The sequence below is a fragment of the Mesorhizobium sp. WSM4823 genome (assembly GCF_055811195.1).
The window spans coordinates 218,106-275,776 of record NZ_JBVVQL010000008.1 but is presented as its reverse complement, the minus strand read 5'-3'; the positions used below and the strand labels follow the sequence as shown (position 1 = coordinate 275,776).

The window sequence follows — 57,671 nt, the reverse complement described above, 5'->3', positions numbered from 1 at the left end:
AAACCGCGCCCCACTTTTAGGGACCTGTACGATACCGCTCGCGCAGGATTTGCGCCGAGTGACGCGCGCCGTCCAGATCGAGACGATGCGCGGATGGCGTCGGTCCTACTAGCGCCTGTTCGATCGCTTGCGCCAAATCTTCAGGCGTCAGGTCATTTTCCATCAGCACCGTTGCAAGACCGAGTTCTTCGAGCATCAGGGCGCGAACCGTCTGTTCGGTTTCCCCGCCGGCTGCAAATGGGACGAGCAGCGAGCGACAACCCGCGCGCAGGACATCGCAGACCGTGTTGTAACCCGCTTGCGAGACTGACAGGCGGGCGCCGGTCAGCAGGCTGGCGAAATCCTGGCGGAACCGGAAGATGGACACGCCCGGCGTGGCATCGCGTGCGATCGCGTCAAACTCGTCTTTCGGCAGGTTTGGGCCGGTGATCAAACACCATTTCCACGCGTTGTTGGCATTCCGCGCCGCTGCGACGGCGGATCTGACAAGGCTCTTTCCGGCAGCCCCGCCGCCAACCGACACCAGAACGTCGAAGCGCTCGGAGGTCGCGGGCGATGGCGGCGCGGCAACGAGCCCTGTGTAGGTGACGTCGGCCCTGATCGCCCCAGCCAGTGGAAATGTCTTGTCGATGGTGGCGAAAGCCGGATCGCCGTGGACCATTACAAGGTCGAAATGCCTGTTGATGAGATCGACTGTTTCCTCGTTTCGGCCCGGCTTGACGCGTTCCTGAAGGATATCACGGACGGACGTCGCCAGCAGCGGTCGGGGCGACATCGCGTCGATGGCCTCGATCAGCGGCAAGAGTTCGAAACGCATCTGCCGGCGTCCAAATGGAAACGCCTCGACAATGACGATATCAGGCCTGCAATCCCGGAATGCCTGCAGCAGCATCTCTGAACGCAATTTCTTGAAATCATCGTCGATCGGGTTGCCCTGCAGGTCGACAAGTCCGGAAAATCCTTCATCACCGGAGGTGACAGGTGGCAAGGTTACAGACTTTACACCCAGTCCCGGAAACCCCGCGATGGGCGCTCCGCCGGTTACGATGGTTACGTCAAACCCGTCATCGACCAGAGCCGCCGCAATGCGGCTGGCGCGCGCGAGATGGCCGATGCCGAGCAGGTGCTGGACATAGAAGAAAACGCGCAGCCGCTTCATTCGGCCGCCCGCCACTCCCGCTCGAACAGTTCCTTGAGCTGTCCAATGCTTGCCATATGATCGAAATTGCCGCGCACGCGCCGCTCTGCGGCGTCGCCGAGGCGGGCGCGCAGTACGGGATCACGGATCAGGCGCTCTAGCGCCTGTGCCAGCGCAATTGGGTTTTCCGTCGGAACCAGCAGCCCGGTTTCATCCGGCGACAAGAACTCCGGCACGCCGGAAATATCGGTCGACACGCAGGCAAGCCGCTGGCTAGCCGCCTCCACCAGAACATTCGGCAGACCGTCCCGGTCGCCATTTGCGGTAATCCTGCAGGCCAGGGCGAAGATGTCGGCGCGGCGGTAGTGCTCAAGCACCTCCTCCTGCGCAAGCGCGCCTTTCCAAGAGACGCGACCATCCAGTCCGAGCTTTTGCGCCAGCGCCTTGAACCGTTCCAGTTCCTCGCCGCCGCCGATATGCTCGAAACGCCATGCCAAATCACTGGGCAAGAGGGCAAGAGCCTCCAACAAGGTATCGTAACCTTTCTTTTCAACGGCGCGCCCGACACTCAGAACGATAATCGGTTCGTCCGGCGCCGAGCCGTTATGCTGTTTTCGCGCCTCGCCGAAACTGCCGAAGCGATCAAGGTCGAGCCCATGATAGCTCAGATGCACGGACGAGTTGCCGTTAGCGAGTTTTTTCAGACGGTCGAAGCCGGTTTTCGTGCAAGTGACCGTCCAGCGCGCCGAGGAAAGCTTGCCAGCCAGATCCCAGTCCGCCGAAGTCCAGATGTCTTTGGCATGGGCAGAGCAGCTCCAGGGCAGCCCACGAAGCTGGCTGGCATAGCGCGTCACCGAAGCCGGCGTGTGCGCGAAATGTGCATGCAGCCAGCCCGCGTCTTCCGGCCATTCGGCCGCCAGCACGAGCGCTTGCCCGAACCGGCGCACGCGATTGCGCGTAAAGTCGCGGGGGATATCGGTAGCCAGCGTTCCGAGCGCGCGCCAGAAGCCCGGCCGCAGCAGATGGGCAAACAGCGAGCGAACCACGCGCAGCGGCTCTTCATGCAGATATTCCGGCAGATAATGGACGGGCGCTTTGATCTCGTCATGGACAGGGTGGCGTTTTGCGTCGGTCGGCCGCCTGAGCGCGACGAGTATCAGCTCGAACCCCGCACGCTCCAGACCGAGCAGTTCCTGCGCGATGAAGGTTTCAGACAGCCGCGGATAGCCCTTCAGAACCACGACGATCTTGCGATGTTGCAACTCAGTTCATGCCTTCAATGACCGAAAGGTGATGGCCGGCCCGCCGGTCGAGCAGTTCCGCGACGATTTCGGAAATATGAGGCAGCCCTTCCAGCGTCAGATGCGGATTGCTCTGCGATGGGCGGGGCCGGTCCGGAAGCACCTTCAGTGCATCGGCAAACCGCTGGGAATCCTCAGCTTCTTCCGGCAAAAGCATCTCGATGAGGCCGAGTTCGGCTGCGCGCCGTGCGCGGATCAGTTGTTCCTCGCGGGGCTCGACGCGCGGCACGATCAGCGCCGGCTTGTCGAAAGATAGTATCTCGCAATAGGTGTTGTACCCGCCCATCGCCACTACCGCCATGGCGCCGGCAATCAGCTCTTCCATGCGGTTGTCGAACTCGATCATCTTGATGTAGGGGATCTTGGACCCCTTCTTGAGCAGCTTGTTGCGCTTGCGCGCCGGCATGTAAGGCCCAAGCACGACCAGCGCCCTATGCTGCAATTGCGGATCCTGCTGATAGGCATCGATGACGTCGTGGATCAGATCGGCGCCGTCACCGCCGCCACCGGTGGTAACGAGGATATAGTCGCCCTCGGGCCGGTGGCCGGGCAACTCGTTCCGCTGCAGGCTCCGTTGCAGGAAACCGACGAACCTCATCTTTGCCCTGATAGCCGGCGGCACATCCAAGCCGGTCAACGGGTCGTAGAAATCCGGCGGACCATAGGCCCAGACCTTGTCGTAGAACAGCCCTATCTTGCGCATCACATCTTTGCGTGCCCATTCCGCTTCGAGCAGATGCGGCGCGTCCATCACCTCGCGCAGGCCAAGCACGAGCGTGGTGCCCCGCGTCTTGAGGTAGGACAGCGTGTCCTCGATCTCACCGCGCAGGCCGAGCGGTTCCTTGTCGACGATGAAGATATCCGGCCGGAAGGTCTCGGCTGTGTGGCGGATGATCGACTGACGCATCCTTAGCGTCTCATGCAGATCGATATCCTTTTCCAGCGAGGTGTATTCGCCGTTGCGCAATTTGATGACGCTGGGGATCTTCACGAAGTCGACACGGGCGCGGTAATCGAAGGCGCCAGCGATAGTCGCACCCGAAATGATAAGCACCTGAAGTCCGCGGAAATCCTCGACCAGCGAATGCGCGATCGTCCGGCAGCGCTGCAAGTGGCCGAGCCCGAACGTGTCGTGGCTGTACATGAGAATTCGAGCGTTTTGTACGTGCTGGGTCATTGTTGAACGTCTTTTAGAATTCTCGCCTTGAGGCCCGTGGGTGACCCCGCACGAAAACATCCTCGTGGGTCTACCGACCTGTTTTGAAACATGAGGGCGCAATTTTCAATCTGTATTACCACGAGGGTCTAAGGATGACGCTCTTCTTGATGGTGCAGTCAAGCTGATCGTCCGCTACACGACGTTCGACAATGTCGTCCAAAAGCTCATTAATCACTTCAAAGGGCAGGCTACTCGTGCTGCCCATCAATCTCTTGACGGGCGGTCGGTTATGATAGCAGTCGAAAGATTCTAGGCGACCCGCAGATCTGCCGCTCTGTCGCGCGTCTTCCCGCTCTTCGAACGGCGTCCAACGCCGTCAGGCTACCCCAACCTTCGCGACTTGTGGCATTCGAATGTTCGGTCGCGCGCTGCTCGAAGAAGTTAGCGCGCGACCAGTTCTCGGCGTCGATCATACGGTCGTAGATCGATTACTGCTCCTTCTTGAACAAATCCTGGAAGATGAGCTGGCCCCAAGTGCGGCCGCGTGCGTGCACCAGCGCGCCACCCTCGTTGAGCTTTCCCAGCTTGACGGGTGCGAACCCGAGTCGTTTGGCCAAGGCCGCCACGGGAGCGATCGCGTCGTCGTCGTCGCTCGACAGAAAGACGACCCGGTGGCCGCCCTCGACGATCGGATCGGTAGCCAGGGTGGCGGCAATCAGGTGATTGAAACCTTTCACGAGCTTGGCGCCAGTGAACGCCTTCGCGATGACGGCGGAGGACGGAAGGCCGTCCAGCTCTTCAGCGCCTGGAAACATGTTCGTCGCGTCGATAACTGTCTTGCCTTCCCAACTCGGCAGGGCCTTCGCAACCTCGCGGTGCTCCCCGAACGGGACCGCCAAGATGATTGTGTCGGCCTCGAGTGCTTGCCGCAGCGACTGGGCGACGACAGTGGGTCCGATCGCGCGAGCCTGCGGGGCCAACGCCTCGGGCGGCCGACGGCTCGCGACGGCCACCTTGATGTTTTTACGGGCGAAGGCGTGGGCGAGAGCCTGGCCTACCTTACCGAATCCTACAATCGCATAGCTCATAATACTTCTCCGATTCGTGTTGATATCGATTCCCCGGTCCTCAACGGCGCTGGGCTATCCGTTTCGCTGCATGGCGACCTCCGCGTGGACGTCTCGCCGTGAACGACTTCGGCGCGGCCGGACTGATCGTTCGGTGCGGAAGTCGTTCCACCATGGACACGCTAGTTCCAGCCGATCAGCCACTCCCCGCGATCCGGCGCGATTTCAGATGGCCGAGAAGCCGCCGTCGACAGACAACTCCAGCCCATTCACGAAGCTCGAATCGTCTGAAGCAAGAAACAGCGCGGCCGCCGCAATTTCCTCAGGACGCCCCATCTTTCCCCGCGGAATCAGGGATTCGAACATTTGCTTCGCTTCCTCGGTGAGAACTTGGTCCTGCATCGGTGTGGCGATCGGCCCTGGGTGCAGCACGTTCACCCGGATATTCCTGCCCTTGAGTTCGTTGAGCCACCCGCGTGCGAATGCGTGCAGCGCCGCCTTGCTCGCCGCATACACGCTGTAACCAGGAAAACCTTTGATCGAAGCAACTGACCCGGTCATGAAGATCGATCCGCCATCGTTGAACAGCGGCAACGCCTTCTGAACCGTAAACAGCGTGCCGCGCGTATTCAGGCCGAAGGTCGCATCGAAATGCTGCTCGGTAATCTCGCCAAGCGGAACGGCTTCGCCCGTGCCGGCGCTCGCGTACAAGACGTCGATCTTGCCCTTTTCTTGGCTGACTGTATCGAACAGGCGGTCGATGTCGTCGAGATTGGCCGCGTCGCCGCGCACGCCGGTCACGTTCCGGCCGATCAGCTTGACGGCCCCGTCCAGCGTCTCCTGTCTCCGGCCCGTGATGAAAACATAGGCGCCTTCTTCAACGAACCGCTTGGCGCTCGCCAGCGCCATGCCGCTCGAACCACCCGTGATGACGGCAACCTTACCCTCAAGCTTTCCCATGACTTCTCCTTTTCGTGTTGTCCGGACAGCATCTGCCCCGAGACCCTCGAAATAGGCCCGCCGGAGTCAGCCGTTGAGTGCGGAAGCGCGCACATCGGTGGTGCAAAATCGATCCGGCTAGACAGTCGCCGTCAGCCGAGACAATCGGTGTCCGTCGTTCGGAATTGGGCCGTGCTTGTCGACATAAGCTATGATTGACCGCCCGTACTGCTGTACGATGCGTTAGATACGGCTTTGGAAGGCGCGCCACGCGGTGCGGGATTGCACCATGATCGACTGGGACGACGTTCGCTACTTTCTTGCCGTCGCGCGCGGAGGCTCGGTGCGGGCCGCCGCCGAGGGCCTCGGGGTGTATCACTCGACCGTGCTGCGACGCATCGCTCAGCTCGAGGAACGCCTCGGGGCGCAGATGTTTGAAAAGCTGCCTTCGGGCTACCGCCTGACGGCTGCGGGCGAGGAGGTCCTCGAGCTCGCGAATCAGATGGAAGCGTCGTCGCACCAGCTGGAGACGCGCGTCTTCGGGCGCGACCAGAGTGTGCGCGGGCTTCTGCGGGTGACGTTGGCTCCGCCCCTCGCGACACACCTGCTCATGCCGGGCTTCGCCGATTTCGCGCTTCTGCATCCGGACATCGAGATGGAGATCCTGTCATCCGGCGAGCTGGCAAATCTGACCAACCGAGAGGCCGACGTGGCGATCCGCGTCGTCTACGACCGCAAAACCCTGCCGCTCAATCTTCATGGCCTGAAGGGACCGGAGGTGTTCGGCGGCGTCTACATGTCCGGCGATCGACTAGCCGCATGGCGCGCGGGCGCGCCTGATCCCATCCGATGGATCGTCATAAGCATTCATGGAATTCCGGATTGGGCCAGCGAGGGTGAGGTTCGCACCACGGGGGTTCCATTCAGGACCACCGACGGCGAGGCGCAGATCGTTGCTGTACGGCAAGGGCTCGGGATCACGACACTGCCGTGCTTCGTCGGAGATGCCGACCCCCTACTGGTGAGGGTGCCGGGCACCGACCTGCACCTGTACGGAACGCTCTGGCTTCTCACGCAGGGAGAGACACGCAAGACGAAGCGCGTGCGGCTCTTCACCGAGTTCGTATCCCGCAGGCTCGCCGCGTACGCGCCGCTTCTCGCGGGGCTGTCCATATCGCGCGACTGACGCCCGGCAGGTCGCCGGCGGCGCTGTCTCGAGCGTACCGCTGCAGCAACCACGCAGCCCGATCTAAATCTCGCAACGGGCTCTGGTCGTAGACAGCCTCGTGACGGTCTTTTTTCGGAACTGCCGGTACGGCTCGTCAGCGATCGCTTCATTCTGCTTCATCGGTCCAGTCGCCGAACATGGATGCCTCGGACAAGGGCAGAGTGGGAAGGGCCGCTTCACGTCAGCAACTGCGTTGGCACGCCGAGCGCTGGACCGGCCTCGCCGAGCCGCTGGTCGAGCGTGTGCACCGTGGCGCCATGCTCCGATGCAATGGCGAGATGCAGCGCATCGCCGGCCCGAAGCCCAAGCATATGCTGATCGGCAAACTTCGCCGCAGTCCGGAATTGCCCACCGGTCACGGCGAGCAGGGTGAAGCTCTCGGCGACCAGCCTATTGAACATGGCGAGCGCCCCAGCGCGCTGCTCCAGACTGATCTGGCTGGTCCGCAGCTTGATCGCCATGGCAGAAGACATTTCCGTGATGGTCCAGTCGCTGATCAGAAGCTGCGCCGCGTCCTGCTCCGCCAGCCAGGCCTGAACCCGCGGCGTCATCGCCTCATTGGAGAGCGCCGCGACGATCAGCGACGTGTCGAGATAAAGCATCAGTAGCGGTCGCCGTCCCGCATCGCTCGCACCAGATCAGCAGCGCTTTCAGTCTGCGGCGGCATAATCGCCGTCAGAGACCGGAGCAGGGCAGCATCGATTTGTTTGCGAGGCTTGGCCACGGCGGTGAGCCGTGCAACCGGCTTGCCGCGCCGAGTGATGTCGATTGAATCGCCTGCCTCGACCCGGTCGACCAACTCGCTCAGATGGGCCTTGGCATCTGCCAGACTGATTACATCCATACCATTCTCCTGACCATGTAGATGGTCATATACCCTGTTCAGCTTAGGAATTCCAGCGCGAGGAGAGATGGCGCCGCGACCGCCAAGGCCTCGCGGGTGGAATCGCTGACGGCCTGGGCGAGCAACGCCGTTGCATCGTCTTGAACCCGAGACGCTCTCATATCCGACGTCGGGACGGTTAGCGGCGGTCGTTTGCAATCAGTTTCGTCAGGCAATCACCCGTCTGGCTGTCGGGCACGCCGAGATCTCTGACACTGTCCATGTGGTTGCGGTTCGTGAGAACAAGCGACGTTACCGGCGAACCCTGCTGCAGCAGGTTCTCTTTGAATCTACCTGCTTGCTGATGGAAAGGCGGCGTCTCATTGGCGCCAACCAGAACCGTCGCCTTGGTTTGAGGATCATGCCGATGCGCAAGCGGTGTAAACAGGGCGACTTCCTCATCGGTGATTCCAATCTCGTTGGCGAGAAAGGAGGTCTGGAGCGGTTTCAGATCGTAGAGCCCGCCGAGCAGAAGAGCTGCCCGTACATTCGAGCGGGTATGCTCGCCGTTGAACAGAAACGTTGAAAGATGTGCTCCGGCCGAATGACCACTAACAGTCAGGTTTGCGGGATCTCCGCCCCAGTCATGGATATTGTCCAGAACCCACTGCTTGGCGCGGCGCACCTGCTCGACGATCGTAGCCATCCTGACCTTGGGCATCAGCGCATAGTCGACGATGACGGCAATAGCACCGGCCTGGGTAATCGTCGTCGCGACGTATGAATAGTCGCGCTTGGAGAACATTCTCCAATAGCCGCCGTGGATGAACATATGCACCGGCAGGCCGCTTCTTTTCCCCGAGGGAAAGAACAGGTCCACGGTTTCGGCCTGATCCGGTCCATAGGCCACGTCCGCAGCCGTTGGAATGGTTGCGCGGACGGACTCGCTGCGGCGAACGATGTCCTGGACGATTTGATCGAAATCGGCGACATGGTCGCGGATGCGGAACGGATCGCTTTGCACTCTTCCCCCCGCTCAAATGCTTACAGCGATATATTTCGCTTCCATGAACTCCGCGATGCCGTGATGTTGTCCGCCTTCACGCCCAAGCCCACTTTGCTTTACCCCGCCAAACGGCGCAGCGGGATCGGACATTAGACCCCGGTTAAGCCCGATCATCCCGGCTTCGATCTTCGACGCCACCCGCATTCCACGCGCAAGATCGCGCGTGTAGATGTAGGCGGCGAGACCATATTCGGTGTCGTTGGCGCGCGCGATGGCGTCGGCTTCCGTTTCGAATATCGAGATCGGCGCCACCGGCCCAAAAATTTCCTCGTGCGCCATCTCGGCCTCGGCCGGGACGTCGCAGAGCACGGTCGGTGGATAGTAATATCCCGTTCCCGAGCCTGCCTTGCCCCCGCACAGCACCCGCGCGCCACGGGCGACAGCATCGTTGACCAGACGGTCGATCTTGTCGACGGCCTTCCTGGTGATCATCGGCCCGCACTCCGTGGCCGCGTCCGTACCAGCGCCGACCTTGAGTGACGACATCCGCCTGGCGAGGCTTTCGCTAAAAGCATCGTAAACGCCGGACTGGACATAGATGCGGTTTGCAGCCGTGCAGGCCTCGCCGGCGTTGCGCATCTTCGCCACTATCGCCCCATCGACCGCCGCGTCGAGGTCCGCGTCATCGAACACAAGGAAGGGCGCGTTGCCGCCAAGTTCCATCGAGCACGAAACCACATGCTTTGCAGCCTCGGCCAACAGAACGCGCCCGATACCTGTCGAGCCGGTAAAGGAGAGCTTCCGCACCCTGGGATCGGCCAGCATCGCGGCCGTCAAAGGGCCGGGATTGGAGGTTGTCAGAACATTCACCACACCTGGCGGAACGCCGGCTTCCTGGTAGAGCGCGGCAAGCGCGTAGGCCGTGAGCGGGGTCTCGCTGGCCGGCTTTAAGATTACCGTGCACCCGGCAGCCAGGGCGGGCGCGATCTTGCGCGTCGCCATGGCGGCAGGGAAATTCCAGGGTGTGACAAGGACGCATATGCCGATGGGCTCGTAGTCGACTACGATCCGGTTCGTGCCGGAAGGCGCAATCCCGTATTCACCGGTGATGCGAACGGCTTCCTCGGCATTCCAGCGAAAGAACTCCGCGGCATAGGCGATCTCGCCACGCGCGTCCCGGAGTGCCTTGCCGTTTTCCAGCGAGATCAGGGTTGCCAGCGTCTCGGAACGTTGCGTCATCAGCTCGAAGCAGCGTCTGAGGATTTCGGAACGCTTGCGGGGCGGCGTTGTGCGCCAGCCATCGGCGGCCTTGGCCGCAGCCTCCACGGCCGCCGCGGCATCTTCGATCGTCGCGTCAGGAACGGCGGCGATCACCGCCTCTGTGGAAGGGTCCAATACCTGGATTTCCCGGCCGTCCGCGGATTGCCTCCACTGGCCGCCGATATACAAGCCGTGGGAGAATCTGTGGAAGTCGGCAGTGTCCTGATCGTCCTCCAGGACCGGATGAGATATGTTCATGGCCTGCTCCTCGATTGCTCACATGACGTAGGTGGCGAGGTTGCCATCATAGGCAGCCTGGATCAGGCCCCGCATGGCTGCCAGATCGAATGGACGCGGATTGTTCTTGATGAGACGGTCAATGCCGAGCGCCTGTTCGGCCGTCCAATCGAGCTTGTCGCCGGGAAGCCCGAGCTTGGCCAGCGAAGGCGTGATGCCGATCGCTCCAAACAGCCGGCCGATCTCGTTGATCGTCGCGTCAGCCATCTCATCGGTACTCCGGTCCCCCCCGTCGAGACCAAGGGCAAGGCCGATCTCGTTCATCTCGGCGGCCGCGGCGGCCCGGTTGTACTTCATGACGTACGGCAACATGGTGGCGACACCCAATCCGTGGGCGGTGTGGGTTATCGCGCCAACCGGATATTGTACGGCGTGCGCCGCCGCTGTGCCGGCCGTCCCGAACGCACAGCCAGCTGCAAGCGCGCCCATCATCACATCGGCCCGGGCGTCCTCGTCAGAGGGCTGGCGGTATGCCTTTTCAAGGCTTCGACCAAGCAGCTTGATTGCCAGCAGCGCGAAATGATCGGTCAAAGCGGTTTTGCCGATAAAGACATGGCTCTGCGGAAGGAAGGGATCGGTGCCACGCCTGACGGCGGTGAAAGCCTCGATCGCGTGGGTCAGCGCGTCTGCGCCTGCGATCGCCGTCAATCCCGGTGGGCATGTCATCGTCAGTTCCGGGTCGCAGATGGCGGCCGCCGCGATCAGATACGGGCTGGAGATGCCGACCTTCAAGGTGCGATCCGGATCGGAGATCACTGCAACTGGGGTCACTTCCGAGCCGGTGCCGGCTGTTGTCGGCACCGCGATCAGCGGCAGCGTCGGACCGGGCACCTTGAACTCGCCGTAGTAGTCCTGGAGCAGGCCGCCGTGACTGAAGAGCAGCGCGGCGCATTTGGCCATGTCGAGACAACTGCCGCCTCCGATGCCGATCACCATGTCGGGCGCAAAATCCCGCGCCTCCTCGACGCAAACGGCAACTGTGTCTCGAGGAACGTCGGGCAGCACGCGGTCATGGACAAACACATCGACCGAAGCGGCTCGCAGCGCCGCGACGATCTCCGCGAAAGGACGGGTTGCGGCAAAACGTTCGTCGGTACAGACGAGCGCACGACGCCCGAGCCTGGCCGCGACGGTCGCAATGACGTGGCGCTGTCCCTTCCCGAAGAGGATTTCACGCGGCAGCCTTATGGCGGCGAAAAGGCTCATGTTCTGCGTTCCTCAATGAGGTCGGAGTGGCAAGGATGTCGGAGGGCCAAGTGAAAGCTCGTGGCGTTCGGCCAAGAGATATCCTCTATTAAATCGTATAGGATATAGGATTGTATTGGGCGGAGCATCGTGTTAGCCAATGATCCTGTCAAGAGGCAAAGACGCAGCTCATGAACTTAAGCAATGCCCGAGGAGTCGAACCGGCCAGCGGACGTATCCAGCGATCCAACAGCCTGGTGGAGGATGTGTACGAAGCGATCTTCGCGCAACTTATGTCGCTGAAAATCGCGCCTGGCTCACGGATCACCGTCGACAGTCTGGTCAAGGAGCTCGATGTATCCCACACGCCAATCCGTGAAGCGCTTGGTCGGCTCGAAGGCGAAGGCCTTGTGCTGAAGACACATTTGATCGGCTACCGCGCCGCGCCGCAGATAACCAAGCGCCGGTTTGACGAACTCTATGAGCTTCGCCTGCTGCTCGAACCGCATGGGGCGGCCAAGGCAGCCGCATTGATGGATGAGACGAAACTTGCGGTGCTTAAGGAGTCCGCAGGCGGGATGGCGCGCCGCGAAGGCAAGGATGAACGCCTGCGTTACTCCAACTTTGCGCGGCAGGACGCCATTTTCCACGACAGGATCATGGAATTTGCAAACAATGATCTCGTGCGCGAGACTCTCGCATTCCAGCATACGCACTTCCACCTCTTCCGCCTGATGTTCCATTCGCGCGTCACCGAGGAAGCGCTTGATGAGCATGAGGCCATTCTGGCCGCCTTCGCTGCCTCCGATCCTGTTGCCGCCGAACAGGCGATGTGCCGCCATATCGAGCATTCCCGCGACCGTTTGTTGCAGGCGTTCGACTGAAACTGCTCCATTGCCAGATGAAAAGGAACGACCATGCCAGGCAAGAAAATCCTGATGTTGACCGGTGAGTTCACCGAGGAATATGAGATCTTCGTCTATCAGCAGGCGATGGAGGCCGTCGGCCATATCGTCCACGTTGTCTGTCCTGACAAGAATGCCGGAGACCTGATCAAGACGTCGTTGCACGATTTTGAAGGCGACCAGACCTACACCGAAAAGCTCGGCCACTATGCGCTGATCAACAAGACGTTCTCCGACGCTGAGAAACAGCTCGACCAGTATCATGCCGTTTACTGCGCTGGCGGTCGTGGCCCGGAATATATCCGCACCGACAAGCGCGTGCAGGCGATTGTGCGTCATTTTCACGAGGCCAAAAAACCGATCTTTACGATCTGCCACGGCGTGCAGATTCTGATAGCGGTCGACGGCGTCGTCCGTGGCAAGAAGGTGGCAGCGCTCGCGGCTTGCGAACCAGAGGTCACGCTGGCTGGCGGCACTTACATCGATCTGTCTCCCACCGACGCCTATGTGGACGGGACGATGGTTTCGGCAAAAGGCTGGACGGCGCTTGCGGCGTTCATCCGCGAATGCCTGAAGGTGCTGGGAACGGAAATCCGTCACGCGTAGGGAGCGATGTTCCGACGCATTCCGGACGGAATGCGTCGGTGACTTGAACTGGATGTCTCCGGCCTGAGCGCTTCGACCAGTGACAAATGCTCGGGATCAGGCCGCGGCAGGTCCCGATGGCACTGGGTGTGTGTCAGCGTGCCTCAGCCAGTTTTGACCTTTCCTTCGTCAATGCGTCCGGCAGCACTGCGCATGCCTCGCGCCCAGCCGATGGCCGTTCGCCGATGATGGCTATCTCTGAACTGATGCCGGCACTACAGGCCTGCGGCAGCGGCAAGCCTCTAGGTCCGGGATTCTCGATGGTCACCGTTACGCATGCTTCGATGGGCGCGGAATCCTTCGGCGTTGCTCCGGGCGAAGCGAAGATCATGGCGACGCTCCGGACCGTGTACGACGACGATATGGAAAACCTCGTCGCGCAGGTCGAAGGGCTGATCCGCACTGCTGCGAAGCGTCACGGACTCCTCTGCGCGTACGAATATGACGACGTCTTCGCCGCTTCCATCAACGACCCCGAGGCGACGGCTATCCTCGCCAACGGATTGGAGCGAGCAGGTATTGGGCGGCACGACCAGAAGTTACCGTCGGTCGGTTCGGAGGATTTCGGGCAGTTCGGGCTGAGCGGCGCAAAGGCCGCGATGCTCTTTCTCGGGTCAGGCCCCGACTGGCCACGGGTGCATACTCCCGAATATGACTTTCGCGATGAGCTGATTCCGGTGGGTATCCGCATCTTCTCGGAGACGCTGGCGGCCTGTCTGGATAACAGCTGAATGCGATCATCCGCGATGTCCTGCCGACCGATGCCGCCGGCAGACGTGTGCGGATAAGGTGTCGATGTGACCAAGGTGTCGATGTGACCAAGAGAAAGACAGGCTGCCATTGACAACCTTCCCGTTCAGCGAAGCCACCCCGGTGCAGTTTCAGGCGCTGCTGCCGAAGAGGTCCGACGTCGTGATCGTCGGCGGAGGCATCATCGGCGTGATGACGGCACTGTTTCTGGCGCGACGGAACATCTCGGTTACGCTTGTCGAGAAGGGCCGCATCGCGGCCGAGCAGTCATCGCGCAACTGGGGTTGGATCCGGCAGCAGGGCCGCGACGCTGACGAACTGCCGATCATGATCGAAGCGCGCCGCCTTTGGCGGCAACTTGCCGAAGAGTGCGGCGAGGATATCGGCCTGAGGCAGACCGGTATCACATACCTTGCGCGCACCGACACGGAGATGGCCGCTTTTGCCGAGTTCGTGCAGATCGCCGGCGCACATAATGTCGACACACGCCTCCTCGAACCGAAGGAACTCGCGGACCTGATCCCCGCCATGTCGCAGCGCTACAAGGGCGCGATGACGACTCCGTCGGACATGCGGGCCGAGCCTTGGGTTGCCGTGCCGGCGATCGCTCGCCTCGCCGGCAGGGAAGGTGTCACGATCATCGAGAATTGCTCGGCGCGCATGCTCGACCGCGCCGGCGGCCGGATCAGCGGCGTCTGGACCGAGAGGGGCCGCATTGCCACCTCTAACGTTCTGGTCGCCAGCGGCGCGTGGACATCGCTCTTCCTGCGCGCGCATGGCATCTCGATCCCGCAGCTCAGCGTCAGGTCGACCGTCGCCGCGACCGAGCCGATGCCCGAGATCCATGCTGGGGCGGCCGCCGACGAACACATCGCCTTCCGGCGGCGGCAGGATGGCGGCTATACGCTCGCGTCGGGCGGCGCCAGCCAGCTTTATATCGGCCCGGACGCATTCCGGCACGCGGTCAAGTACTTTCCCGCCTTGAGGGCAAATCCCTTGGGCACGCGATACCTCCCGGCGGCGCCTAAGGGATATCCGGACGGCTGGTCGACGCCGCGCAAGTGGGACGCAACCCAGGAAAGCCCGTTCGAGCGGATGCGCATCCTGAATCCCGCACCCGAGCCCTCCAGGCTCCGCTCGATCGAGCGCGGGTTCAGAGAGCTTTTCCCTCAGTTCAAGGAAGTGCGGCTGAAGGCGAGCTGGGCGGGCATGATCGATGCGATGCCGGATGTGGTGCCTATCGTCGATCGCGTCGCCGAGATTCCAGGCCTCGTCGTTGCGGCCGGGATGAGCGGCCACGGCTTTGGCATCGGACCGGGCATGGGCCGCGTCGTGTCGGACCTCATCCAGGGAAACAAGATCGGACACGATCTCAACAGGTTTCGCCTGTCGCGGTTCAGCGACGGCAGCCCGATCCGACTAGGCCCCGCTTTGTAGTCCGGCTCGATCGACGCCGGGCGGATGTCTTGCTTTGCATCAGTGGAATTCTTGATGCCAGGACGACCGCGTCACCTGGGCGGCGGCCAATCCGAGAGCAAAGTTATTCCGAACCTCGGCGAAGCTTCGCGCAGACGTTCGATCTCCTCAGGCGTCGGCGGAGCCACGACTTCGTCCGGTTGAAGTTCGTGGCCGGCTTCCGCAAGAAACCGGTCAAACAGAGCGGGGGTTCCGATCAATATGTATCTGACAGGATTGCCGCTCATATTCATAAGCTGGTGCGGAATGCGGCGCGGCAGGAAGATGCTCTCCCCTGCAGTCAGGCGTTGAGGCCGGCCATCGATCACCGCGGTCAACTCGCCTTCGATGATGTAAACCGTCTCGTCGTCCCTGGCGTGGACATGGATCGGCGTCCTCGTCCTTCCGTCGCTTCTGTTTTCAAAGAGGCAGAACTGCCCTGCAGTGTGTTCTCCGGACAGCAGACATTTCATGACGACGCCTGCAAGAACGAGCTCTTTGCTGTCGATGTCACTCATTGCGTTTCCTTCCCACAAATCGTGCGGGTGAAGGGTAGCGGGACCTCCATTCAGCGAGTTTCGGGATAGTGTGTAGGTGATTATTGGCGTTTCGTTGACGAGCTCATCATGCTGTCCGCCGACGACCTGTCGCGCCGTGGGGGATCGATGCTCGCCAGGATTGCGCGGGACCTGCGCTATTGGACGTCCGAAACAGGCACAACGCTTCAAGCTCATCGCCAATCTACTTGGTGACGCTCCACAATCTCTCCGCCGGCGAGCGTGCGACCGCAATGGCCAATCTGCGCCACCTCATCCTGCGCATCGCACGGCCCGTCTGGCAAGAAAGTCGTCAAGACGGTACTGAGGATGCAGTGAAGCGCGAGAGATCGCGGCGGTGGCCGACCAGTGGAGAAATCCCACTTCTGGCCTTGATATTGCCGACGCAATCCTGCAAGTCGCGGCGACAATGTGTGGCAACAAGAACTTTGGCGCCTTCGGCGTCTATCATTTAGCAGGAGCCGGCGAGACCAGCTGGAGCGGCTTTGCTCGCCATATCCTGGACACAAGCGCCATCCAGGGCGAACCCACCGCGCGGGTACGCGATATCGCGACAGCGGATTATCCGACCAAGGCTGAACGCCCCCGCAATTCGCGCCTGTCGACAGCGAAATTCGCAGCCACATTCGGATGGACGGTGCCAGACTGGCGGAATCGACAGACGACGTGGTGCCACGCCTTATTGGCGAAGAAGCAGGATAGGTCGGACACATGGACGAGCAAAAGCCCATCAAGAATCTCAAACAGGCTGCCGCCACGCCGGAAGCCGCTGGCAAGGCGGTGAAGGCCAGGGCCAGACAGCAGGCCGCCAAGCGCACCTGCATCATGGTGCTCGGCATGCACCGCTCGGGCACCAGCGCGCTGACCAGGACAATAAGCCTGCTCGGCGCGGAGCTGCCGAAAAAGCTTATTTCAAGCGACAGCAACAATGCGGCTGGCTACTGGGAACCGGCCGCATTGAACTCGCTCGACGATCGGATGCTTGCGGAGGCCGGCAGCCGTTGGGATGACTGGCGTGCCTTCGATATGGCCAATCTCGCCAAACCCCGCGCCCGATTCTACCGGGCCGAGATTGCACGGCTCCTAGAGGAAGAATACGGCGACGCGCCACTCTTCGTGCTGAAGGAACCGCGCATCTCACGCTTCGTGCCCTTCTATGCAGACATCCTGAAGTCGATGGGGATCGACGTGCGCTATGTGCTGACGGTGCGCAACCCGCTCTCCGTCATTGCCTCGCTCAGCAAGCGCGACGGCTCGACGCTGGGCTTTGGAGAACTTCTTTGGCTGCGCCACGAGATCGAGGCCGAACGCGCCACGCGTGGCAAACCGCGCGTTTTCCTAGCCTACGAGATCCTCATGAGGGACTGGCGGTCGGAAATTGAGAAGATGACGGCAGCGCTGAGCATCAACTGGCCGCGGCCGATGGACGAGGCGGCGATCGAGGTCGACGCTTATCTCTCACACAAGCATCAACATCACGCAGCGGGCGACGCCCAACTGCTCGCCGATGAACGCATCGCCGGCTGGGTCAAGGATGCATATGCCGCCTTTACGGACCTTCGCGAGGACGAACAGGACGTCGGAGCGCTGGCCATGCTCGACAGGGTCAAGACCGAATTTGACGCGGTCTCGCCGATCTTCGGTGAGGCATTCTTCTCCGAGTTGCAGGCACGACAACAAAGATCCACGCAGACGCAGGTCGATCTGCAGCGGCTTGCGAGCGAAAACGCACGACTGGCCGAGGAACGCGCCGTCGAGATTGAGAAGCTGACGTCCGAAGCCCGGCAAAAAACCGCAGAATGGTCCGAGCACGAGGCGCGGTTTGCGCAAGAGCGGGCCGAACTGGGTCATTTGCGCGATGAGCATGCGGTCGAGATCGAGCACCTTGCGCGCAAGTACGAGCAAAGCCAAGCTGAGATCGAGTCGAAAACGGCGGAAGCTCAAGCGCTTCAGGCGCAGTTTAAAATCGAGCGCGAAGCGCGTCAGCTAGCCGAGGAGCGGGCCGGCAAGGAACGCGCTCGCGCCCGCCTTGAAGAAAAGCGCCTGCGCGATACGCTAAATGCGGTTTATGGCAGTACGTCTTGGCGTATCGCCGCACCAGTTCGTGCTGTGAAATACGGCATGCAAGCTTTCGCGCGATTGCCTTCTGCGGGACGCTTATCTCTATCACGCCGAGCCTATATCGCTTGGCATGGCCTGCCGATGTCGATTGGTACAAAGGAGAAGCTCAAAAGCACGATCTTTAAGACGTTGCCTTTCCTTTTCAAAGAAACAACCGCGTATCGCGCGTGGCAAGATTTTCATGCCTCGGACAGGGAGGAAGTTGCTAATCCGCCCAAGCAAGCAGCAAAAGCAAGCTCAGTGTCGCAAAAAGTGGATTATATTCCACGTCTTAACGCACTACCTCCGAAGGACAAGCCTGCGAAGGTGGTCGCTTTCTACTTGCCTCAGTTCCATCCCGTTCCCGAAAATGATGCTTTTTGGGGACAGGGGTTTACGGAATGGACAAATGTTCGATCTGGTCAACCCCAGTTTGACGGGCACTACCAGCCTCATGTGCCAGATGAACTTGAGTACTACAACCTGCTCGACCCCGAAGTGCAGCGCCGTCAAGTCGAACTGGCAAAACTTTACGGTTTGGGGGGATTTTGCTTTTACTTCTATTGGTTCAACGGACAGCGGCCACTAGAGAAACCTGTCGAGAATTATCTTAACGACAGCGGGCTTGATTTGCCGTTCTGCTTGTGCTGGGCTAACGAAAACTGGACCAGGACATGGGATGGTAGGGAGAGCGAAATTCTGCTAGCGCAGAAGCATTCGCCAGAAGACGATATAGCATTTATAGCGCATGTTTCCAAATATCTGCGTGACCCTCGGTATATCCGTATCGACGGAAAGCCCTTGTTACTTGTTTATCGCCCAAACATTCTCCCTTCGGCCAAAGAGACTGCTCAGCGCTGGCGGGAATGGTGCCGGAACAATGGCGTAGGGGAAATCTATCTCGCATACACTCAATCATTTGAGCGAGTAGACCCCGCGATGTATGATTTTGATGCAGCCGTTGAGTTCCCTCCAAACATGGAGGCCAAGAGTTCCGAGTTACCGAATCTCCGGGCAAACGTGAAGGCATTGCGAAACGATTTTTCGTGCAGCGTGTTCGACTGGCGCGCCCTGGTAGAAAGAAGCCGAGACTATAGCACGCCGGGGTACAAACTATTCCGCGCAGTTTGCCCTAGCTGGGACAACACTGCACGTAGAAAGCACCTTAGCCGTATTTTGCTTAACAGTTCACCGGTCGGCTACCATGAGTGGCTCACGAATGCGATAGAAGAGACATCCGCCCGCCTTCAGAACCCTGAAGAGCGGTTGGTCTTTGTGAACGCTTGGAACGAGTGGGGTGAGGGCGCGCATTTGGAGCCCGACGCCCGGTACGGGTATGCATACCTTGAAGCTACGCGTTTGGCTCTTGCAGGCGCTGCCTATGTACCAACCTCGAGGAGAGGTTCGGCATGGATCTCCGGATACCGTCACGGACAACTGCATTTTGCGGAAGAAAAACCCGTCGTACTGTTGTGCACGCACTCTAGCGGCGAACACGTATTTGGAGGAGAGCGAAGCTTCTTAAATGTCCTTGATGCTATGCTCACAATTGATGTCAATGTTATTTGCTGTGTTCCGCGCAACAACAATGCTGAGTATATAAACGCCATTGAGCAGCGTTCGGTTGGAATATATGCTCTTCCATATCAGCAGTGGAGCCCATTACCAGAAGACGAAGCGGTTATAGAGGAATTTGTCAAAATACTTCGTCGACACGGTGTAAGTTTGCTTTACGCCAATACGATAATGCTTCGTGAGCCGCTTGTTGCGGCGCGCCGGTGCGGTATCAAAACTATCGTTCATGCACGTGAAATTATCAATCAAGACCCGACGATGGCTAGTCAGATCGGGCTTCATCCCGATGAGATCGTGTCGCAGGTTCTCGCAAGAACAGACCATGTTATTGCAAATTCGGAGGCTACTGGAAAGTGTTTCGACAAGGCGAAATCTCTGAGTGTCGTGCCCAACGCCGTAGACGTCGATGAATTAGACCTGCCGAATACAGTAGATAAGGCGGAAATCCGCTTTGCGATGGTGAGCAGCAATCTTCGTAAGAAGGGCCTCTACGATCTTGTCGAACTCGCAGGACGCTGCGAAACCGTTGCACCCAACGCCAGATTCTTGATTATCGGACCGGAGAACTCAGACATCGTCACTTTGAGCGACAATCAGCGAAAGGGGAAAGTTCCTCGAAATATTTCATTCCCAGGCTATCGTGCTACGCCCCGCGAAGCGATGGCCGAGGCAGATGTTATTCTTAATCTGTCGCATTTCGCAGAATCATTTGGTCGCACGGTAGCGGAAGCGATGGCGGCGCGACGTCCTGTCATCGCTTACGATTGGGGGGCCATTCCCGAGCTGGTGCATCATGGGGAAACAGGATTTCTTGTTGGCTATCGTAACTTGGACGAATTGACCACACGCGTGAAGGAGGTCTGTGAAAACCCCGACCTCATTTCCCAAATGGGGGAGCAAGGGCGAGCGCTTGCCACAAAATTGTATTCTCAAAATGCCCTTAGAAAGCGGCTAAATGACGTCTTTGCTGGCATTCTCCAAGACAGCCAATCTTGGTCCGCAATTGGCAAAGAAGGACGTAACAAAGATGCACTGCCATTGCCCAATGTCACTGTTATTGTCCCAGTCTATAATGCCCCTGAGGAAACGAAGCGTTGTATAGAATCTTTAAGATCGTGGACTGATTTTTCGAATGCAAGGGTATTGATAATTGATGATCATAGTACCGATCCGGGAATTTCCTCCATATTGGGCGAGTATGAGAATTTTGGCAGGATCACTGTTCTGAGGAACGACAAGAACTTAGGCTACACGAAAACGATCAATCGGGGTATTCAGTGGGCCGGGAACGACGACGTCGTGCTCCTCAATAGCGACACTATTGTAACACCTGGCTGGCTCGACGGATTGCGCAGTGTGGCATATCATGCACCGGACATGGGAACGGTAACGGCCATGGGGGACAACGCCGGTGCGTTTTCCTTCCCGGAGTCCAATCGATCCAATCCGAAGCCCGACGATGTTACAAATGAAGAGTGGGCACGGGCGATCCTGCAGCGAACCGCGGCCTGCGAGCCGGTTGAGGTGCCTACCGGCTCTGGGTTTTGCATGTATATACGCCGCGATCTGATACACAAAATCGGACTTTTCGACGAAGAGGCCTTTCCGCGCGGATACGGCGAGGAAAATGACTTTTGCATGCGCGGTCTAAGAGCCGGGTGGCGCAATGTCATTTCACCACGCTCATATGTATTTCATGTGCGAACAGCTAGTTTCGGAAAGGAAAAAGAGCAGCTTGTTCAAACCGGGGTCGACAAAGTAACGAAGAGATATCCTGACTATGCGGCAAAGGTGAAGACAGCGTTCGGATCCCCAGAAATGAATGCATTGCGGCAAGCTGCAAGGCAGGCAACAGAGGAATCGAGCGGCAAGACTCTGCGACGGGCTATAACCGGGACAAGCCCGCTTTGAGCAAGCTCATCTTTGAGCTGACGATGCTATGCGCTTGACGGCCTGATATCCTTAGCCGAGGTATCATAAAAAAGGATTTATCGCTTTCCGACGCGGGTCTGCGGACATCGACTGGCGAACTTTCACGCTGTCAACAAGCTATTTTATCCAAGGTCACGCGTTTCATAGCTTGTAGCCGGATTTTTGTTTGTTATGTCATTACAGGCCAGCAAGAGTGAAGTTGAAAGTGCTACGGGATCGCAGTTGCCCCGGCAGGAGCTTCGGTATAGTCGAGGAGATCGGGTAGAAGCGCGCCGGCGGACGCAGTGGTGTCTTTTCGGTTGAAATGCCGGGCTAGAGGTGCCAAACACTTGCCTAGGCGGGCGTAGGCGTGGCCATATTGGAGCATGTGCCCCAAGATAGCTGTGAGATAACACTTGACCGAGCACAGCCATCTTTCTGATGACCAGTGGTTTGGGGCAGTTGCCGGCATCGGTATGGCGCCATTGTTCGGTTTACCCGATGAGCGTACCCAAGTCAGGACTGTGGGAAAAAGCGGACAAGCGGCTTTGAAAGACGCTTTCATGTTTTGGCAGTTCATCCGCCGCACCGCGACGGCGAATGGAAGGCCGATCACTCCGAGACCAAGGTCCTTGATTTCGGCGTTTCGTGGGCTCGAATTCTGCGCTTTTTTCTGCGCGACACGCCGGTTGACAATCTCTACGGCGTCGACGTCGAGGACCGGTTCCTACAGCACGCTCGCCGCGATGTACCGGGGGCAAGTTATTCGCTTATCAGGCCAGAACCGCCGCTGCCCTACGAGAGCGACAAGTTTGATGTAATCTATGCAATGTCGGTTTTCTCGCATTTGCCTCGAAAGTCCGCCGATGCTTGGGTCCGGGAGTTTTCCCGGGTTCTTAAACATCGCGGCGTTGCCTTTTTGACCACGCGGCCCCGCGCTCATCTGCGGACGAAGGACCCTGCCTACGCCAAGGCGATCGGTGATCCAGCCGCGGCAGAGGCCAAATACGGCCATGGCGAGTTTTTGTTTTACCCGTTGCACGGCGGCGGCGTCTTGGCCGAAAGTCGCTACGGCGAAGCGGCTATCCCGCCCGCTTATGTCGAGCGGAACTGGTCAGCATGGCTTCAACCGAAAGGCTTCTTCCAGAACTATTCCGAAACTTACCTTCAGCCGTGCTTTGTGCTACAGAAAACCGGCCAAAGCCTGGCACCAAGATAGCGGCCACACTATGTTTTTGATGGGCCAATTGCCCGAGAATTATAGGTTCACTACCAAAGACCCATGAAGCAGAGAATTGATTGGCTCGGGATCCCATGAACCCATTCCTCGCGACTGTGCAGAACTCCGGTTCTCTCAAGTGCAATGTATGCGGAGGGACAACCTTTCTCGATATGAACAAGCGAGTGAAGGTCCGTTGCGGTACATGTGGCTCGCTGGAAAGAACCCGTGTCATCAAACTCCTGTTGGACGACCTTGGACTTCCGAAACCAGATATGCGGATCCTGCATCTTGCGCCGGAAGGTGGTCTAGCGAAGTATCTCAGGAGTCGCGTAGGGAAGGCGAATTATGATGCCCGCGATATAGACATCAAACGCTATTCCCACGTGGACGTGAGCTACTTTGATCTGGTGAAGGATGCTCATAATCTCCCATCGGAAACATTCGACATCGTGATACACAGTCATGTCATGGAGCATTTGCCATGCAACGTAACGGCGATTCTCTACCACCTTCACCGCTCACTGACACAGCGCGGCGTCCACATCTTTAGCTTCCCGATTTACGGCGCTCACTATGAAGAATCGCTATTCCCGCTATCTGAGGAAGAGCGCCAACGACGCTTCGGGCAATTCGATCATGTCAGGAAATTCGGGATCCAAGACCTCCATTTGACGCTAGGGATGATCTTCAAAATCCCTGACCGCTATGACCTCACCGATCGGTTCGCAGAGACCATACTCCAGCAAGCCAACGTACCCGATACCGCATGGCGCGGGTACTCTGGACACAGCGTTTTCACCATCCGCAAAGATGATATAAGTCTGCGTTAAATTGCCGGTACATGGAACGGCAGATGGGAAAGATCGGACGAACAAAACTTGGATGAGGAATGGTGCGAGAATGTGTGATGGTCAGGGTTTTGATCAGGTCGCCCTTAGCATGAGGCTGCGAAGTACAAATGCTCCACCGCCCGGTGGCCTCGCCGCAAGCCGAGATTGATGTTGAAGAGCGTATCGGCACGGCCGTTTAGGCGGCATCTTGGCCGAAAGTCATTACGGCGAAGCGGCTATCTCGCCCGCTTATGTCGAGCGGTACTGGTCGGCATGGCCCGAGCCGGAAGGCTTCTTCCAGAACATTCCGAAACCTCTCCCATCTCATCACGAAATGTCGATGTCGGCAGCATCTTTATCCAGGCAACGAGATGATCAGACGATCATTTCATTCGGCAGGTGATCGCACGGTACGCCTTCGCTCGGTCATCCAATTAAGAAACGCCTTTCCGGCCTTCTGCCCGGGTACCTCGATCCAACGAAAACTTACCCAAGAAACGGCGCTGACGACTGGGATAGTGATGGCGATCGAGGTGCCGACCTTCAACCAAAGTGAGGTGGGCGTCCCATAAATCTCCCGATATATCGGTGAGAGCGCATAAATCACAAAGGGATGCCACAGATACATCGAGTAGCAGATTGTCGCGTAAAACCGCGTTACTGCATTCGAGAATAGCGGGATTGGGCTGATGGCTAGGCCGATCAGGAGCGTTGCGTAGCCAATCGCCGTCAGATGATCCATCTCGAACGCTGTATCGGCGTATTTGTTGAGCGCCATCACCCAAACCAGGCTGAGGCCAAGACAAGAAATCAGCCAGCCAATGGAGGGATCGATGTTCTTGGATTTGACGTACTGGTAGACGTCAAAGGCGATCATCCCGATCACGAAGACCGGGAAGTGGTGCAGCAGATTGGAGTGGCTATAGCGCCGAGCCAACGTCGGGTCACCGATCAATGGGATGACATACTGATCGAAGGCATATACGGCCCATGCGGCCATGATGGCCAAAACGGCCTTCTTCCAGATCGTCTCCAGGCGGAAATAAAGAAGCGGAAATAGTAGGTAGAATGGCATCTCGACGCCGATTGTCCAACTCGCCCAGACGATGCCGGTTACCCATTCCGGATTGAAGTTGAACGCGAAGAAAATTGTCGCGAATATCTTGCTCCAGTCGAATGTCATGTCGCGCCAGACGTAATCTCTCCAAATCGTCAGTGGGAGCATGAAGTAATACAGCGGGGCGATACGAAAAAGCCGCGCCACAGCATAGCTGAGCATGGGACGATCATATTCGAAGTGCTTGGGCATCGAATAACAGAGAGAGAATGCGCTGATCACGAAGAACAAGATCACGCCTGAGCCGCCGAATTCTAAGAAAGTTTTTAACGGACGCGGAAATAAGAGCCGCGGCACAAAGACCGTGTGGAAGATCACCACGTAGAGAACAGCGAGACCGCGCCCATCATCCAAAAAATCGAGCCGTTTTCGGCGTTCATCCATGGTAAAAGGCGCTCCAAGCAGCCGGCGTTGAGCACCCATCTACGTGTGATGAGGCGCAAGTTTTTGCGGAAAGACAATTGCGCGAGTTTCCCCACAACGCAAGCTGCGCGTTCGCAAGCGCGCGCTTGACGATTTCAGCGGGAGGGGGCGTGGGTAAGATCGCTTGACGGCGCCGGCTTGGCTGAAATCAGGTCCACCGCCGGTGGATAGTATCGACCTTGGCGATTCAGGTAATTTCGGTAACGCCGGCGACATCGACGTCCAGCGCTATCCCACGTGGACGTGAGCTACCCGATCGCTCGATCAAGCCATCAACGTGAAGCACGAACTGGCGCGGTTGGCGCAGGGCGGGCCTGCTTGCCGAACCACTCATCAGCCCCGCAGAACGTCTTCAACCGGGCTTCCTCCAATTCCGCAATCTTATTGCAGGTCTTCTGAAGCAGCGCGTGGTTGTGGCTCGCCAGCACGATGATCCCGGCCTTCTCGGCCATCTCGTCCATGCGCTGCCGCGCCTTGTCCTGAAAATTCGGGTCGCCGGCGCCGATCCACTCGTCCATGAGGAGGATCTCGGGCTCGAAGCTCGTGGCGATGGAAAAAGCCAGCCGCGCCGCCATGCCTTGGCTATAGGATTTGAAGGGCAGATCGATGAAATCGCCGAGTTCGCTGAACTCGATGATGTCATCCATGCGTACCCTGATTTCATCGGAGCTCCAGCCATTGATGAGGCCGCGCAGTTCGATGTTGCGCCGTCCGGTGGCCTCGGTGCGGAAGCCCAGTCCGATGTTGAACAGCGCATCGACCCGCCCGTCGATCGCGACCGTGCCGATTGTCGGCTCGTAAATGCCGTAGAGCACCTTCAAAAGCGTGGTCTTGCCGGCGCCGTTCGCGCCGACGAGGCCAAGCCGATCGCCCGCCTTGAGCGAAAAGCTCACACCCTCGAGCGCCGTGACATGGCGGGCGCGGCCCACCCCTTCGATGCGCCCGCCCGTCGGCATGCGCCTGTCGCGCGGGGCCAGCGTCAGCTTCTGGCGGATCTTGTAGCTGAGGCCGATATTGTTGGCGACGATCGAAACCATCAGAGCACGAACACGATCTTCTTGCGATAGCCGCCCAGCAGCAGCACAGCCAATAGCCACAGGAAGAGGATAATTATGGCGCAAATGCCAAAGGCGCTGACCGGGAATTCGCCGTTGATCACCGGCAGGCGCACGATCTCGAGGAAATAGGTGAAGGGGTTCCAGCGGTAGAGTTCGCCACGGATGCCGCCGCCCGGGTGCATCCAGAATATCGGAGTGAGAAACATGCCGATGCGCATAAGATTTTGCACGATAAAGCTCAGATCGGGGAAGAAGGCACCGGCCACAGCGAAGATCATGATCGCCGCCGGCGTCGCCACAACGATCATGACGAGCGCCAGCCCCGACCAGAGCCAGTCAACTGTGAGCGGCGTGCGCACCAGAAGCAGAATGGCAAGGCAGCCGGCCATCGCATAGCCCGCCCGGATCACCGACTGCATGGTCATGCGCATGACATAAACGGTGAGCGGCAGGGTGGTGCCCTTGATGAAGCTCTCCTCGCGGGTAAAGAGCGTGACGCTCTGGGTGATCACTTCCGTGAGATAGAGCCAGACGAACAGCCCGGTTGCCACATAGGCGGCAAAATGCGGCACCGAGCGATTGTCGCCGAACATGAGGACGAAAGTGCCGGCAAAGGCCAGGTAGTTGATCAACAGCCAGATAGGTCCGAGCGTCGTGCGCTTGTGCTGGTCGCCGATATCCTCGTGGGCCAGCGCCATCCACACATTGCGCATTCTGAGGCCGCGATCGAAATCGGCAAGCGCGCTTCGTACCACCTTCAATATCATCGTCCCTGTAAAGCTTGGCGCTGGTATCACAGGCCCGGCGCGAAGCAAAGCGGGCTCGTCGTGCGCCGACGGCATTCGCACATGTTCAAAGCCGATCGGTGGCGCAGGACCGGGATTTTGGAATCAATAGGTCGTCGGCCCATCGGGCTCAAAAATATCTGGCGATACCCCCAACTCCGCGTTATGCGATACAAAGTGGCGGGCTGGGATTGGCACTGTAATATGTGGTCGATGACGGGTGACATTCGATCTGGCGCCATTTAGTTGTCCGTATCCTTGCGCCTGGAGTACAGTACTACCCAATGAATTCACGTTTTGAAGCCTTATTCGGACTTCGACCGGACATGCGGCGCGTCTTTATCATGGTTCAGGACGTCGTCATGGTCCTGGTCGCGGTGGCGCTCAGCCTGTTGCTATCGGAGTCGAAACTTTCGTTCGAGGCGTTCTCCACTACTGGGCTGACGTTCTGGGCGAGCGTCGTCATTCTCAGCCATGTGCTGTTCAGATGGTGTGGCCTCTACAACACGGTCTGGCGCTTCGCGTCGACGCCGGACTTTTTCAATATCCTGAAGAGCTGCGCGATTTTGACTGTCACGCTTTATGGCACCTCGCTCCTGGTTCGTTCTTTTCAGCCGACGACCGGCCTGAACGAGCGCCAGTTCATCGTCTTCTTCCTCGTGTCCTTCACGATCATATCGGCCCCTCGGCTCTTCTACCGGTTTCTTCGTGACGGAGCGAGCTGGCGAATCCTGAACCGCAGGAGCGACAGGGCCCTGACCAAGCAGGCGCTGTTCGTTGGCAGGCTGAGCGAAGCCGATGTGATCATCCGTTTCATGCGTACCGCGGAGCCCGCCGAATACTCCATCGCCGGGATCATGGCGATGGAGGATGCGGCGCGATCGGGCACGCAGATCCAAGGAGTGCCTGTGGTGGCCGTCCGGCCCCATTTGGTTGAGGTCTTGGAAGAATATACAAACGGCACGGAACATCTCGACCTGCTGATTTTCGGAAACGGGGCCGAGCACGAGATCGAGGAGTATTCAGAGCTGGTTCGCGTCGCCCGGCACAGTGGCATAGCCGTGGTGCAATTCTCAGGGTTTTCCGAACTAGGGCAGGGCGGAAAGCTGGTTCTCGACGCGGTCGAGATGGAAACGATCCTGCGCCGTCCAGCGGTGCCTTCCGACATCGAGCGTATCGGCACTTTTGTCAGTGGCAAGCGCGTCTTGGTGACGGGCGGAGCCGGCTCCATCGGGCGAACGCTGGTTCGGCGGTCGCTGGAACTGGGCGCCGAAGCGGTTCTGGTCGTCGATCTGTCCGAATTCGGCATTTTCCAGTTGAGCCAATATATCGACGAGAAGGATCACGATCGTCTGAAGGCGCGCATAATCGACGTGGCGGACCGGCGGCAAATGACGCGTGTCGTCAGCGAATTCAAACCCGGTATCATCTTTCATGCTGCCGCGCTTAAACACGTCCCCTTGCTCGAGGAAAACTGGGATGCGGCGATTCAGACAAACATTTTCGGAACGCTTGTCTGTGCAGAGGTGGCCGCCAAATGCAAGGTTCCGCAATTCGTGCTTATCTCGAGTGACAAGGCGGTTGACCCGACATCCGTGCTTGGCATGACAAAACGAGCCGCCGAGCAGATCGTGAGCGCCTTGCATGAAACGCATGCGATCGAGCCAAACGGACACCACTCCGGGCACCGCTCCGGCACCAAGTTCATTGCCGTCCGATTCGGGAACGTTTTTGGCAGCAGCGGGTCAGCGGCGACCATATTCCAGGCACAGATCGAGGCCGGGGGACCCGTCACCATTACGGACCGGCGCATGACGCGCTATTTCATGACGGTGGCGGAGGCCGTTGACCTCGTCATCATGTCGGCGGCCGATGCGGCTTTGCGACAGGGCGGAGAGGATTACGCTGTTTACATGCTCGATATGGGCAAACCAGTGGCCATACTTGAAGTCGCCGAGACGATGATCCGCATGGCTGGAAAAAACCCCTATGCGGATATCCCGATCCGGTTCACCGGAATAAGGCCGGGCGAGAAACTTCATGAAACGCTCTACGGCGAAAATGAGGAGATCGTCGAGCTCAGCATCTCCAAGGTTTTTGGCCTCAGAACGGACATCATCGAGTGGCCGGTGGTCCGGACCGCGTTAACGGCGCTGGAAACAGCAATGAAGATCCAGGACAAAGCCTCGGCCCTTGCCGTGCTGGCAGGCCTTCATCAAGCAGAGAAATTCCCGGGCGACGCACATTGGGAGACAAGTCCGAAAACAGTTGGACAATTAGGTTAGCCTATTTCTGGACGATTGTGATTGGATGAAGCGAACAATCCCAGGGCCGTTCTCCAGGCATTTGCAGATGACACCAAAATCGTGAGCAAACAAGATCAGCGCGTGGCCATATTGATGGGCACGAAGGACGGCGCGGCTTTCCTCGAAGAACAGCTTGGTTCTCTCCTCGCGCAGTCGCATTCCCTGGTCGATCTGTGGATTTCCGACGACGGTTCGACCGACGGCACGCCCGCCATCATCGGCACCTGGAAGCCCCGCTGGCATAAGGGTCGACTGACCTTGGTGGACGGCCCCCGCCAGGGTTTCGCTGCCAATTTCCGATCGATGATCATCGATCCACGGATCGAGGCGGATTACTATGCCTTTTGCGATCAGGATGACATCTGGGAGTCCGACAGGCTGGAAAGCGCCGTCCGCTGGATGCGGACAGTCGACGCAAAAATACCAGCCATGTTTTGTTCCAGAACCGCGACCATGTCCGAAACCGGAAGCATAGTCGGCTATTCGCCGCTGTTCCAACGGCCGCCATCCTTCCGCAACGCTCTCGTGCAAAGCATAGCCGGCGGCAACACGATTCTGCTTAATCGGGCGGCGCGCGACCTGCTGGCCAAGGCCTCGTCAAGAACACATTTTGTCAGTCACGACTGGTGGGCCTATCTCATCGTGACAGCCGCCGGAGGCGTTGTTCGTTATGAGCCGCGCCCTCTGGTGCGCTATCGCCAGCATGAGGCGAATCTGGTGGGAGCTAATGTTTCATGGCGGGCACGATTTTCCCGGCTCGAACACCTGTTGAACGGCGGGTTTGCCCGTTGGACAGATGAAAATCTCAATGGCTTGGCCGCCAATCGGGATCTTCTCACGAAGGACGCGGCCGCATGCCTCAGCCTGCTCGCAAGGTCACGAAAAGGCAATATTTTGAGCCGTTTGAGCCTGTTGCGCAGGAGTGGCGTCTATCGGCAGACCCCTTTTGGAACATTCGGACTATATCTCTCGCTCGTCGCGGGCCGGATTTGATATGTCTTACCCAAAAGCCTTCCCCCTGGTTTGGCCCGGGGCCGCGGCGTTTCGGGAATGAAGAACTTATTTTTGAATAGGGAGCGTTGTCGGGCATTCATGAAGGCGGCGAAGCGGATCTTCGACCTCGCGGTGGCGGCGCCGTTGTTGCTGATCACATCACCGTTTCTGTTGATCGCCGGCCTGGCAATCCGACTGTCGTCGCCTGGGCCAGCGCTCTTTTCTCAAACGCGGGTCGGCCGCGATGGCAGGCTTTTTCGCTGCCACAAGCTCAGAACGATGGTTCTGGGAACGCCGTCATTGCCCTCGCATGAGGCGCCGGCAAATTCCGTTACTGCGGTCGGAAAAGTCTTGCGCCGGTTCAAGCTTGATGAACTGCCGCAGCTCTGGAATGTGCTGAAGGGTGAGATGAGCCTGGTCGGGCCGCGCCCATGCTTGCCCACGCAAACGGAACTGATCGAATACCGCAAGCAGTTGGGCGTGTCATCAATGCTTCCGGGCATAACCGGACTGGCTCAGATCCGAGGCATCGACATGTCGGCCCCGTTGCTTTGTGCCGAAACCGATGCAGCCTATCTCAAGGCAGCGTCGTTCGGCCTTGATGTCAGGATTCTGCTTGGAACGATCTATCGGGCCTGAGCAAGTTTGCTGAGCCGCGCCCTTTCGCGCAGTCGCTCGATCGTGTCGGTTTCCGGCAACCAGCCCTCCGAAACAAGCAGGGACGGATCGCATCTTTGCGTTGCAGTCAAGCTGTCCCAGAATTTGCGTTTGCCCAGCAACGATGCGACCGGCCGTATCAGGCCGGCAGGTACCGGAACCAGGCGTTTCGGCCGCTCAAAGCCTCGTCGAAAGGCTTCGATGATCGCCGCAACCTGGACCGGCCGCACGTCGCTGGCGACATAGACGGGGCGATGCGGGCCTGAATGGGTCAGCAGGTGCGAAACCGCCCTCACTGCGGCCTCGCACGATATCAGCGAACGGACGCCCGCCAGGGCGGCTGTGGGCAGGGGCAAGGCGGTGTCGGCCAGGCGCATCAGTGTTGCCAGATTCCCCCTCATGCCGGGTCCGTAGACGGGCGGCAGGCGCAGCACAGTGGCGGCATCCGAGCGGCCGGACGATGCAAAAGCATCCAGGACCCTGATCTCGCCTTCGCGTTTCGAACGTCCATAGGCACATTGCGGGGCAGGGGTCGTCCCTTCGTCGATCGTGCCGCTGAATCCGGCGTCGACCACAGCCCGGATCGAAGACAGGTAGACGAAGCGTCCGCTCGCCTGTGCGGCCGCGGCGCGCGCGAGCCGCTCGGTCAATTCGGCGTTGGCTTTCATGTAATCGGCTTCGGTTGCGTTGCCTTGATCGTTGTTCAAGCCGGCGCAGTGGACGACATGCGTGACGTCTTGCATGATCGTCGCAAAGACCCCGACAGGCGCGTCGAAATTCGGCAGCATGAAGATGTCATTTTGCGAACCGAGCTTTTCCGGGTGCCGGGAGGCGATCCGCACGTCGAACTCGGCGTCTCGGAGGTGTTGCACGACGAGGCGCCCGATGAACCCTGTCGCGCCTGTCACCAACGCTTTCATTGCCATGCCCGAAGCTGCTACCCGGCAGCCGATGTCGCGGGAAGCGCCTGTTCGTCCGCCAGCGACATATGGCGCCCCGATGCAAGATATGTCCCCGACACCAGGAATACCATCAGCACCGAATCCATAATGTCATGGCCGACCAGGATGCCTACCATTCCGCCGGTGAGATAGGTGATGACGACGATGATGATCATCGTCGCGCCGAACCGTTCGACAGGATCGATGCTGGTGCGCAGCACTTTGGCTGCGTTTCTGGTGGCAACGACGAAGATAGCCGCCAACGTAACTGCTCCCAGGATTCCGGCTTCCACCAGTGCAGTCAGAAAGCCGTTATGGAAGTGGCTGAAGCCGTGGACCATGCCGAACTGCTCTTGGAACCCCTGTTTCATCAGCAGCCGCGTCGCGCCCACCCCATGTCCGAAAAGCGGCATTTCGCGAAATGCGTCGAGGCCAATTTGCCACATGGCAACGCGAAATCCCAAGGCGGTGCTGTAGTTGCCATGCGCCTTGAGCGCCTCCCAGTCGGAACGGAGGAACTCGGCCCGCTCCAATATTGTCTGGAATCCAAAAGCAGCGATCGCGAGGCCGGCCACGCCCAGTATCAACAACAGGCGAAGGGCGTTCCTGCCCCTGAGCTTCTGTCGATTGATCAGCAGAACGGCTATGCCTGCAATCAGCATCGCCATCCAGATGATGCGCGAACCGGAGAAGAGAATGGCGACTGTCCCGGCCAGCGCGGCACAGGCGAGAAGACTCCTGGCCCTTTCGATGCCCGATAAAGCACCAGCCATGCATACCAGAACACTGAGGCAGGTGACCGTCGCGAACACGATCGCATTTCCAGCACCGCCTTCAACCCTCGGCATGCCGAGCCACCAGTACTGAATACCCGTCAACAGCAACGCGCCGAAACAAGCGGCCATGCTGCTTAGTATGATGACGCGGACAAGAGTGGTTTTCTGGGAAATGCTCCAGATCGAGTATGAGAAGGGGAAAAACAAGAAGGTGATCAGCGGCACAAGATGCGACGCATCCCTGGCAACCGAGTTGTTAACGAGGGAAGCAAGGATAACCGCCCCGCAATAGGCATAGATCGCGATCATCAGTGCGATCATGGGTTTATCAATGTTGAAGCGCCGTCTCTTCAGGGCAATCAGAAGGACGGACCAGAGACCGCCACCATTGAATACAAAGCTGACGACAGACCCCAGGACCGGTGGGAAAAAGAAGCAAAGAATGGAGAAATAGATATTGACACGCGAAGGTGTGAATTGTTGGTTTATCGATGAAAGCCTGTCCAAAGGTATAATTCGCATTCTTGGTGGTCTTTGATATGAGGATTTAACGTGACCGTCGCTGGTGCGATGATCTTCCAGATTCTAATGCCACAGGGCTACGCGCGGTGGCTCATTCAGGAGCCGGTATAGCGGCTGATCACGGTTTTCGATAGTGCGGCATGGTCGGGCTGCCATCAAAATCGACGGTGTTGCTAATCCAAGGCCTGCGGCTGCAGTGACGCCGATCTCGGCCCTCGGGACATATTTTTCTTGGGCTCCCTAGGCCATCAGCCTATTGAGCAGGAATTTCCGGATTCTGGTTCCCGCGTGGAAGATTCATTCCCGAACCACTCTAGGGCAGGCCTGTCTTGCATTGTTATAAACAATGGCGATCTGCTAGAACGCCTGCACGAAAATGAGATTGTCCAGAGTGAAGCTTGAACCGGGCAGCTGAAAATTGCGCCTGATGCACGATGCAAGATCTGGATGGCACGAGAGAACGCTCACAGTCCATGAACATCGCGCTTACGCACCTTCAGCGGCTTGAGGCCGAGTCCATCCATATCTTTCGCGAGGTTGCTGCGGCCTTCGCCAAGCCGGTCATGCTCTACTCGGTCGGCAAGGATTCCTCCGTGCTGATGCACCTTGCGATGAAAGCGTTTTATCCCGCCAAGCCGCCCTTTCCCTTTCTTCACGTCGACACGACCTGGAAATTCCGCGAAATGATCGCCTTTCGCGATCAGATGGCGCAGAAGCTCGGTTTCGATCTGCTGGTCCACGTCAACGAAGAGGGGGTGCGCGACAACATCAATCCCTTCGACCATGGCTCAAACACCCATACGCATGTGATGAAGACCGTGGCGCTGCGGCAGGCGCTCGACAAATACGGCTTCGATGCAGCCTTTGGCGGTGCTCGTCGCGACGAGGAGAAGTCGCGCGCCAAGGAGCGGATATTCTCGTTCCGCAACGCCCAGCACGTCTGGGATCCGAAGAACCAGCGGCCGGAGATGTGGAAGATCTTTAACACCCGCATCGCCTCTGGCGAATCGATCCGCGTCTTTCCGTTGTCGAACTGGACCGAACTCGACATCTGGCAGTACATTCTCCAGGAAGACATCCCGATCGTGCCGCTCTATTTCGCTAAGGAACGGCCAGTCGTGGAACGTGACGGCATGCTCATTCTGAGGGATGACGACCGCATGGAACTGCGCCCGGGCGAGACGGTGGAGAACCGGTTGGTGCGGTTTCGCACGCTCGGCTGCTATCCGCTGACTGGCGCCATCGAATCGGACGCCGACACGTTGGAAGCCATCGTCGGCGAAATGCTCACCGCGCGTACATCGGAGCGCCAGGGCCGTCTCATTGACCGCGACGAAGCCGGCTCGATGGAAAAGAAGAAGCGCGAGGGGTATTTCTGAGCATGCGCCACATCTTGGCCAAAAGCCTCACCCCAACGGACGGCATACGCGATTACATGGCTGCGCAGGAGAAAAAGTCGCTGCTGCGTTTCCTCACCTGCGGCTCCGTCGACGACGGCAAGTCGACGCTGATCGGCCGCCTGCTTTCGGATACCAAGCAGATTTTCGAGGACCAGCTTGCCGCACTGGAGCGTGATTCGCGCAAGCACGGGACGACGGGCGACGACGTCGATTTCGCGCTTTTGGTCGATGGGCTCGAGGCCGAGCGCGAGCAGGGCATCACCATCGATGTCGCCTATCGCTTTTTCGCCACGCCGAAACGCAAATTCATCGTTGCCGACACGCCTGGCCACGAGCAATACACGCGCAACATGGCCACGGGCGCATCGACCGCCGATCTGGCCATTGTGTTGATCGACGCCCGTCAAGGGGTGCTGCGCCAGACAAGGCGCCACTCGATCATCGCCTCGCTGCTGGGCATCCGGCACATCGTGCTCGCGGTCAACAAGATCGATCTCGTCGGGTTCGACAAGGCTGTCTTCGAACGAATTATCGAGGATTTCAGGCACTTTTCGCACAAGCTCGGCTTCCAGACGATCATGCCAATCCCGATGTCTGCCCGTTACGGCGACAACGTCACCAGCCGCTCGGACAAGACGAAGTGGTATTCCGGACCGACGCTGATCGAACATCTTGAAACCGTGTCGGTCGATGAAGCCGTTGTCGAACTGCCGTTCCGTTTTCCGGTGCAGTATGTGAATCGCCCCAATCTCGACTTTCGCGGTTTTGCCGGCACGATCGCGTCCGGCTCGGTTTCAACAGGCGACGAGATTGTTGTCGCTAAATCCGGCAAGTCCGCTCATGTCAGGCGCATCGTCTCGCATGGCGGCGATCTGAGCCAAGCGGTCGCCGGCCAGGCGATCACCCTTGTTCTCGACGACGAGGTCGAGGTCTCGCGCGGCAATATGCTGGTGTCGCCGGCGGCGCGGCCTCAGGTGGCCGACCAGTTCGCCGCCAACATCGTCTGGTTCGACGAGCATGCGCTGTTGCCGGGCCGCTCCTATATCCTGCGGACCGAGACTGATCAGACCAGCGCCACCGTCACCGACCTGAAATACCGCGTCAACGTCAACGACTTTGCCCATGAGGCGGCCAAGTCGCTCGAAATGAACGAGGTCGGCATTTGCAACATCTCGACGCGGGCGCCGATCGCCTTCGATACTTTCGCCGAGAACCGCACGACCGGCGCCTTCATTCTGATCGACCGCATCACCAACGCCACGGTCGGCGCCGGCATGATCCTGCATTCGCTGCGCCGCGCCGAAAACATCCACTGGCAATCGCTCGATGTCGGCAAGCACGGTCGTGCCGATCTGAAGAACCAGCGGCCTGCCGTGTTCTGGTTCACCGGGCTCTCGGGCTCGGGCAAGTCGACCATCGCCAACCTCTTCGAGAAGAAGCTGTTCGCCACCGGCCGCCATACCTACATCCTGGATGGCGACAATGTCCGCCACGGCCTCAATCGCGATCTTGGCTTCACCGACGCCGATCGGGTCGAGAACATTCGCCGTGTTGCCGAAGTGGCGCGCCTGATGGCCGATGCCGGGCTGATCGTCATCGTCTCCTTCATCTCGCCGTTCAGCGCCGAACGGCGCATGGCCAGGGAATTGATGGCCAACGGCGAATTCGTCGAGGTGTTTGTCGACACACCCTTTGAGGAGTGCGCCAGACGCGATCCGAAGGGCCTCTATGCGCGGGCGTTGAATGGCGAAATCAAGAATTTCACCGGCGTCGATTCACCGTATGAAGCCCCGGAAAACCCCGAAATCCATCTCAAGACACTCGGCAAGTCTGCCGAGGAGATGGTAGAGGCTCTGGAACTCTGGCTGAACGAGCGCGACATTGCCGAAAACCAATACGATAGCGGCGGCGGTATCTGACGACGAAGCGATGCTTGGCGTGTTCGAGCGCCTTGCCTTGGCGGCGGGGCGAGAGGTGATGCGGGTTTTCGATACCGGCTGCGCGGTCGATCGGAAATCAGACAGTTCGCCGGTGACCGAGGCCGATCGCGAGAGCGAAAAGATCATTCTCGCTGGGCTGCGCGCCGCGTTCCCCGACATCCCTTGCGTGGCTGAGGAAGAGGCGTCGAGCGGCATCGTGCCGCCCGACCTCGACGATGCCTTCTTCCTGGTGGATCCGCTCGACGGCACCAAGGAATTCGTCAACCGCAGGACCGACTTCACCGTCAATATCGCGCTCGTTCGCCACGGCGTGCCGGAGGTCGGCGTGGTCTTTGCGCCATGCACCGGACGCTTCTTTTCCGGCCGGCCGGGCAGGGCGGAAGCAATCGAAGTCAATGGCGATTACCAGATCATCGGGCGTCGGCCGATCTCGGCGAGGGCGGGCCTGGCGCCGCTGACTATCGTCGCCAGCCGGTCCCACAATACGCCCGAGACCGAAGCCTATATCCGCACGGTGGGCGCGGCCGAGATTGTCTCGGTCGGCTCGTCGCTGAAATTCTGCCTTGTCGCTGGCGCCGAGGCCGACGTCTATCCGCGCTTCGGCCGCACCATGGAATGGGACACCGCGGCCGGCGATGCTGTTCTGCGTGCCGCCGGCGGCATGACGCGCACGCTCGACGGCCAGCCGCTCACCTATGGCAAGCGCATGCAGAGCGATGACGAAGATTTCGCCAATCCGCATTTCATCGCCAGCGGCAAGGTAGCCGGACCAATCTGACGATCATAGCATCGTTGGCCCTGGAGGGAATCGACGAGCGAAAACATAAATCCCCGCCTCGGTCGTGGGCATCTGCGCGCAGTAACCTCTTAGACGAACGGTTTCGCCTAAACGTGGCCATTCGAGTCGAAAGACACGAACTTGCCGCGGCTCAATCCGAATGCGCCCATGAGAGTATATGGTTTTGTGGGGCAATCGGGCCATGATCCAAAGAACGACTTCTTCCTTGGCAGCGTTCCCATCATTCAGCCGTCCACAGAATCCTTATGCTCTCCTGATGGGAGGTGTCTCTCCTGTGGGCGGTTGCCATCGCGTGTTGGCATTGTTATATTTACGTCTACACAAAGGAGAGTTCGCTATGCCGCTCAACATTCGAAGTGAAGAGGTAAACGCGCTTGCCGAAAAGCTGGCGGTACGCACGCGCTTGAACAAGACGGCTGCCGTGAAGCTGGCCCTGGAGAACGAATTGCGTCGTGCGGAGGAGGCGATCCCTTTGTGGGAGCGGCTGAGGCCTCTGCGCGCGAAGATCGCGGCCTATCCGGACACCGGCCTTGCGGCGGACAGGGCTTTTTTCGATAACCTCAGCGGTGACTACTGATGTTCGTCGATGCGTCGGCAATCATCGCAATTATGACGGAGGAGCCTGAGGCCGAGGAACTTGCGGCGGCGCTTGATGCTGCGCGCTCGCCGCGGCCGATCACATCGGTCGTGGCTGCATGGGAAGCGACCGTTGGGCTGTTTCGCAAAAAACGCATTCCCATGGCAGAAGCTGAAGCGCGAATACAGGAGTTCCTCGAAGCGGCTGGGGTCGAGGTTCTGGCGATTTCGAGCCGTGAGTTGACCGCCGCGCTGCAAGCCTTCGATCGCTATGGACGGCATCGCTATCCGGACGCTGAACGGAACAGCGCGCTCAATCTGGCCGACTGCTTCCATTATGCCACCGCGAAATCCTACCGGGCGCCGATCCTGACCATAGATGCGGGATTTGCACTTACCGATGTCGCGACAGTGGGTGCCAAGGCCTGAGATCTCGGGCGGTCTCCGTCATGCGCTGGCCCCGGGGAAGCGCGTCGTCGCAACTGACGCTCGTTGTTGATGCGCGATCGGCGTACTGCTGGAGGGATACCGGCTAGACAGTGATCGCCCGTGAGGCTCTACGCGGCCGCGGTGTGCGCCGAATTCGAGCCGATATAGTTACGGATCGTTTCGATGATCCGATCCTGGTCTGCCTCGCTCAGATACGGGTGCATGGGCAGGCACAGAATGCGCTTCGGCAGCTCCTCCGAGACGGCAAGACCGGTCGGCGTGCGCGGATAATCGCAGTAGGCGATCTGGCTGTGCAAGGGCTTCACGTAATAGATGACCGACGGGATGCCCTTTTCGCCGAGATGCGCCTTGAGCCCGTCGCGCTTCGGCGTCTCGATGGCATATTGCGCCCAGGCCGAACGGCTGCCGTCCAGGTTGCGCGCCGCCTTGACGACATCGCCGAGCCCTTCGGCATAACGATTTGCAACCGCTTGCCGGGCAACCATCTCGTCTTCGAGAATGGCCAGCTTTTCGATCAGGATCGCCGCCTGCAACGTGTCGAGCCGCGAGTTGATGCCGACGCGGACGTTATCATATTGGGTTTCGCCCTTGCCGTGGAAGGCGAATGAGCGGAGCTGTTCGGCCAACGCATCGTCATTGGTGAACATCGCGCCGCCATCGCCATAGCAGCCGAGTGGCTTGGCGGGGTAGAAGCTGGTCGATCCGACATGGCCGAACGCGCCGCACATCTTGCCGTCGAGCGAACCACCCATCGACTGGGCGGCATCCTCGATCACCAACAATCCTTCGCGGCTGGCGATTGCCATGATCGCCTCATAGTCGGCGGCTAGCCCGAACAGGTCGACCGGAATGATCGCCTTCGGCTTAAGCCGGCCTTCCTTCTTGATCATCGATATCGCTGCCTCGAGGCTGGCGACATCGATATTGTAGGTCACCGGATCGACATCGACGAAAACCGGTTCGGCCTTGGCCAGCGCCACCACTTCTGCCGTGGCGGCGAAGGTGAAGCTCGGCACGAACACCGCGTCACCTGGGCCAATGCCAGCCGCAAACAGCGGCAGCAGTAGCGCGTCGGTGCCGTTGGCGCAGGCGACGACATGCTTGGTGCCGATATAGGCGGCGAGCTTGTTTTCGAATTCGGTGACCTCAGGTCCGAGGATATAGCGCCCCTCGTCGACGACGCGGTCGATGGCCGCTTTCAGCCTGTCGCGGATACGTTCGCGCTGCGCGCCAAGATCAATGAACTGCATGTCGGCCTCAAACGGTGCTAGCCAGGTAATCGGCCGCTGGTAGCAGACTTGGCCCGACCGAGAAACCCGCACGAGCCAAACCGCAAATTGCTCAAGTGTCGCAGTCTGTTACCTCTGATTTCCGAAGTGCCCTTGAAGATGCCGGAAATCCGGGCTTCGTCGGATGTCATTTGGCCTTCAGATCGCGTCGCAGCCGAACCGGCGAAACATAAAGTGATCGGCAAGCTGGTGCATAGCCGTGCAATCAGGCGATTTCATGCCGCCAGGGCGGATTGGCGCCGGCCCGCGACACCGTCACCGCCGCAGCCCTAGCACCGAGCGTCAGCGCCTTGTGGATGGCGTCTTCCGGCAGCTTGGCGATCGCCTCTTTCGACAGCAGGCCCTGCTCGTGCAGCGAGGCCAGGATGCCGGCGTTGAACGTATCGCCGGCACCGACCGTATCGACAACTTCGACCTTGTCCGGCACGACCGTGACCTTGTGATCCCTGCTGTAGCCGACAGCGCCTTCGCTGCCATGGGTGACGACGATCAGCGTCGGGCCGCGATCGAGCCAATTGTGGACGACATCCTCGTGCGAGCCGGCTTCGCCGAACCAGTTGAGGTCCTCATCCGACAGCTTCACGATGTCGGCCATGGCCATCATCGAGCGGATGCGCCTGAGATGCTTGGCCTTATCAGGGATAAAATTGGGTCGAATGTTGGGATCCAGCATCATGACGCGGCGGCTGTGCTCGCGCCGCATAAATTCCTCATAAGCTGCTCCGGCCGGTTCCGAGATCAGGCTGATGGCGCCGAACAGCATGGCTTCGACCTCGCTGCCGAGTTTCGGCAAATCGTCGATGGTCAGCATGCGTCCGGCTGTATTTTCATCGTAGAACGTGTAGCTCGCGTGGCCGTTGTCCAACCGCACGAAGGCAAGCGTGGTCGGCCGGGGCGATGTGTGCGCATAGGTGGAACTGACCTTGCTTGCCCCCAGCGCGTCCCTCAACCGCCCGCCGAACAGATCCGACGACAGGCCAGAAAAGAAGGCGGCGGGTGCCCCCAGCCGGCCGAGTGCTATTGCCGTGTTGAACACTGCGCCGCCGACATAGGGGGCAAAGGCCGGCTCGCCCTCCGTCGTGGTGCGCGGCAGCATGTCGATCAAGGCTTCGCCGCAACAGAGGATCATGATTTGCTGTTCTCCGGCGGGTGGATCACAACCTTGCGGGTGGTGATGTTGGGGTAGAGCCGCAACTCGCTTGTCGCAACGATCGCGTGCGCGGACCGTAGATAGAAGTCGCCGCCGGCGAGCGCAACCACCTTGCGGTTCGACGCGGGCTTGGCACAGATCGCCTCCACCTCGCCATGAACGAGATTGGCAAGCAAGCGATCGCCAGCGGCTGGAGGCGCGATCTCATTGCTACGGCCGTGTCGGCGTCGCCAGCCGCTCCGGACCGAGCAGGCCGGGATCCGATCAGCATGCTCAGGCACTCCTGGAAATCATGGTCGAACCGATGAGGAAGCGCTCGGAAAGCGGCAGGCTGGCGCCGCCAAGGGCACGTGCATGAATGCCGACGGTTCCCTCGCGAACGGCTGGGAGCTTCAGGCCTTCGCCGTCGATCTTGCTGATGGCTTCGACAACGGCATCGACGAGCCGGCGCCGCACGGCCTTCGGCATCCATCCGTCGATCACTGCGGTCTCGAAATCGATAACCGAGGATGCTGCCACGATGGCATAGGCGAGCGCTTGCGCGGCGCTGGCTATCCAGTGGTCGAGCTCGACGCCGATCTCGCCCCAGTCCTCCGGTGACGTCCATAGATGTGAGGCCTCAACCCCGCGCGCGTTGAGCGCCTTTTCCAGCATCGCGATCGACGCCACGTCGATCAATTGAGCCGGCTTGCCGTCCGGTCCGGGCACCGGCATCGAACCCAGCGCGCCGGCATTGCCGGTCGGTCCGCCAAAAAGGTGACCGTTCAGCACGATGCCGCCGCCGGCAAAGGCGCCGATATAGAAATAGACGAAGTCGCGCGCCGCACCCGCCTTGCCGAACACCAGCTCGGCGCCGCAGGCCGAGGTGGCATCATTCTGCAGATAGACCGGGAATTCGCACTGCGCCTGGATGTCGGCGCGGATGTCGCGGTGGCGCCATTCGTCCATGACGTCGCGCGGCGCACCTGCCGTATCGGCCCAGTTCCACAATTCGAACGGCATGGCGATGCCAAGTCCGGCAATGCGCTTGTCCTGTGCCGGGGTAAGTTCGCCGCGCATCGTCTTCATGCCGGAGGTGACGAATTCAACCGTCTCGCGCGGTGCCGGGTAGCGGTAGGAATGCTGCAGCATCGAGCGCACATTGCCGAGAAAATCGATCAGCACGAGTTCGGCGCTGCGACGACCGATCTTCAGGCCGATGAAATAGGCGCCATCGGGATTGAGCGCCATGGGAATGGAGGGTTGGCCGATCTTGCCGCGCAACGGCGCCTGGCGGACAAGGAGATTGTCCTCCTCGAGCTCGCGCATAATGACGGAAACCGTTTGGGCGGAAAGCCCGGTCATGCGCGCAATGTCGGACTTGGCCAGGCTGCCGTGCTGACGCACCAGCGACAGCACCAGCCGCTCATTGTGGTCGCGCATGCCGCTCTGGTTGGTGCCGCGATGAATGCGGCTCTCGGCTGCTTCGGGCGAACCGTGCCTTGTAATGCCGGTCTCCACCCCGGTTCCTCCCGTCGTTTCCCCTCGATGCTTTTGGGCCAGAATGAGTGAACGATGCAACGCTGTCAATAATAAATAAGAGTGATTTAATTATTGACACAAACCTCGGTCTGGTATTCTGTTGGGGGCAGGCGTCCACGCCGGGAGAAGTCGCTGGATGCTTGTGCAGATGCCGGTTGGCCGGCATCCGAAGTGGTTCCACTGGGAGGAAAATCGTGACCAAGACAGCACTATTGAAGTCCACCGTTTTTGCCGCGGCCGGACTGGGACTGATGGCGTTCACCTCGGCTGCATCCGCCGCCGATGTCGGCGCCTGCCTGATCACCAAGACCGACACCAACCCGTTCTTCGTCAAGATGAAGGAAGGCGCGGCCGCCAAGGCGAAAGAACTCGGCGTCGACCTCAAAGCCTACGCCGGCAAAATCGACGGCGACAGCGAGAGCCAGGTGGCGGCGATCGAAAGCTGCATCGCCGACGGAGCCAAGGGCATACTGATCACCGCATCCGACACCAAAGGTATCGTCCCGGCGGTGAAGAAGGCACGTGACGCCGGTCTGCTGGTGATCGCGCTGGACACGCCGCTTGATCCGCTCGACGCCGCCGACGCGACCTTCGCGACCGACAATCTGGAGGCCGGCAAGCTGATCGGCGCGTGGGCCGCCGCGACGCTCGGCGACAAGGCAAAGGATGCCAAGATCGGCTTCCTCGACCTGACCCCCTCGCAACCGACGGTCGACGTCTTGCGCGACCAGGGCTTCATGATGGGCTACGGCATCGACGTGAAGGACCCCAACAAGATCGGCGACGAGGACGATGCACGCATCGTCGGCCACGATGTCACGAACGGCAACGAGGAAGGCGGCCGCAAGGCGATGGAGAACCTTCTCCAGAAGGATCCCGGCATCAATGTCATCCATACCATCAATGAGCCGGCAGCCGTCGGCGCCTACCAGGCGCTCAAGGCCGTTGGCCTCGAAGGCAACGTGCTGATCGTCTCGGTTGACGGCGGCTGTCCCGGCGTGAAGTCGGTCGCCGAGGGCGTGATCGGCGCGACCTCGCAGCAATATCCGCTCCAGATGGCGGCACTCGGCATCGAAGCGATCGCCGCTTTCGCCAAGGATGGGACGAAGCCCAAGCCGACCGAAGGCAAGGATTTCTTCGACACGGGCGTCAACCTCGTGACCGACAAGCCGGCGGAAGGCGTGAAGTCCATCGACACCAAGGAAGGCCTCGCCAAGTGCTGGGGCTGATGCCGGTCTGACAGGCAACAGAACCGATCGGCCGGGGCTTGATCCCCGGTCGTTTCGGGCGGACGATGCGCTTCGCCAAGCGCGAGCAATTCCGGCGGCAGATCGGGAATGGTTGGACGGGCGTCGGCGTGGCTGAAGCCCCATGGGAGGAAACGTGGCTCAGGCTCAGGAATTCGAGAAGGCTCTATCGAGCAGCGACACAAGCGTCGCTGCTTTTGACGAGCACGGCACATCGATCGTCAAGCGCATCCAGCATTTCCTGCATTCCACTCCGGCTGCGGTGCCGCTGATCGTCCTGGTTCTGGCGATCGCTATTTTCGGCGTCACGATCGGGGGGCGGTTCTTTTCGTCATACACGCTGACGCTGATCCTGCAGCAGATCGCTATCGTCGGCATTCTCGGCGCGGCGCAGACGCTGGTCATCCTCACAGCCGGCATCGACCTGTCAATCGGCGTGATCATGGTGATTTCGGCGGTGATCATGGGCAATTGCGCAGTCACCTACGGTCTGCCGACCTTGCTTGCCGTGGTGATCGGGCTAGCCGCCGGTGGGGCCTGCGGGCTGCTCAATGGGCTGCTGGTCGCCTACATGAAGCTGCCGCCCTTTATCGTGACGCTCGGCACCTGGAACATCGTCATGGCCACGAACTTCATCTATTCGGCCAATGAGACGATCCGCGACGCCGACGTCGGTGTCCAGGCGCCACTGCTGCATCTGTTTGGCCTGAACTTCAAGATCGGCACCGCGGTGCTGACATTCGGCGTCATTGCCATGGTCGTGCTGGTGCTGATCCTGTGGTACGTGCTCAACCACACGGCATGGGGTCGCCATGTCTACGCCGTCGGCGACGATCCGGAGGCGGCAAAACTGTCGGGCATCCAGACCAAGAAGGTGCTGATCTCGGTCTACACCCTTGCCGGGCTGATCGCCGCTTTCGCTGCCTGGGTCTCCATCGGCCGCAACGGCTCGATCTCGCCGTCCGCCGCCGTCACCGACTACAATTTGCAGGCGATCACCGCGACGGTGATCGGCGGCATTTCCCTCTTCGGCGGACGCGGCTCGATTTTGGGCACGCTGTTCGGCGCGATGATCGTCGGCGTCGTTTCGATGGGCCTCAACATGCTGGGCGCCGATCCGCAATGGAAAGTACTGCTTACCGGCGTGCTGATCATCGGCGCCGTGGCGATCGACCAGTGGATCAGAAAGGTTTCGGTGTAGCGATGACCCTGGAGCCCATCCTCACCGCGCGTGGCCTCGTCAAGCGCTACGGCCGCGTCACCGCGCTGAACAGTTGCGACTTCGATCTCTATCCGGGAGAAATCCTGGCCGTCATCGGCGACAACGGCGCAGGCAAATCGACGCTTATCAAGGCAATCTCGGGCGCCGTGATCCCGGACGAGGGGACCATCGAATTGGATGGCAAGCCGGTGCTCTTCAAGTCGCCCATCGAGGCCCGCGAGGCCGGCATCGAAACCGTCTACCAGAACCTGGCGCTGTCGCCGGCGCTGTCGATCGCCGACAACATGTTCCTCGGCCGCGAGATCCGCAAACCGGGTTTCTTGGGCGATTGGCTGCGCATGCTCGACCGGCCGGCAATGGAAAAGCGCGCCCGCGACAAGCTCACCGAACTTGGCTTGATGACCATCCAGAACATCAGCCAGGCCGTCGAAACGCTTTCGGGCGGCCAACGCCAGGGCGTGGCGGTGGCACGCGCCGCCGCCTTCGGCTCGAAGATGGTCATCATGGATGAGCCAACGGCGGCGTTGGGCGTCAAAGAGAGCCGCCGCGTGCTCGAACTGATCCTCGACGTGAAGAAGCGCGGTCTGCCGATCGTGCTGATCTCGCACAACATGCCGCATGTCTTCGAGGTTGCCGACCGCATCCACATCCATCGGCTGGGCCGTCGTCTCTGCGTCATCGATCCCAAGCAATATACGATGTCCGACGCCGTCGCTTTCATGACCGGAGCGAAACTCCCGCCGGAGGCAGCGCTGGCGGCCTGATGCATGTCGCCCAAAAGCATGCCCTCGGGCTTGAACCGGGGGTGCGCAGCGGTTTTGGGATAACGACATGCACATAAGTAAGAACTTAAGGCGTCCCGGAGGCGCTCAAAGGCGACACGATTAAGTGGCCAATTGCCCTGGGGTAAGCTGCCCCGCGGCAATCTAACTCGATTGAACGCATAACAATATGCGCTAGCATGGGCTGGGAGGAATGGTGAAAGCCGGAATGACCATGGCAACCGCACGAGAGGCAGCATGACGCACTCGATGACATCCGAAGCTCCCATTCTCGAACTCCCAGATCCCAAGACGCTCGCCGACGAAATCCTCAAGGCTCTGAAATACAGGGTCGGCAAGGGAACCGCCGTTGCCACGCAGTACGATTGGCTAACCGCCTCGATCAAGGTGGTGCGTGACCGCGTCGTCGATCACTGGATGCAGGCGACGCAAGAGGCCTACGCCCAGCAGGAAAAGCGCGTCTACTATCTGTCGCTCGAATTCCTCATCGGCCGTCTCATGCGCGACGCCATTTCCAATCTGGGCCTGATGGACACCATGCGCGAAGCGCTGTCGTCGCTTGGCGTCGACCTCGACCTCATCGCCGCGCTCGAACCGGATGCGGCCCTTGGCAATGGCGGTCTCGGCCGGCTCGCCGCCTGCTTCATGGAAAGCATGGCGACGGTCGATATCCCGGCGCACGGCTACGGCATTCGCTACGCCAACGGCATGTTTCGTCAGGAAATCCATGACGGCTGGCAGGTGGAATTGCCCGAAACCTGGCTCGATCACGGCAATCCCTGGGAATTCGAGCGGCGCGAACGCTCCTTCGAGGTCGGATTCGGTGGCGCCGTGGAATCGATCACCTCGAAGGACGGCCGGCTCGAGCGCCATGTCTGGAAGCCGACCGAACACATTCTGGCCGTCGCCTATGATACGCCGGTTGCCGGCTGGCGCGCCAAGCGCGTCAACACGCTGCGCCTCTGGTCCGGCATGCCGATCGATCCGATTCTGCTCGACAAGTTCAACGCCGGCGACCACATCGGTGCGCTCGCGGAAAGCAACAAGGCCGATGCCTTGTCGCGCGTCCTTTACCCCGCCGATTCCCACATGGCCGGGCAGGAATTGCGGCTCAGGCAGGAATATTTCTTTTCCACCGCGTCCCTGCAGGACATCGTCCAGCGCCATCTCAGCCAATATGGCGACCTGGAATCGCTGCCCGATAAGGCGGCGATTCATCTGAACGACACTCATCCGGCCATCGCGGTGGCCGAGCTGTTGCGCCTGTTGATGGATGTCCACGGCATGGATTTCGATCAGGCCTGGAGCGTCACCAAGCGCACCTTCGGCTACACCAACCACACACTGCTTCCCGAGGCCCTCGAAAGCTGGCCGGTGCCGCTGTTCGAGCGGCTGTTGCCGCGCCATATGCAGATCGTCTACGCGATCAACGCGCAAGTGCTGCTGGAGGCGCGCGCCTCCGGCCAGTTTTCGGATGAACAGATCAGCCACATCTCTCTGATCCAGGAAAACGGCGACCGCCGGGTGCGCATGGGCAATCTGGCCTTTGTCGGCTCGCACTCGATCAACGGCGTCTCGGCGCTGCATACCGAATTGATGAAGCAGACGGTGTTTGCCGACCTCCACAGGCTCTATCCCGACCGCATCAACAACAAGACAAACGGCATCACGCCGCGGCGCTGGCTGATCCAGTGCAATCCCGGTCTTACCGCGCTCACCCGCGAGGCGATCGGCGACCGCTTCATGGACGACATCGACGCCATCAAAGGTCTCGACGCCTTTGCCGACGACGCCGCTTTCCGCGACAAATTCGCGGCGGTCAAACGGGCGAACAAGGTCAGGCTTGCCAATCTCGTCGCCGATCGCCTCGGCATCAAGGTCGATCCCTCGGCGCTGTTCGACATCCAGATCAAGCGCATCCACGAATACAAGCGCCAGCTCCTGAACATCCTCGAAGCGGTGGCGCTCTACGACCAGATCCGTTCCCATCCGGAACGCGACTGGATGCCCCGCGTCAAGTTCTTCGGCGGCAAGGCGGCGCCCAGCTATCATAACGCCAAGCTGATCATCAAACTCGCCAACGATGTCGCCAAGGTCATCAACCGCGATCCGGCCGTTCGCGGCTTGCTGAAAGTGGTGTTCGTGCCGAACTACAATGTCAGCCTGGCCGAGATCATGATGCCGGCTGCCGACCTTTCGGAGCAGATATCGACCGCCGGCATGGAAGCCTCCGGCACCGGCAACATGAAATTTGCGTTGAACGGTGCGCTGACCATCGGCACGCTTGACGGCGCCAATGTCGAGATCAAGGAGTGTGTCGGCGACGACAACATCTTTATCTTCGGCCTGACCACCGCTGAGGTCGCCGAGCGGCGCAGCAACGGCTACCATCCGCGATCCGTGATCGAAGCCTCTCCCGAACTGGCGCAGGCAGTGGCTGCCGTTTCGTCGGGCGTCTTTTCGCCTGACGATCCGGAACGCTATCGCGACCTGATGAACGGTCTCTACCAGAGCGACTGGTTCATGGTCGCCGCGGATTTCGATGCCTACACCGCCGCCCAGCGCGCCGTCGACGCCGTCTGGCGCAACAGCCCCGATTGGTACGCCAAGGCAATCCGCAATGTCGCCCGCGTCGGCTGGTTCTCGTCCGACCGCACGATCCGCCAATATGCGAAAGAAATCTGGAACGTGCCCGTCTGATGTGATTGCATGAGGCCACGAACAACGTGGTTCTGGTGCATGTCGACATGCACGAAACAAGGCGCCGCCCGGGGAGGGTCACTGCCTGATGAGCAAGCCGCGTGCCACCGCTGCGATAAGCGGGCCGGATGGACTGGCGTCAGCCGGTGATGTCGCGGCAATTGTCGCCGGCACGCATGGAGACCCCTTCGCTGTCCTCGGTGTGCACGAGGTTGACAAGAGGTTTATTGCCCGCTGCTTCGTCCCTCATGCGGAGTTCGTCACTGCCTACACGCTGACCGGCAAGAAAGCCGGCGAACTCTCCAGGCGCGACGCAGGCGGATTCTTCGAGGGCAGGCTGTCGCTCAGAAAGCGCCAGCCGCTGCGCTATCATGCGCACAATGCCGGCGGTGATTGGTGGCTGACCGATCCTTATTCGTTCGGTCCGGTGCTCGGTCCGCTGGACGACTACTACATCGCCGAGGGGTCGCATCTGAGGCTGTTCGATAAGCTCGGTGCGCACCTCATCGACCACGAGGGTGCGTCGGGCGTGCATTTCGCTGTGTGGGCGCCCAATGCAAAGCGCGTTTCGGTGGTCGGCGACTTCAACGAATGGGACGGTCGCCGGCATACGATGCGCGTCCGCCGCGACACCGGCATCTGGGAATTGTTCATTCCAGACATCGGCGCCGGCAGGCCCTACAAATACGAGATCATCGGGCCGGATGGGGTGAGACTCCCGCTGAAGGCTGATCCGTTCGCCTTCAAGTCCGAACTGCGCCCGGCCACCGCTTCGGTGACCGCGCTTCCGCCGTCGCATCAATGGGGTGACGAGGCGCACCGCAATTTTTGGCGCAACGCCGACCCCAGGCGCGAGGCGGTGTCGATCTATGAGGTCCACGCCGGTTCCTGGCAGCTTCACGACGACGGCAGTTTCCTGTCATGGGACGAGCTTGCCGGCCGGCTGATCCCATATGTCGTCGATACGGGCTTTACCCATATCGAATTCATGCCAATCTCCGAACATCCCTATGATCCGTCCTGGGGCTATCAGACGACCGGTCTCTACGCGCCCTCGGCCCGCTTCGGCGATCCGGACGGTTTTGCCCGGTTCGTCGACGGCGCCCACCGCGCCGGCATCGGCGTCATCCTAGACTGGGTGCCGGCGCATTTCCCGGTGGACGCGCATGGCCTGGCCAATTTCGACGGCACCGCGCTCTATGAGCATGCCGATCCGCGCAAGGGTTTCCATCCCGACTGGAACACCGCGATCTACAATTTCGGCCGGCGCGAGGTGGTCTCGTTCCTGGTCAACAACGCACTGTTCTGGGCCGAGAAATACCATGTCGACGGTTTGCGCGTCGATGCCGTCGCCTCGATGCTCTACCTCGACTATTCACGCAAGGCCGGCGAATGGATCCCTAACGAAAAGGGCGGGCGCGAGAACCTCGAGGCGGTCAGCTTCCTCCAGCGGATGAACAAGGAGGTCTATGGCCATCATCCGGGCGTAATGACGATTGCCGAGGAATCGACCTCATGGCCGAAGGTCTCCCAACCTGTGCATGAGGGCGGATTGGGTTTCGGCTTCAAGTGGAACATGGGCTTCATGCACGACACGCTGGAGTATTTCTCCAAGGAGCCGATTTTTCGCAAGCATCACCACGGCGATATCACCTTCGGCCTGGTCTACGCCTTCTCAGAGAATTTCGTGCTGCCGCTCTCCCATGACGAGGTCGTGCACGGCAAGGGGACGCTGCTCGGCAAGATGGCCGGCGATGACTGGCAGAAATTCGCGACGCTGCGGGCCTATTACGCCTTCATGTGGGGCTATCCCGGCAAGAAGCTGTTGTTCATGGGGCAGGAATTCGCCCAGCGCCGCGAGTGGAGCGAGGCGCGCGCGCTCGACTGGAACCTGCTCGATTTCCGGCTTCACCGCGGCGTCTGGCAGACGGTGCGCGATCTCAACTATCTCTATCGCTCACGCCCGGCATTGCATGCGCGCGACTGCGAGCCGGAGGGCTTTTCCTGGCTGATCGTCGACGACAGCGCGAACTCTGTCTTTGCCTGGCTGCGCAGCGCGCCTGGCGGAAATCCGGTCGCCGTCATCTCCAATTTCACGCCGGTGCCGCGCGACAATTACCGTGTGCCGTTGCCGATTGCCGGAACATGGCGCGAGATCATCAACACGGACGCCTCGGATTATGGCGGTTCCGGCAAGGGCAATGGCGGCGCTGTCGAGGCTCGGGCGGAAGGAGGAAGCATTTCGGCGACGATGCTTTTACCGCCATTGTCGACGATCATGCTCGAATTTGCTCCGGAATGAGCGACGGTACGCAGCGCGTAACTTGGGAGGATAAAATGGCAGAGATAAAACGAACCCAGCCGCTGGCGCGCGATGCAATGGCCTATGTGTTGGCCGGCGGGCGTGGCAGCCGGCTCAGGGAGTTGACCGACCGGCGCGCCAAGCCGGCGGTCTATTTTGGCGGCAAGACGCGCATCATCGATTTCGCGCTCTCCAATGCGCTCAATTCGGGCATCCGCCGCCTCGGCGTCGCCACCCAATACAAGGCGCATTCGCTGATCCGCCACCTGCAGCGCGGCTGGAACTTCCTGCGCCCCGAGCGCAACGAGAGCTTCGATATCCTGCCGGCCAGCCAGCGCGTATCGGAAACACAGTGGTATGAAGGCACGGCCGACGCCGTCTATCAGAACATCGACATCATCGAGGCCTACGGGCCCGAATATATGGTCATCCTGGCCGGCGACCACGTCTACAAGATGGACTATGAGCTGATGCTCCGCCAGCATGTCGACGCCGGTGCCGATGTCACCGTCGGCTGCCTCGAAGTGCCGCGCATGGAGGCGACCGGCTTCGGTGTCATGCATGTCGATGCCAAGGACACAATCATCTCCTTCATCGAGAAACCCGCCGACCCGCCCGGCATTCCCGACAAACCGGACTTCGCCCTGGCCTCGATGGGCATCTACGTGTTCAAGACCAAGTTCCTGATGGAGCAATTGCGCCGCGACGCGGCCGAACCGGGCTCAAGCCGCGACTTCGGCAAGGATATCATCCCGTATGTCGTCGAGCACGGGAAGGCGATCGCCCATCGCTTCGCCAAATCCTGCGTACGCTCGACCGCCGAGAACGAGGCCTACTGGCGCGACGTCGGAACCGTCGACGCCTATTGGGAAGCCAATATCGACCTGACCGACATCACGCCGGAGCTCGACCTCTACGACCGCGACTGGCCGATCTGGACCTATGCCGAGCTGAAGCCGCCGGCAAAGTTCGTGCATGACGAGGATGGCCGCCGCGGCTCGGCGGTGTCGTCGCTCGTCTCGGGCGATTGCATCGTCTCAGGCGCTTCGCTGAAGCGAAGCCTGATCTTCACGGGCGCGCGCATCAATTCCTATTCGACGCTCGAGGAAGTCGTCATGCTGCCCGACTGCCATGTCGGCCGCAACGCAAGATTGAAGCGCGTGGTCATCGATCATGGCGTAAGAATACCGGAGGGGCTCGTGGTCGGCGAGGATCCCGTTCTCGACGCCAAGCGCTTCCGCGTTTCCGAAAAGGGCATCTGCCTCGTCACGCAGGTCATGATCGACAAACTGGGATTGTAGTGGATGCAGGTTCTGTCGGTCACGCCCGAAATATTCCCTCTGATCAAGACTGGCGGGCTTGCCGACGTAACAGGCGCGTTGCCAGGGGCGCTCGCCGGCAAGGGTGTGGCGATGCGCACGCTTATTCCCGGCTATCCCCAGGTGATGGACGCCTTCAAGAAAAAGAAGGCCGTTCACCACTATCCGCTGCTGCAGGGCGGCAAGGCTTCGGTCCATTCCGTCCAGATCGACGGACTCGACCTGTTCGTGCTCGACGCGCCGCATCTGTTCGATCGTCCCGGCGGCCCCTATGGCAACGCCAACGGCGCCGACTGGCCGGACAATTGGCGGCGTTTCGCGGCCCTGAGCCAGGTTGGCGGCGACATCGCCGGCGGCGCCATCTCGGGCTACCAGCCCGACATTGTCCACGCCCATGACTGGCAGTCGGCCATGACGCTGGCCTATATGCGCTACGGCAAGGCCGTCGGCACGCCGTCTATGATTACCGTCCACAACCTCGCCTTCCAGGGCCGGTTCGGCGCTGGTATCTTTGGCGAGCTTGGCTTGCCGGCGTCGGCCATGGCTCTCGACGGCGTCGAATACTATGGCGGCGTGGGTTTCCTGAAGGCCGGCCTGCAAGCCGCCTGGGCCATCACCACCGTCAGCCCGACCTATGCGCAGGAGATCCGCTCGCCGGAATTCGGCATGGGCCTCGATGGCCTCGTCAACATGCGGTCTGTCGATCTCTATGGCATCGTCAACGGCATCGATACCGAGATATGGGACCCGGCCACCGACAAGCATCTGGTCTCCAATTATACGGCCAAGACTTTGAAGGCACGGCACCCCAACCGGACCGCAGTCGAGGATCGTTTCGACCTCGATCGCGACGACAGTCCGATCGTCTGTATCATCAGCCGGCTCACCTGGCAGAAGGGAATGGATATTTTGGCGGCCGTCGTTGACGGGATCGTTGCCAGGGGTGCGCGCCTGGCGGTCTTGGGGTCCGGCGACGCCGGCCTCGAAGGTGCGCTTCTGGCTGCCGCGGCCCGCCACCGCGGTCGCATTGGCGTCGTCATCGGTTACGACGAGGGCCTTTCCCACACTATGCAGGGCGGCTGTGATGCCATAATCATCCCGTCGCGCTTCGAGCCTTGCGGACTGACGCAGCTTTATGGCCTGCGCTACGGCTGCGTGCCGGTCGTCGCCCGCACCGGCGGCCTCGCCGACACGGTCATCGACGCCAATGAAGCGGCCGTCTCGGCCGGTGTGGCGACCGGCTTCCAGTTCGCACCCGCCGATGCCGGCGCCTTGCTGCACGCCATCCGCCGGCTGGTCGAAGCGCACGCCAACCCCACCGTCTGGACGTCGATGCAGCGGCAAGGCATGAAGGCCGATGTGTCGTGGGACAAAAGCGCGGAAAAATATGTTGAACTCTATCGCTTGCTGCTTTCGAAAAGGGCTGTCTGACGCATGATACAAACCATCGCCACCAAACCCTATCTCGACCAGAAGCCCGGCACCTCCGGGCTGCGTAAGAAAGTGCCGGTGTTCCAGCAGGAGCACTATGCCGAAAACTTCATCCAGTCGATCTTCGATGCTCTGGATGGATTCGAAGGCAAGACCCTGGTGATCGGCGGCGACGGCCGCTTTTACAACCGCGAGGTCATCCAGAAGGCCATCGCCATGGCGGCGGCAAACGGCTTCGGCAAGGTGATGGTCGGGCAGGGTGGCATTCTGTCGACCCCGGCAGCCTCCAACGTCATCCGCAAATACAAGACCTTCGGCGGCATCATCCTGTCGGCCAGCCACAATCCGGGCGGCCCGCACGAGGATTTCGGCATCAAATACAATGCCGGCAATGGCGGCCCGGCGCCGGAAAAGCTGACCGACGCGATCTTCGCAAAGACCAAGGCGATTTCGAGCTTCAAGATCGTCGATATCGGAGCCGTCGATATCGACACGATCGGCACGGTCGAGGCGGGTGGCATGACGGTCGAGGTGATCGACCCGGTCGCCGACTATGCCGAGTTGATGGAAAGCCTGTTCGATTTCGATGCCGTGCGCGCGTTGTTCAAATCGGGTTTCCGTATGCGTTTCGATGCCATGCATGCCGTGACCGGTCCCTATGCCAAGGAGATCCTGGAAAACCGTCTCGGCGCGCCGAAGGGCACCGCCCGTAACTTCATTCCCCTGCCGGATTTCGGCGGCCACCATCCCGATCCCAATCTGGTCCACGCCAAGCATCTCTATGACGAGATGATGGGACCGGATGCGCCGGATTTCGGTGCCGCTTCCGACGGCGACGGCGACCGCAACCTGATCATCGGCAAGGGCATTTTCGTCACTCCGTCGGATTCGGTGGCCATGCTCGCCGCCAACGCCCATCTGGTGCCGGGCTATAAGGCCGGCCTGAAAGGCATAGCCCGCTCGATGCCAACCAGCGGTGCGGCCGACCGCGTCGCTGAAAAGCTCGGCATCGGCATCTATGAAACACCGACCGGCTGGAAATTCTTCGGCAATCTGCTCGACGCCGGCATGGCGACGATCTGCGGCGAGGAGAGTGCCGGAACCGGCTCCAACCATGTCCGCGAAAAGGACGGGCTGTGGGCCGTGCTTTTATGGCTCAATATCCTTGCTGCCCGCGGCGAAAGCGCCAAGCAGATCGTCACCGAGCACTGGGCAGCCTATGGCCGCAATTACTATTCCCGCCACGACTATGAGGAGGTCGAGACCGACCGCGCCAACGCGTTGATTGACGAATTGCGCGCCAAGCTTGGCTCACTGCCCGGCACCAGCGTGCGCGGCATGAAAATCGCCAGCGCCGATGATTTCGCCTACCATGATCCGGTCGACGGCTCGATAGCCGAAAACCAAGGGATCAGGGTGCTGTTCGAAGGCGGATCGCGCGTCATCTTCCGGCTATCCGGCACCGGCACCTCGGGGGCGACGCTGCGCGTCTATATCGAGCGCTACGAGCCGGACAAGTCGAGACATGATCTCGATACGCAGGAGGCGCTTGCCGATCTGATTGCGGCGGCCGAAGATATCGCCGGGATTCGCAGCCATACAGGCCGCGCCAAGCCGAGCGTGATTACTTGAGACCTTGGAGATTGGCCAAAACACCCATCGCTTCGTCATCCTGGGGCGGAGTAAGGAGCGAAGCGACGCAGCGCAGCCCTCGGTATCCATGCCGTGACTTCAGAGCGCCGCCGCGGCGCAGAATTCTACTCCGCCGCACGCTTCGGCTAGGGTTGCGGCATGGATCCCAGGGTCTTCGCGACGGAGTTTCGCTCCTGCTCCGCCCAGGGATGACGAAGTTGGGGAGGCCTCGGTCAATCCCGAACGTTTGCAATGGTCTACCACGAGGTTGGCGCACGTGACCTCGCTCGGCACTACCGTTACCCACGAAGGCATCCGCTTCGCCGCCTGGTCGTCATCGGCCAGCAAGCTCTGGGTCTCGATCTTCGACAATGAAGGAAACCGCGAAGTCGACCGGCTTGAACTCCGGCCGGAAGGCGAGGGCGTTCACGCGCACTTCGTCGCCGGCCTCACTGCCGGCACTCGATATGGCTTTCGCGCCGATGGCGACTATGCGCCCGAGCAAGGGCTCTGGTTCGATCCCGACAAGCTGCTGGTTGACCCCTATGCTGTCGAGATCGACAGGCCCTATGGCCATGATGGCAGGCTCGCCGCGCGTCGGGGCGAGGGCGCCGACACCGCTCCGCTGATGCCGAAGGCAATTGCCGGCTTGTTGCCAGAGCCGCTGGCTGCTTTGCCGCCATTGTTCCGGTCCGGTGGATTGGTCTACGAAGTGCCGGTGCGCGCCTTCACCATGCTTCATCCGGATATCCCCAGGCACCAGCGCGGGACGATTGCAGCCCTTGCCTATCCGGCCATCGTCGAGCATTTGAAAAAAATAGGAGTCGGGGCGGTCGAGCTGATGCCGGTGACGGCGTCGATCGACGAACGACATCTGCCGCCGTTCGGGCTGCGCAACGCCTGGGGTTATAACCCCGTGACCTTCATGGCGCTCGACCCGCGCCTCGCGCCCGGCGGTCTGGCGGAATTGCGACAGACGGTTGCCACGCTGCGCGACGCCGGCATCGGTGTCATCCTCGACCTGGTCTTCAACCACACCGGCGAAAGCGACAGGTTTGGGCCGACGCTGTCGCTGCGCGGCCTCGACAGCCCCATCTACTACCGGCATTGGCCGGACGGCAGCTTGGTCAACGACACTGGCACCGGCAATACGGTCGCTTGCGATCACCCAGTCGTCCAGGAAATGGTTCTCGACACGCTTCGTCATTTTGTCCGCCATGCCGGTGTCGATGGTTTCCGCTTCGATCTGGCGCCCATTCTGGGCCGGGTCGGCGGGTCGTTCGACGCCGCAGCGCCGTTGCTTAGAACTGTCCGGGACGACCCGGTTCTTGGCGACCGGGTGCTGATCGCAGAGCCCTGGGATATCGGGCCGGACGGTTATCAGCTGGGCAATTTCCCGACGCCCTTCCTCGAGTGGAACGACAGATATCGCGACGACATCCGCCGGTTCTGGCGCGGCGATCGCGGCATGGTCGGCGCACTGGCGACCCGGCTTGCCGGCTCGTCCGACATTTTTGCCAAGGCAGGCCAGCAGACGAGCCGCAGCGTCAACTTCATCGCCGCGCATGACGGCATGGCGCTGGCCGACATTGTTGCCTACCAGCACAAGCACAATGAGGCCAATGGCGAGCAGAACCGCGATGGCCACGACGACAACCTGTCATGGAACAATGGCGTCGAGGGTGAGACCCGCGACCAGGGGATCGTTACGGCCCGTTTCGATGACCAGTGTGCGCTGCTGGCCACGCTGTTTGCCTCGCGCGGCACGATCATGCTGACCGCCGGCGACGAATTCGGCCGCACCCAGAAGGGCAACAACAACGCCTATGCGCAGGACAACGAGATCACCTGGCTCGACTGGGCCGGGCGCGATCAGGCGCTGGAAAAACGCACCGTTCTGTTCGCAGCGATTCGTCGTTCCGTGCCGGCGCTTTCCGACACGCTTTTCCTGACCGGACAACCGCTTGCCGGGTCGGAAATATCAGACGTTGCTTGGCTGACCGAAACGGGCGCGCCGCTCGACGAGACGGACTGGCACGATCAGGAGCGGCACCGCCTTGTCATGATGCTCGGCGGCATTGGCGACGAAGATCGCCGTCTTGCCGTCGTTGTCAATGGCGATCGGCGCAAATGCATGTACACGCTGCCGCGGCGCCAGGGCTTCTTCTGGAGCCCGGCCGCCGCCGATGCGCCGGGCATCTCGCGGCCGGTGCCGGGGCGAACGGTCATTTTCATGATCGAGCGCAAGGCCGGGCCGGCTAACGCTGAGGAGAACCATAATGGTTGACGGCAATGCCGAGTGGTGGCGCGGCTGCGTCATCTACCAGATCTATCCGCGCTCCTTCCAGGACACGACGGGAGACGGCAGTGGCGATCTCAGTGGCATTGCCTCAAGGCTGGCTCATGTCGCATCGCTTGGCGTCGACGCCGTCTGGCTGTCGCCCTTTTTCAAGTCGCCGATGGCCGATATGGGCTACGACGTGTCCGACTATACAGCCGTCGATCCGATGTTCGGCACATTGGAGGATTTCGACGCGGTGGTCGTCGAGGCGCACCGTCTCGGCCTGAAAATCATCATCGATCAGGTCCTGTCGCACTCGTCCGACCGGCACGAATGGTTCGTCGAAAGCCGCGCGAGCCGCGACAACCCGCGGGCGGATTGGTACGTCTGGGCCGATCCGAGGCCCGACGGCACCGCGCCCAACAACTGGCTGTCGATCTTCGGCGGACCTGCCTGGGAGTGGGACGCGACCCGCAGGCAATATTACATGCACAATTTCCTCGCCTCGCAGCCGGACCTGAATTTCCACAGTCTCGAGGTGCAGGATGCGCTTCTGGATACGGTGCGGTTCTGGCTGGAACGCGGCGTCGACGGGTTTCGGCTGGATACGGTCAACTACTATGTCCATGACCGCTGGCTGCGCAGCAATCCGCCCCTGGCGTCGAGCGTTGCCGGCACCAACGCCGAAACCAATCCCTA

Annotated in this window: 47 protein-coding genes (1 of these 47 only partly in view); 27 read left to right on the top strand and 20 right to left on the bottom strand. The window is 60.3% G+C overall.

Features of this window, described 5'->3' with window-relative positions:
• Positions 1-16: 16 nt before the first annotated feature.
• From AC0L26_RS21255 to AC0L26_RS21235, 5 genes are all read right to left on the bottom strand, one after another.
• Complete coding sequence (locus tag AC0L26_RS21255; RefSeq protein ID WP_473634350.1) at positions 17-1,159, bottom strand: glycosyltransferase family protein; 1,143 nt, start codon at positions 1,157-1,159, stop codon at positions 17-19.
• Positions 1,156-2,400, bottom strand: coding sequence for a glycosyltransferase (locus AC0L26_RS21250; RefSeq protein ID WP_473634349.1), 1,245 nt, complete (start codon positions 2,398-2,400; stop codon positions 1,156-1,158). Before AC0L26_RS21250 ends, AC0L26_RS21255 begins: the two co-directional genes overlap by 4 nt.
• 1 nt (position 2,401) lies before the next feature.
• Positions 2,402-3,616 (bottom strand): glycosyltransferase family protein, encoded by a 1,215-nt coding sequence (locus tag AC0L26_RS21245; RefSeq protein WP_473634348.1) that lies wholly within the window; start codon positions 3,614-3,616, stop codon positions 2,402-2,404.
• 470 nt (positions 3,617-4,086) lie between these two features.
• Positions 4,087-4,686: an NADPH-dependent F420 reductase gene (locus AC0L26_RS21240; RefSeq protein WP_473634347.1), complete on the bottom strand. Its 600-nt coding sequence runs from the start codon at positions 4,684-4,686 to the stop codon at positions 4,087-4,089.
• Positions 4,687-4,890: 204 nt separating this feature from the next.
• The gene (locus tag AC0L26_RS21235; RefSeq protein ID WP_473634346.1) at positions 4,891-5,625 is read right to left on the bottom strand and encodes an SDR family NAD(P)-dependent oxidoreductase; all 735 of its coding nucleotides are present in this window, start codon (positions 5,623-5,625) and stop codon (positions 4,891-4,893) included.
• 268 nt (positions 5,626-5,893) lie between these two features.
• Between AC0L26_RS21235 and AC0L26_RS21230 the strand changes: the two genes are divergently transcribed.
• On the top strand, positions 5,894-6,790 hold the full coding sequence (locus tag AC0L26_RS21230; RefSeq protein WP_473634345.1) for a LysR family transcriptional regulator: 897 nt from the start codon (positions 5,894-5,896) through the stop codon (positions 6,788-6,790).
• Between the two features lie 218 nt (positions 6,791-7,008).
• Here the strand turns inward: AC0L26_RS21230 and AC0L26_RS21225 are convergent, their stop codons facing one another.
• The 5 genes from AC0L26_RS21225 to AC0L26_RS21205 all read right to left on the bottom strand — a co-directional run bounded on the left by AC0L26_RS21225 (position 7,009) and on the right by AC0L26_RS21205 (position 11,424).
• Positions 7,009-7,434, bottom strand: coding sequence for a type II toxin-antitoxin system VapC family toxin (locus AC0L26_RS21225; protein ID WP_473634344.1), 426 nt, complete (start codon positions 7,432-7,434; stop codon positions 7,009-7,011).
• Entirely contained in the window at positions 7,434-7,676 is a 243-nt protein-coding gene (locus AC0L26_RS21220; RefSeq protein WP_352936211.1) for a type II toxin-antitoxin system Phd/YefM family antitoxin, read from the bottom strand. Before AC0L26_RS21220 ends, AC0L26_RS21225 begins: the two co-directional genes overlap by 1 nt.
• 178 nt (positions 7,677-7,854) lie before the next feature.
• Positions 7,855-8,679 (bottom strand): alpha/beta hydrolase, encoded by an 825-nt coding sequence (locus tag AC0L26_RS21215; RefSeq protein ID WP_473634343.1) that lies wholly within the window; start codon positions 8,677-8,679, stop codon positions 7,855-7,857.
• A 12-nt stretch (positions 8,680-8,691) separates the two neighbouring features.
• Entirely contained in the window at positions 8,692-10,179 is a 1,488-nt protein-coding gene (locus AC0L26_RS21210) for an NAD-dependent succinate-semialdehyde dehydrogenase (RefSeq protein ID WP_473634342.1), read from the bottom strand.
• An 18-nt stretch (positions 10,180-10,197) separates the two neighbouring features.
• Positions 10,198-11,424 (bottom strand): iron-containing alcohol dehydrogenase, encoded by a 1,227-nt coding sequence (locus tag AC0L26_RS21205; protein ID WP_473634341.1) that lies wholly within the window; start codon positions 11,422-11,424, stop codon positions 10,198-10,200.
• Between the two features lie 170 nt (positions 11,425-11,594).
• Here AC0L26_RS21205 and AC0L26_RS21200 point away from each other — a divergent pair, with 170 nt between their 5' ends.
• From AC0L26_RS21200 to AC0L26_RS21185, 4 genes are all read left to right on the top strand, one after another.
• Positions 11,595-12,287, top strand: a complete 693-nt coding sequence (locus AC0L26_RS21200) for a GntR family transcriptional regulator (RefSeq protein ID WP_473634340.1) — start codon at positions 11,595-11,597, stop codon at positions 12,285-12,287.
• Positions 12,288-12,320: 33 nt separating this feature from the next.
• Positions 12,321-12,914 (top strand): DJ-1/PfpI family protein, encoded by a 594-nt coding sequence (locus tag AC0L26_RS21195; protein ID WP_473634338.1) that lies wholly within the window; start codon positions 12,321-12,323, stop codon positions 12,912-12,914.
• A gap of 116 nt (positions 12,915-13,030) precedes the next feature.
• Complete coding sequence (locus tag AC0L26_RS21190) at positions 13,031-13,684, top strand: M20/M25/M40 family metallo-hydrolase (RefSeq protein ID WP_473634337.1); 654 nt, start codon at positions 13,031-13,033, stop codon at positions 13,682-13,684.
• Between the two features lie 109 nt (positions 13,685-13,793).
• Complete coding sequence (locus tag AC0L26_RS21185; RefSeq protein ID WP_473634336.1) at positions 13,794-15,140, top strand: NAD(P)/FAD-dependent oxidoreductase; 1,347 nt, start codon at positions 13,794-13,796, stop codon at positions 15,138-15,140.
• Positions 15,141-15,211: 71 nt separating this feature from the next.
• On the opposite strand, the gene AC0L26_RS21180 is transcribed toward AC0L26_RS21185, so the two are convergent.
• A complete protein-coding gene (locus AC0L26_RS21180) occupies positions 15,212-15,676 on the bottom strand; it encodes a cupin domain-containing protein (RefSeq protein WP_473634335.1) in 465 nt (154 codons plus the stop codon).
• Between the two features lie 376 nt (positions 15,677-16,052).
• Between AC0L26_RS21180 and AC0L26_RS21175 the strand changes: the two genes are divergently transcribed.
• The 4 genes from AC0L26_RS21175 to AC0L26_RS21160 all read left to right on the top strand — a co-directional run bounded on the left by AC0L26_RS21175 (position 16,053) and on the right by AC0L26_RS21160 (position 23,353).
• Positions 16,053-16,499: a sugar nucleotide-binding protein gene (locus AC0L26_RS21175; protein WP_473634334.1), complete on the top strand. Its 447-nt coding sequence runs from the start codon at positions 16,053-16,055 to the stop codon at positions 16,497-16,499.
• Entirely contained in the window at positions 16,427-21,301 is a 4,875-nt protein-coding gene (locus AC0L26_RS21170) for a glycoside hydrolase family 99-like domain-containing protein (RefSeq protein ID WP_473634333.1), read from the top strand. The genes AC0L26_RS21175 and AC0L26_RS21170 overlap by 73 nt, the downstream gene beginning before the upstream one ends.
• 568 nt (positions 21,302-21,869) lie before the next feature.
• Positions 21,870-22,520, top strand: a complete 651-nt coding sequence (locus tag AC0L26_RS21165) for a class I SAM-dependent methyltransferase (protein ID WP_473634332.1) — start codon at positions 21,870-21,872, stop codon at positions 22,518-22,520.
• Between the two features lie 95 nt (positions 22,521-22,615).
• Positions 22,616-23,353 carry a class I SAM-dependent methyltransferase gene (locus tag AC0L26_RS21160; protein ID WP_473634331.1) on the top strand — a complete coding sequence of 246 codons (738 nt, stop codon included), beginning with the start codon at positions 22,616-22,618 and terminating at the stop codon, positions 23,351-23,353.
• A gap of 388 nt (positions 23,354-23,741) precedes the next feature.
• Here the strand turns inward: AC0L26_RS21160 and AC0L26_RS21155 are convergent, their stop codons facing one another.
• From AC0L26_RS21155 to AC0L26_RS21145, 3 genes are all read right to left on the bottom strand, one after another.
• Positions 23,742-24,854: an acyltransferase family protein gene (locus AC0L26_RS21155; RefSeq protein WP_473634330.1), complete on the bottom strand. Its 1,113-nt coding sequence runs from the start codon at positions 24,852-24,854 to the stop codon at positions 23,742-23,744.
• A 311-nt stretch (positions 24,855-25,165) separates the two neighbouring features.
• Positions 25,166-25,930 carry an ABC transporter ATP-binding protein gene (locus AC0L26_RS21150; protein ID WP_473634329.1) on the bottom strand — a complete coding sequence of 255 codons (765 nt, stop codon included), beginning with the start codon at positions 25,928-25,930 and terminating at the stop codon, positions 25,166-25,168.
• On the bottom strand, positions 25,930-26,718 hold the full coding sequence (locus AC0L26_RS21145; protein ID WP_473634328.1) for an ABC transporter permease: 789 nt from the start codon (positions 26,716-26,718) through the stop codon (positions 25,930-25,932). The genes AC0L26_RS21150 and AC0L26_RS21145 overlap by 1 nt, the downstream gene beginning before the upstream one ends.
• A gap of 302 nt (positions 26,719-27,020) precedes the next feature.
• Here AC0L26_RS21145 and AC0L26_RS21140 point away from each other — a divergent pair, with 302 nt between their 5' ends.
• The 3 genes from AC0L26_RS21140 (at position 27,021) to AC0L26_RS21130 (ending at position 30,674) form a co-directional block, all read left to right on the top strand.
• On the top strand, positions 27,021-29,021 hold the full coding sequence (locus tag AC0L26_RS21140; protein WP_473634327.1) for an SDR family NAD(P)-dependent oxidoreductase: 2,001 nt from the start codon (positions 27,021-27,023) through the stop codon (positions 29,019-29,021).
• A gap of 21 nt (positions 29,022-29,042) precedes the next feature.
• On the top strand, positions 29,043-30,035 hold the full coding sequence (locus AC0L26_RS21135; RefSeq protein WP_473634326.1) for a glycosyltransferase family 2 protein: 993 nt from the start codon (positions 29,043-29,045) through the stop codon (positions 30,033-30,035).
• 99 nt (positions 30,036-30,134) lie between these two features.
• On the top strand, positions 30,135-30,674 hold the full coding sequence (locus tag AC0L26_RS21130) for a sugar transferase (RefSeq protein ID WP_352936447.1): 540 nt from the start codon (positions 30,135-30,137) through the stop codon (positions 30,672-30,674).
• Here the strand turns inward: AC0L26_RS21130 and AC0L26_RS21125 are convergent.
• The gene (locus AC0L26_RS21125; RefSeq protein WP_473634371.1) at positions 30,662-31,612 is read right to left on the bottom strand and encodes an NAD-dependent epimerase/dehydratase family protein; all 951 of its coding nucleotides are present in this window, start codon (positions 31,610-31,612) and stop codon (positions 30,662-30,664) included. The genes AC0L26_RS21130 and AC0L26_RS21125 overlap by 13 nt on opposite strands.
• A 17-nt stretch (positions 31,613-31,629) precedes the next feature.
• Positions 31,630-32,916, bottom strand: coding sequence for an O-antigen ligase family protein (locus AC0L26_RS21120; protein WP_473634325.1), 1,287 nt, complete (start codon positions 32,914-32,916; stop codon positions 31,630-31,632).
• 488 nt (positions 32,917-33,404) lie between these two features.
• Here AC0L26_RS21120 and cysD point away from each other — a divergent pair, with 488 nt between their 5' ends.
• From cysD to AC0L26_RS21095, 5 genes are all read left to right on the top strand, one after another.
• A complete protein-coding gene (gene cysD / locus AC0L26_RS21115) occupies positions 33,405-34,310 on the top strand; it encodes a sulfate adenylyltransferase subunit CysD (RefSeq protein WP_473634324.1) in 906 nt (301 codons plus the stop codon).
• Between the two features lie 2 nt (positions 34,311-34,312).
• The gene (gene cysN / locus AC0L26_RS21110) at positions 34,313-36,250 is read left to right on the top strand and encodes a sulfate adenylyltransferase subunit CysN (RefSeq protein WP_473634323.1); all 1,938 of its coding nucleotides are present in this window, start codon (positions 34,313-34,315) and stop codon (positions 36,248-36,250) included.
• 10 nt (positions 36,251-36,260) lie between these two features.
• On the top strand, positions 36,261-37,049 hold the full coding sequence (cysQ, locus tag AC0L26_RS21105; RefSeq protein ID WP_473634370.1) for a 3'(2'),5'-bisphosphate nucleotidase CysQ: 789 nt from the start codon (positions 36,261-36,263) through the stop codon (positions 37,047-37,049).
• Between the two features lie 358 nt (positions 37,050-37,407).
• Positions 37,408-37,647 (top strand): type II toxin-antitoxin system VapB family antitoxin, encoded by a 240-nt coding sequence (locus AC0L26_RS21100; RefSeq protein WP_473634322.1) that lies wholly within the window; start codon positions 37,408-37,410, stop codon positions 37,645-37,647.
• Positions 37,647-38,075: a type II toxin-antitoxin system VapC family toxin gene (locus AC0L26_RS21095; RefSeq protein WP_473634321.1), complete on the top strand. Its 429-nt coding sequence runs from the start codon at positions 37,647-37,649 to the stop codon at positions 38,073-38,075. The genes AC0L26_RS21100 and AC0L26_RS21095 overlap by 1 nt, the downstream gene beginning before the upstream one ends.
• Positions 38,076-38,203: 128 nt before the next feature.
• Here AC0L26_RS21095 and AC0L26_RS21090 read toward each other — a convergent pair whose 3' ends face one another.
• From AC0L26_RS21090 to AC0L26_RS21075, 4 genes are all read right to left on the bottom strand, one after another.
• On the bottom strand, positions 38,204-39,346 hold the full coding sequence (locus AC0L26_RS21090; protein WP_473634320.1) for a DegT/DnrJ/EryC1/StrS family aminotransferase: 1,143 nt from the start codon (positions 39,344-39,346) through the stop codon (positions 38,204-38,206).
• A 244-nt stretch (positions 39,347-39,590) separates the two neighbouring features.
• Positions 39,591-40,514 (bottom strand): carbohydrate kinase family protein, encoded by a 924-nt coding sequence (locus AC0L26_RS21085; RefSeq protein WP_473634319.1) that lies wholly within the window; start codon positions 40,512-40,514, stop codon positions 39,591-39,593.
• The gene (locus tag AC0L26_RS21080; RefSeq protein WP_473634318.1) at positions 40,511-40,711 is read right to left on the bottom strand and encodes an RbsD/FucU family protein; all 201 of its coding nucleotides are present in this window, start codon (positions 40,709-40,711) and stop codon (positions 40,511-40,513) included. Before AC0L26_RS21080 ends, AC0L26_RS21085 begins: the two co-directional genes overlap by 4 nt.
• A 97-nt stretch (positions 40,712-40,808) precedes the next feature.
• Positions 40,809-42,035, bottom strand: coding sequence for an ROK family transcriptional regulator (locus AC0L26_RS21075; RefSeq protein WP_473634317.1), 1,227 nt, complete (start codon positions 42,033-42,035; stop codon positions 40,809-40,811).
• Positions 42,036-42,307: 272 nt separating this feature from the next.
• Between AC0L26_RS21075 and AC0L26_RS21070 the strand changes: the two genes are divergently transcribed.
• The 10 genes from AC0L26_RS21070 to bglA all read left to right on the top strand — a co-directional run.
• Complete coding sequence (locus AC0L26_RS21070; protein WP_473634369.1) at positions 42,308-43,285, top strand: substrate-binding domain-containing protein; 978 nt, start codon at positions 42,308-42,310, stop codon at positions 43,283-43,285.
• Between the two features lie 154 nt (positions 43,286-43,439).
• A complete protein-coding gene (locus tag AC0L26_RS21065; protein WP_354491845.1) occupies positions 43,440-44,504 on the top strand; it encodes an ABC transporter permease in 1,065 nt (354 codons plus the stop codon).
• Positions 44,505-44,506: 2 nt separating this feature from the next.
• Entirely contained in the window at positions 44,507-45,289 is a 783-nt protein-coding gene (locus AC0L26_RS21060; RefSeq protein WP_473634316.1) for an ATP-binding cassette domain-containing protein, read from the top strand.
• A gap of 255 nt (positions 45,290-45,544) precedes the next feature.
• Positions 45,545-48,007, top strand: a complete 2,463-nt coding sequence (locus tag AC0L26_RS21055) for a glycogen/starch/alpha-glucan phosphorylase (RefSeq protein ID WP_473634315.1) — start codon at positions 45,545-45,547, stop codon at positions 48,005-48,007.
• Between the two features lie 88 nt (positions 48,008-48,095).
• Positions 48,096-50,309 (top strand): 1,4-alpha-glucan branching protein GlgB, encoded by a 2,214-nt coding sequence (glgB, locus tag AC0L26_RS21050; protein ID WP_473634314.1) that lies wholly within the window; start codon positions 48,096-48,098, stop codon positions 50,307-50,309.
• A gap of 35 nt (positions 50,310-50,344) precedes the next feature.
• Entirely contained in the window at positions 50,345-51,610 is a 1,266-nt protein-coding gene (gene glgC / locus AC0L26_RS21045) for a glucose-1-phosphate adenylyltransferase (RefSeq protein WP_352936313.1), read from the top strand.
• Between the two features lie 3 nt (positions 51,611-51,613).
• Complete coding sequence (gene glgA, locus AC0L26_RS21040; RefSeq protein ID WP_473634313.1) at positions 51,614-53,059, top strand: glycogen synthase GlgA; 1,446 nt, start codon at positions 51,614-51,616, stop codon at positions 53,057-53,059.
• Between the two features lie 3 nt (positions 53,060-53,062).
• Positions 53,063-54,691, top strand: a complete 1,629-nt coding sequence (locus AC0L26_RS21035; RefSeq protein WP_473634312.1) for an alpha-D-glucose phosphate-specific phosphoglucomutase — start codon at positions 53,063-53,065, stop codon at positions 54,689-54,691.
• Positions 54,692-54,968: 277 nt separating this feature from the next.
• Entirely contained in the window at positions 54,969-56,978 is a 2,010-nt protein-coding gene (gene glgX / locus AC0L26_RS21030) for a glycogen debranching protein GlgX (protein WP_473634311.1), read from the top strand.
• Positions 56,971-57,671: the 5' portion of a beta-galactosidase BglA gene (gene bglA, locus AC0L26_RS21025; protein ID WP_473634310.1), read on the top strand. 928 nt of this gene lie beyond the right edge of the window; only the first 701 of its 1,629 coding nucleotides appear in the window; it begins with the start codon at positions 56,971-56,973; its stop codon lies beyond the right edge, outside the window. The genes glgX and bglA overlap by 8 nt, the downstream gene beginning before the upstream one ends.

What these genes read in the sequence shown, in the direction of transcription:
- AC0L26_RS21255 (WP_473634350.1), bottom strand. Translation starts at nt 1,159, where the DNA reads ATGAAGCGGCTGCGCGTTTTCTTCTATGTCCAGCACCTGCTCGGCATC.
- AC0L26_RS21245 (WP_473634348.1), bottom strand. Translation starts at nt 3,616, where the DNA reads ATGACCCAGCACGTACAAAACGCTCGAATTCTCATGTACAGCCACGAC.
- AC0L26_RS21240 (WP_473634347.1), bottom strand. Translation starts at nt 4,686, where the DNA reads ATGAGCTATGCGATTGTAGGATTCGGTAAGGTAGGCCAGGCTCTCGCC.
- AC0L26_RS21235 (WP_473634346.1), bottom strand. Translation starts at nt 5,625, where the DNA reads ATGGGAAAGCTTGAGGGTAAGGTTGCCGTCATCACGGGTGGTTCGAGC.
- AC0L26_RS21230 (WP_473634345.1), top strand. Translation starts at nt 5,894, where the DNA reads ATGATCGACTGGGACGACGTTCGCTACTTTCTTGCCGTCGCGCGCGGA.
- AC0L26_RS21225 (WP_473634344.1), bottom strand. Translation starts at nt 7,434, where the DNA reads ATGCTTTATCTCGACACGTCGCTGATCGTCGCGGCGCTCTCCAATGAG.
- AC0L26_RS21220 (WP_352936211.1), bottom strand. Translation starts at nt 7,676, where the DNA reads ATGGATGTAATCAGTCTGGCAGATGCCAAGGCCCATCTGAGCGAGTTG.
- AC0L26_RS21210 (WP_473634342.1), bottom strand. Translation starts at nt 10,179, where the DNA reads ATGAACATATCTCATCCGGTCCTGGAGGACGATCAGGACACTGCCGAC.
- AC0L26_RS21205 (WP_473634341.1), bottom strand. Translation starts at nt 11,424, where the DNA reads ATGAGCCTTTTCGCCGCCATAAGGCTGCCGCGTGAAATCCTCTTCGGG.
- AC0L26_RS21200 (WP_473634340.1), top strand. Translation starts at nt 11,595, where the DNA reads ATGAACTTAAGCAATGCCCGAGGAGTCGAACCGGCCAGCGGACGTATC.
- AC0L26_RS21195 (WP_473634338.1), top strand. Translation starts at nt 12,321, where the DNA reads ATGCCAGGCAAGAAAATCCTGATGTTGACCGGTGAGTTCACCGAGGAA.
- AC0L26_RS21190 (WP_473634337.1), top strand. Translation starts at nt 13,031, where the DNA reads ATGGCACTGGGTGTGTGTCAGCGTGCCTCAGCCAGTTTTGACCTTTCC.
- AC0L26_RS21180 (WP_473634335.1), bottom strand. Translation starts at nt 15,676, where the DNA reads ATGAGTGACATCGACAGCAAAGAGCTCGTTCTTGCAGGCGTCGTCATG.
- AC0L26_RS21170 (WP_473634333.1), top strand. Translation starts at nt 16,427, where the DNA reads ATGGACGAGCAAAAGCCCATCAAGAATCTCAAACAGGCTGCCGCCACG.
- AC0L26_RS21160 (WP_473634331.1), top strand. Translation starts at nt 22,616, where the DNA reads ATGAACCCATTCCTCGCGACTGTGCAGAACTCCGGTTCTCTCAAGTGC.
- AC0L26_RS21155 (WP_473634330.1), bottom strand. Translation starts at nt 24,854, where the DNA reads ATGGATGAACGCCGAAAACGGCTCGATTTTTTGGATGATGGGCGCGGT.
- AC0L26_RS21150 (WP_473634329.1), bottom strand. Translation starts at nt 25,930, where the DNA reads ATGGTTTCGATCGTCGCCAACAATATCGGCCTCAGCTACAAGATCCGC.
- AC0L26_RS21145 (WP_473634328.1), bottom strand. Translation starts at nt 26,718, where the DNA reads ATGATATTGAAGGTGGTACGAAGCGCGCTTGCCGATTTCGATCGCGGC.
- AC0L26_RS21140 (WP_473634327.1), top strand. Translation starts at nt 27,021, where the DNA reads ATGAATTCACGTTTTGAAGCCTTATTCGGACTTCGACCGGACATGCGG.
- AC0L26_RS21130 (WP_352936447.1), top strand. Translation starts at nt 30,135, where the DNA reads ATGAAGGCGGCGAAGCGGATCTTCGACCTCGCGGTGGCGGCGCCGTTG.
- AC0L26_RS21125 (WP_473634371.1), bottom strand. Translation starts at nt 31,612, where the DNA reads ATGAAAGCGTTGGTGACAGGCGCGACAGGGTTCATCGGGCGCCTCGTC.
- cysD (WP_473634324.1), top strand. Translation starts at nt 33,405, where the DNA reads ATGAACATCGCGCTTACGCACCTTCAGCGGCTTGAGGCCGAGTCCATC.
- cysN (WP_473634323.1), top strand. Translation starts at nt 34,313, where the DNA reads ATGCGCCACATCTTGGCCAAAAGCCTCACCCCAACGGACGGCATACGC.
- cysQ (WP_473634370.1), top strand. Translation starts at nt 36,261, where the DNA reads ATGCTTGGCGTGTTCGAGCGCCTTGCCTTGGCGGCGGGGCGAGAGGTG.
- AC0L26_RS21100 (WP_473634322.1), top strand. Translation starts at nt 37,408, where the DNA reads ATGCCGCTCAACATTCGAAGTGAAGAGGTAAACGCGCTTGCCGAAAAG.
- AC0L26_RS21095 (WP_473634321.1), top strand. Translation starts at nt 37,647, where the DNA reads ATGTTCGTCGATGCGTCGGCAATCATCGCAATTATGACGGAGGAGCCT.
- AC0L26_RS21090 (WP_473634320.1), bottom strand. Translation starts at nt 39,346, where the DNA reads ATGCAGTTCATTGATCTTGGCGCGCAGCGCGAACGTATCCGCGACAGG.
- AC0L26_RS21085 (WP_473634319.1), bottom strand. Translation starts at nt 40,514, where the DNA reads ATGATCCTCTGTTGCGGCGAAGCCTTGATCGACATGCTGCCGCGCACC.
- AC0L26_RS21070 (WP_473634369.1), top strand. Translation starts at nt 42,308, where the DNA reads ATGGCGTTCACCTCGGCTGCATCCGCCGCCGATGTCGGCGCCTGCCTG.
- AC0L26_RS21060 (WP_473634316.1), top strand. Translation starts at nt 44,507, where the DNA reads ATGACCCTGGAGCCCATCCTCACCGCGCGTGGCCTCGTCAAGCGCTAC.
- AC0L26_RS21055 (WP_473634315.1), top strand. Translation starts at nt 45,545, where the DNA reads ATGACGCACTCGATGACATCCGAAGCTCCCATTCTCGAACTCCCAGAT.
- glgB (WP_473634314.1), top strand. Translation starts at nt 48,096, where the DNA reads ATGAGCAAGCCGCGTGCCACCGCTGCGATAAGCGGGCCGGATGGACTG.
- glgC (WP_352936313.1), top strand. Translation starts at nt 50,345, where the DNA reads ATGGCAGAGATAAAACGAACCCAGCCGCTGGCGCGCGATGCAATGGCC.
- glgA (WP_473634313.1), top strand. Translation starts at nt 51,614, where the DNA reads ATGCAGGTTCTGTCGGTCACGCCCGAAATATTCCCTCTGATCAAGACT.
- AC0L26_RS21035 (WP_473634312.1), top strand. Translation starts at nt 53,063, where the DNA reads ATGATACAAACCATCGCCACCAAACCCTATCTCGACCAGAAGCCCGGC.